This window comes from Rhizobium sp. CB3171 (genome assembly GCF_029714265.1).
Lineage (GTDB): Bacteria > Pseudomonadota > Alphaproteobacteria > Rhizobiales > Rhizobiaceae > Rhizobium.
This window is the reverse complement of sequence record NZ_CP121652.1, coordinates 3,213,681-3,271,013: the sequence shown is the minus strand read 5'-3', so window position 1 is coordinate 3,271,013 and position 57,333 is coordinate 3,213,681. Positions and strand designations below refer to the sequence as shown.

General features: G+C 60.6%; 52 protein-coding genes (2 of these 52 running past the window's edge). 24 read left to right on the top strand and 28 right to left on the bottom strand.

Annotated elements, in window-relative coordinates; genetic code table 11:
* Positions 1 to 522, bottom strand: partial view of an Nramp family divalent metal transporter gene (locus QA648_RS15955; RefSeq protein WP_283047977.1) — the 5' end (the start) only. It extends 834 nt beyond the left edge of the window; 522 of the gene's 1,356 nt are visible here — the first part of the coding sequence; the start codon lies at positions 520 to 522; its stop codon lies beyond the left edge, outside the window.
* A 200-nt stretch (positions 523 to 722) separates the two neighbouring features.
* On the opposite strand from QA648_RS15955, the gene mntR reads away from it, so the two are divergent.
* Positions 723 to 1,178 (top strand): manganese-binding transcriptional regulator MntR, encoded by a 456-nt coding sequence (gene mntR, locus QA648_RS15950; protein ID WP_104824756.1) that lies wholly within the window; start codon positions 723 to 725, stop codon positions 1,176 to 1,178.
* A gap of 19 nt (positions 1,179 to 1,197) precedes the next feature.
* Here mntR and QA648_RS15945 read toward each other — a convergent pair whose 3' ends face one another.
* Positions 1,198 to 1,950: a tryptophan 2,3-dioxygenase family protein gene (locus QA648_RS15945; RefSeq protein ID WP_283047974.1), complete on the bottom strand. Its 753-nt coding sequence runs from the start codon at positions 1,948 to 1,950 to the stop codon at positions 1,198 to 1,200.
* A gap of 154 nt (positions 1,951 to 2,104) precedes the next feature.
* Between QA648_RS15945 and QA648_RS15940 the strand changes: the two genes are divergently transcribed.
* The gene (locus QA648_RS15940; protein WP_283047972.1) at positions 2,105 to 2,575 is read left to right on the top strand and encodes an Lrp/AsnC family transcriptional regulator; all 471 of its coding nucleotides are present in this window, start codon (positions 2,105 to 2,107) and stop codon (positions 2,573 to 2,575) included.
* A 95-nt stretch (positions 2,576 to 2,670) separates the two neighbouring features.
* On the opposite strand, the gene QA648_RS15935 is transcribed toward QA648_RS15940, so the two are convergent.
* The 5 genes from QA648_RS15935 to QA648_RS15915 form a co-directional block, all read right to left on the bottom strand.
* Positions 2,671 to 2,925, bottom strand: a complete 255-nt coding sequence (locus tag QA648_RS15935) for a hypothetical protein (protein WP_283047970.1) — start codon at positions 2,923 to 2,925, stop codon at positions 2,671 to 2,673.
* 112 nt (positions 2,926 to 3,037) lie between these two features.
* A complete protein-coding gene (locus tag QA648_RS15930; RefSeq protein WP_283047968.1) occupies positions 3,038 to 3,814 on the bottom strand; it encodes a molybdopterin-binding protein in 777 nt (258 codons plus the stop codon).
* Positions 3,811 to 4,668: a cytochrome b/b6 domain-containing protein gene (locus tag QA648_RS15925; protein WP_104824751.1), complete on the bottom strand. Its 858-nt coding sequence runs from the start codon at positions 4,666 to 4,668 to the stop codon at positions 3,811 to 3,813. Before QA648_RS15925 ends, QA648_RS15930 begins: the two co-directional genes overlap by 4 nt.
* Positions 4,669 to 4,854: 186 nt before the next feature.
* A complete protein-coding gene (locus QA648_RS15920) occupies positions 4,855 to 5,478 on the bottom strand; it encodes a hypothetical protein (RefSeq protein ID WP_104824750.1) in 624 nt (207 codons plus the stop codon).
* Between the two features lie 207 nt (positions 5,479 to 5,685).
* The gene (locus QA648_RS15915) at positions 5,686 to 6,270 is read right to left on the bottom strand and encodes a TetR/AcrR family transcriptional regulator (protein WP_104824749.1); all 585 of its coding nucleotides are present in this window, start codon (positions 6,268 to 6,270) and stop codon (positions 5,686 to 5,688) included.
* Positions 6,271 to 6,449: 179 nt separating this feature from the next.
* Here QA648_RS15915 and QA648_RS15910 point away from each other — a divergent pair, with 179 nt between their 5' ends.
* Entirely contained in the window at positions 6,450 to 6,602 is a 153-nt protein-coding gene (locus tag QA648_RS15910; RefSeq protein WP_158704499.1) for a hypothetical protein, read from the top strand.
* 109 nt (positions 6,603 to 6,711) lie between these two features.
* Here the strand turns inward: QA648_RS15910 and hutC are convergent, their stop codons facing one another.
* A complete protein-coding gene (hutC, locus tag QA648_RS15905) occupies positions 6,712 to 7,431 on the bottom strand; it encodes a histidine utilization repressor (protein WP_104824748.1) in 720 nt (239 codons plus the stop codon).
* An 83-nt stretch (positions 7,432 to 7,514) separates the two neighbouring features.
* Complete coding sequence (locus tag QA648_RS15900) at positions 7,515 to 8,858, bottom strand: formimidoylglutamate deiminase (RefSeq protein ID WP_283047965.1); 1,344 nt, start codon at positions 8,856 to 8,858, stop codon at positions 7,515 to 7,517.
* Between the two features lie 101 nt (positions 8,859 to 8,959).
* On the opposite strand from QA648_RS15900, the gene hutI reads away from it, so the two are divergent.
* From hutI to QA648_RS15865, 7 genes are all read left to right on the top strand, one after another.
* Positions 8,960 to 10,216, top strand: coding sequence for an imidazolonepropionase (hutI, locus tag QA648_RS15895; RefSeq protein WP_283047964.1), 1,257 nt, complete (start codon positions 8,960 to 8,962; stop codon positions 10,214 to 10,216).
* Positions 10,213 to 11,748, top strand: a complete 1,536-nt coding sequence (hutH, locus tag QA648_RS15890; protein WP_283047963.1) for a histidine ammonia-lyase — start codon at positions 10,213 to 10,215, stop codon at positions 11,746 to 11,748. The genes hutI and hutH overlap by 4 nt, the downstream gene beginning before the upstream one ends.
* A 1-nt stretch (position 11,749) precedes the next feature.
* Positions 11,750 to 13,435, top strand: coding sequence for a urocanate hydratase (gene hutU, locus QA648_RS15885; RefSeq protein WP_283047962.1), 1,686 nt, complete (start codon positions 11,750 to 11,752; stop codon positions 13,433 to 13,435).
* A 1-nt stretch (position 13,436) separates the two neighbouring features.
* Positions 13,437 to 14,000: a HutD family protein gene (locus QA648_RS15880; protein ID WP_283047961.1), complete on the top strand. Its 564-nt coding sequence runs from the start codon at positions 13,437 to 13,439 to the stop codon at positions 13,998 to 14,000.
* Between the two features lie 77 nt (positions 14,001 to 14,077).
* Positions 14,078 to 14,740 (top strand): sulfite oxidase-like oxidoreductase, encoded by a 663-nt coding sequence (locus tag QA648_RS15875; protein ID WP_283047960.1) that lies wholly within the window; start codon positions 14,078 to 14,080, stop codon positions 14,738 to 14,740.
* A gap of 203 nt (positions 14,741 to 14,943) precedes the next feature.
* Positions 14,944 to 16,383: an MFS transporter gene (locus QA648_RS15870; RefSeq protein ID WP_104825260.1), complete on the top strand. Its 1,440-nt coding sequence runs from the start codon at positions 14,944 to 14,946 to the stop codon at positions 16,381 to 16,383.
* A gap of 103 nt (positions 16,384 to 16,486) precedes the next feature.
* Positions 16,487 to 16,795: a hypothetical protein gene (locus QA648_RS15865; protein WP_104824741.1), complete on the top strand. Its 309-nt coding sequence runs from the start codon at positions 16,487 to 16,489 to the stop codon at positions 16,793 to 16,795.
* Positions 16,796 to 16,811: 16 nt separating this feature from the next.
* Here the strand turns inward: QA648_RS15865 and QA648_RS15860 are convergent, their stop codons facing one another.
* Positions 16,812 to 17,207 (bottom strand): type II toxin-antitoxin system VapC family toxin, encoded by a 396-nt coding sequence (locus QA648_RS15860; protein WP_104824740.1) that lies wholly within the window; start codon positions 17,205 to 17,207, stop codon positions 16,812 to 16,814.
* Positions 17,207 to 17,431: a type II toxin-antitoxin system VapB family antitoxin gene (locus tag QA648_RS15855; protein ID WP_283047959.1), complete on the bottom strand. Its 225-nt coding sequence runs from the start codon at positions 17,429 to 17,431 to the stop codon at positions 17,207 to 17,209. Before QA648_RS15855 ends, QA648_RS15860 begins: the two co-directional genes overlap by 1 nt.
* A 193-nt stretch (positions 17,432 to 17,624) precedes the next feature.
* On the opposite strand from QA648_RS15855, the gene QA648_RS15850 reads away from it, so the two are divergent.
* Entirely contained in the window at positions 17,625 to 18,815 is a 1,191-nt protein-coding gene (locus QA648_RS15850) for an acetyl-CoA C-acyltransferase (protein ID WP_283047958.1), read from the top strand.
* Between the two features lie 38 nt (positions 18,816 to 18,853).
* Here QA648_RS15850 and QA648_RS15845 read toward each other — a convergent pair whose 3' ends face one another.
* From QA648_RS15845 to QA648_RS15835, 3 genes are all read right to left on the bottom strand, one after another.
* Positions 18,854 to 19,171 carry a hypothetical protein gene (locus QA648_RS15845; protein WP_283047957.1) on the bottom strand — a complete coding sequence of 106 codons (318 nt, stop codon included), beginning with the start codon at positions 19,169 to 19,171 and terminating at the stop codon, positions 18,854 to 18,856.
* Between the two features lie 446 nt (positions 19,172 to 19,617).
* Complete coding sequence (gene cueR, locus QA648_RS15840; protein ID WP_104824736.1) at positions 19,618 to 20,004, bottom strand: Cu(I)-responsive transcriptional regulator; 387 nt, start codon at positions 20,002 to 20,004, stop codon at positions 19,618 to 19,620.
* 91 nt (positions 20,005 to 20,095) lie between these two features.
* Positions 20,096 to 22,606, bottom strand: a complete 2,511-nt coding sequence (locus tag QA648_RS15835; protein ID WP_283047956.1) for a heavy metal translocating P-type ATPase — start codon at positions 22,604 to 22,606, stop codon at positions 20,096 to 20,098.
* 171 nt (positions 22,607 to 22,777) lie between these two features.
* Here QA648_RS15835 and QA648_RS15830 point away from each other — a divergent pair, with 171 nt between their 5' ends.
* The 5 genes from QA648_RS15830 (at position 22,778) to QA648_RS15810 (ending at position 33,247) form a co-directional block, all read left to right on the top strand.
* Positions 22,778 to 23,884, top strand: a complete 1,107-nt coding sequence (locus QA648_RS15830; RefSeq protein ID WP_283047955.1) for an RHE_PE00001 family protein — start codon at positions 22,778 to 22,780, stop codon at positions 23,882 to 23,884.
* Positions 23,885 to 23,985: 101 nt separating this feature from the next.
* Positions 23,986 to 25,149, top strand: coding sequence for an amidase (locus tag QA648_RS15825; protein ID WP_283047954.1), 1,164 nt, complete (start codon positions 23,986 to 23,988; stop codon positions 25,147 to 25,149).
* A 369-nt stretch (positions 25,150 to 25,518) separates the two neighbouring features.
* The gene (locus QA648_RS15820) at positions 25,519 to 27,027 is read left to right on the top strand and encodes an efflux RND transporter periplasmic adaptor subunit (protein ID WP_283047953.1); all 1,509 of its coding nucleotides are present in this window, start codon (positions 25,519 to 25,521) and stop codon (positions 27,025 to 27,027) included.
* Positions 27,024 to 30,143: an efflux RND transporter permease subunit gene (locus QA648_RS15815; RefSeq protein WP_283047952.1), complete on the top strand. Its 3,120-nt coding sequence runs from the start codon at positions 27,024 to 27,026 to the stop codon at positions 30,141 to 30,143. Before QA648_RS15820 ends, QA648_RS15815 begins: the two co-directional genes overlap by 4 nt.
* Positions 30,140 to 33,247 (top strand): efflux RND transporter permease subunit, encoded by a 3,108-nt coding sequence (locus QA648_RS15810; protein ID WP_283047951.1) that lies wholly within the window; start codon positions 30,140 to 30,142, stop codon positions 33,245 to 33,247. Before QA648_RS15815 ends, QA648_RS15810 begins: the two co-directional genes overlap by 4 nt.
* 27 nt (positions 33,248 to 33,274) lie before the next feature.
* Here QA648_RS15810 and QA648_RS15805 read toward each other — a convergent pair whose 3' ends face one another.
* The 3 genes from QA648_RS15805 to QA648_RS15795 form a co-directional block, all read right to left on the bottom strand.
* Entirely contained in the window at positions 33,275 to 34,297 is a 1,023-nt protein-coding gene (locus QA648_RS15805; RefSeq protein WP_283047950.1) for a zinc-binding alcohol dehydrogenase family protein, read from the bottom strand.
* A gap of 140 nt (positions 34,298 to 34,437) precedes the next feature.
* The gene (locus tag QA648_RS15800; RefSeq protein WP_283047949.1) at positions 34,438 to 37,584 is read right to left on the bottom strand and encodes an efflux RND transporter permease subunit; all 3,147 of its coding nucleotides are present in this window, start codon (positions 37,582 to 37,584) and stop codon (positions 34,438 to 34,440) included.
* A gap of 8 nt (positions 37,585 to 37,592) precedes the next feature.
* Positions 37,593 to 38,903, bottom strand: a complete 1,311-nt coding sequence (locus tag QA648_RS15795) for an efflux RND transporter periplasmic adaptor subunit (RefSeq protein ID WP_283047948.1) — start codon at positions 38,901 to 38,903, stop codon at positions 37,593 to 37,595.
* Between the two features lie 85 nt (positions 38,904 to 38,988).
* Here QA648_RS15795 and QA648_RS15790 point away from each other — a divergent pair, with 85 nt between their 5' ends.
* The 4 genes from QA648_RS15790 (at position 38,989) to QA648_RS15775 (ending at position 42,199) form a co-directional block, all read left to right on the top strand.
* A complete protein-coding gene (locus QA648_RS15790) occupies positions 38,989 to 39,690 on the top strand; it encodes a TetR/AcrR family transcriptional regulator (protein WP_283047946.1) in 702 nt (233 codons plus the stop codon).
* Positions 39,691 to 39,823: 133 nt separating this feature from the next.
* Positions 39,824 to 40,180, top strand: coding sequence for a hypothetical protein (locus QA648_RS15785; protein ID WP_283047944.1), 357 nt, complete (start codon positions 39,824 to 39,826; stop codon positions 40,178 to 40,180).
* 109 nt (positions 40,181 to 40,289) lie between these two features.
* Positions 40,290 to 41,492, top strand: a complete 1,203-nt coding sequence (locus QA648_RS15780; protein ID WP_283051365.1) for a YcaO-like family protein — start codon at positions 40,290 to 40,292, stop codon at positions 41,490 to 41,492.
* The gene (locus tag QA648_RS15775; RefSeq protein WP_283047942.1) at positions 41,489 to 42,199 is read left to right on the top strand and encodes a TfuA-like protein; all 711 of its coding nucleotides are present in this window, start codon (positions 41,489 to 41,491) and stop codon (positions 42,197 to 42,199) included. Before QA648_RS15780 ends, QA648_RS15775 begins: the two co-directional genes overlap by 4 nt.
* Positions 42,200 to 42,346: 147 nt before the next feature.
* Here QA648_RS15775 and QA648_RS15770 read toward each other — a convergent pair whose 3' ends face one another.
* The 7 genes from QA648_RS15770 to QA648_RS15740 all read right to left on the bottom strand — a co-directional run bounded on the left by QA648_RS15770 (position 42,347) and on the right by QA648_RS15740 (position 48,241).
* The gene (locus tag QA648_RS15770; protein ID WP_104824725.1) at positions 42,347 to 42,589 is read right to left on the bottom strand and encodes a hypothetical protein; all 243 of its coding nucleotides are present in this window, start codon (positions 42,587 to 42,589) and stop codon (positions 42,347 to 42,349) included.
* A gap of 132 nt (positions 42,590 to 42,721) precedes the next feature.
* Entirely contained in the window at positions 42,722 to 43,447 is a 726-nt protein-coding gene (locus QA648_RS15765; protein ID WP_283047939.1) for a TfuA-like protein, read from the bottom strand.
* Complete coding sequence (locus QA648_RS15760) at positions 43,444 to 44,700, bottom strand: YcaO-like family protein (RefSeq protein WP_283047938.1); 1,257 nt, start codon at positions 44,698 to 44,700, stop codon at positions 43,444 to 43,446. Before QA648_RS15760 ends, QA648_RS15765 begins: the two co-directional genes overlap by 4 nt.
* Positions 44,701 to 44,704: 4 nt before the next feature.
* Positions 44,705 to 44,920, bottom strand: coding sequence for a hypothetical protein (locus tag QA648_RS15755; protein WP_283047937.1), 216 nt, complete (start codon positions 44,918 to 44,920; stop codon positions 44,705 to 44,707).
* Between the two features lie 71 nt (positions 44,921 to 44,991).
* Entirely contained in the window at positions 44,992 to 46,959 is a 1,968-nt protein-coding gene (locus tag QA648_RS15750) for a DNA-binding protein (protein ID WP_283047936.1), read from the bottom strand.
* 324 nt (positions 46,960 to 47,283) lie between these two features.
* Positions 47,284 to 47,742: a helix-turn-helix transcriptional regulator gene (locus QA648_RS15745; protein WP_104824720.1), complete on the bottom strand. Its 459-nt coding sequence runs from the start codon at positions 47,740 to 47,742 to the stop codon at positions 47,284 to 47,286.
* A gap of 196 nt (positions 47,743 to 47,938) precedes the next feature.
* Positions 47,939 to 48,241 (bottom strand): hypothetical protein, encoded by a 303-nt coding sequence (locus tag QA648_RS15740; RefSeq protein ID WP_283047934.1) that lies wholly within the window; start codon positions 48,239 to 48,241, stop codon positions 47,939 to 47,941.
* An 899-nt stretch (positions 48,242 to 49,140) separates the two neighbouring features.
* On the opposite strand from QA648_RS15740, the gene QA648_RS15735 reads away from it, so the two are divergent.
* The 3 genes from QA648_RS15735 to QA648_RS15725 all read left to right on the top strand — a co-directional run bounded on the left by QA648_RS15735 (position 49,141) and on the right by QA648_RS15725 (position 51,977).
* Positions 49,141 to 50,154, top strand: a complete 1,014-nt coding sequence (locus QA648_RS15735; protein ID WP_260303196.1) for an ABC transporter substrate-binding protein — start codon at positions 49,141 to 49,143, stop codon at positions 50,152 to 50,154.
* Positions 50,155 to 50,263: 109 nt separating this feature from the next.
* Positions 50,264 to 51,082, top strand: a complete 819-nt coding sequence (locus QA648_RS15730; protein WP_283047933.1) for an ABC transporter ATP-binding protein — start codon at positions 50,264 to 50,266, stop codon at positions 51,080 to 51,082.
* Positions 51,083 to 51,095: 13 nt separating this feature from the next.
* Positions 51,096 to 51,977, top strand: coding sequence for an ABC transporter permease (locus QA648_RS15725; protein WP_104824717.1), 882 nt, complete (start codon positions 51,096 to 51,098; stop codon positions 51,975 to 51,977).
* Positions 51,978 to 52,063: 86 nt separating this feature from the next.
* Here QA648_RS15725 and QA648_RS15720 read toward each other — a convergent pair whose 3' ends face one another.
* A complete protein-coding gene (locus QA648_RS15720) occupies positions 52,064 to 52,654 on the bottom strand; it encodes a sugar O-acetyltransferase (RefSeq protein ID WP_104824716.1) in 591 nt (196 codons plus the stop codon).
* Positions 52,655 to 53,002: 348 nt separating this feature from the next.
* Here QA648_RS15720 and QA648_RS15715 point away from each other — a divergent pair, with 348 nt between their 5' ends.
* Complete coding sequence (locus QA648_RS15715; RefSeq protein ID WP_283047930.1) at positions 53,003 to 53,716, top strand: DNA helicase; 714 nt, start codon at positions 53,003 to 53,005, stop codon at positions 53,714 to 53,716.
* A gap of 40 nt (positions 53,717 to 53,756) precedes the next feature.
* Here the strand turns inward: QA648_RS15715 and QA648_RS15710 are convergent, their stop codons facing one another.
* The 3 genes from QA648_RS15710 to QA648_RS15700 all read right to left on the bottom strand — a co-directional run.
* On the bottom strand, positions 53,757 to 55,172 hold the full coding sequence (locus tag QA648_RS15710; protein ID WP_283047928.1) for a sensor histidine kinase: 1,416 nt from the start codon (positions 55,170 to 55,172) through the stop codon (positions 53,757 to 53,759).
* Positions 55,162 to 55,830 (bottom strand): response regulator, encoded by a 669-nt coding sequence (locus QA648_RS15705; RefSeq protein ID WP_104825258.1) that lies wholly within the window; start codon positions 55,828 to 55,830, stop codon positions 55,162 to 55,164. Before QA648_RS15705 ends, QA648_RS15710 begins: the two co-directional genes overlap by 11 nt.
* A gap of 62 nt (positions 55,831 to 55,892) precedes the next feature.
* Positions 55,893 to 57,333: the 3' portion of an alpha/beta hydrolase gene (locus QA648_RS15700; RefSeq protein ID WP_283047927.1), read on the bottom strand. Its footprint extends 353 nt past the window's final position; 1,441 of the gene's 1,794 nt are visible here — the last part of the coding sequence; its start codon lies off the right edge, out of view; the stop codon is at positions 55,893 to 55,895.

Below are 57,333 nucleotides of genomic sequence, written 5' to 3'. Positions count from 1 at the left end.
ATTCATCAGAAGCAGCAGCAGGAAGGCGTCGAGCGCGGTGATCAGCGCGCCGCCGATCAATGGGATACCGAAGAGCAATTGCAGCGCGATCGCCGTGCCGATGACCTCGGCGAGATCGCAGGCGATGATGGCGAGTTCGCAGGCAAACCACAGGGCCAGATTGACCGGTCTCGAATAGTGGTCGCGACAAGCCTGCGCCAGATCGCGGCCGGTGACGATGCCGAGCCGGGCTGCAAGTGCTTGCAGCAGGATCGCCATCAGATTGGACAGCATGATGACGGCAAGTAGCGTGTAGCCGAATTGCGCACCACCAGCGAGGTCGGTCGCCCAGTTTCCTGGGTCCATATAACCGACGGAGACCATATAGCCCGGCCCGAGGAAGGCGATCAGCCGCCGGACCCAGGTGCCGGCGTGCGGAACATGAATCGTTGCATTGACTTCCGGAAGGCTCAGCCGCGCCTCTTCATCTGGGCGGGCAAATTTCCACGCTTGCGGCGCGGCTGCTTCCTGAATCTGCGTCATGCGGGGCTCCGGGATCGAATTACGATGTGACTAAAGAAATATGCTGGATATCAACATTATGCAATAGGCTATATTTTATAGTTGCGGCGTTGTGATGGCGATGATGGCGCGTCGCAAAAATCATCATCCGCTTTCAAGATTGAAGCTCGTGCTATAAAGATCAAAGCGAGTTTATTCGTGCGTCCAGGGAGCCAAACGCATTGCCAGCCAGAAAACCGCCGATCCATCGCGACGAACCGCTGCCGGATGCCGAGACGCATTCGGAGGGTTTTCGGCATACGCGGGAGGCCACCCGTGGCGCTCTGGTGGAAGATTATGTCGAGCTGATCGCCGATCTCATCGATGATGGCAACGAGGCCCGGCAGGTGGATATCGCGGCAAGGCTTGGCGTGTCACAGCCGACGGTCGCCAAGATGCTGGCACGTCTTTGCGAAGACGGGCTGGTATCGCGGCGGCCCTATCGCGGCGTTTTCCTGACGGAGGCGGGCAATAAGATCGCCCAGAACATCCGTGCCCGCCATCAGACGGTCGAAGCGTTCTTGCGCTGGATTGGCGTTAGCCCCGAGACGGCGCGGATCGACGCCGAGGGCATGGAACATCATGTCAGCGCCGAAACGCTGAAAGCGTTTCGTCGCACCATGCAGCGCGACGGATAAGTCAGCGGGGTCGCGTACCCTATTCCGCCGCGTCGTCGTGTCTGGAAATGGAATCGCGCACCACGCCGTATTGACTGCCCCAGCGGTCGGTCATCTCGGCGCGGATATCCCAGAGATCGGGGAAGAAGCGATGGCGAGCGCCGGCCTGTAACAGTTCGACCGGCCGGCCCTTGAGGGATTTCGAGCCGAGCCCGATCGAGCGCTGGATCAGATAGATGTGGTTGGCGCGAAATTTCTGGAACAATTCGTCGTACTCGGCCAATGCCTCGGCGACGACATAGCTGTCGCCATGATCGTATTTGCCGTCATAGACATCCTCGACCGTTAGTCCGAGCGCGTCGAGATAATGGGCCTTGAAGGCCCGCCAGAGATCCGGCGGCATGCGCAGCAGGAATTTGAAGCCGGGCGATTCCTGGCCGCTGCCATTGCCGAGCTGCAGGCGGATCTGCTGATATTCCTTCGGCGACATGGTTTCGAGCAGATCGAGCTGCGCCGTCATCATCCGCATCAGCCGATGCACGCGGCCCATCAGCGTCACCACGCGATGGGTCTTGTTTTCCTCGATGAAGGCGATCACGTCGACCAGCGTATAGGCGATGAGCTTCATCCAGAGCTCTTCCACCTGATGGACGATCTGGAACTGCAGCTCGTCGCCGTTGACCATCCCGTTTAGTGGCTTCTGGCAGGCGAGCAGCTTGTCGCATTGCAGATAAACGCCATAGTCGCGCATGTCTGGCGCCTCGATCCGCGCGTAATAGTCTTGCTTCTGCATCTTCGTTCCCTTTGTCCCGGCCTTTGCCGCTGGCATATTTGCCCTTTTGGAAGGATACGAAATTTTCCCTTGAACATTGTTCCTAATTGTCTTCTAAAATTGCCAATAAGGAGTACGATCAACCTTATCGGAGGCAGTGGAGGGAACGCTGGACTTGGACGCGCTCGACCATAAGATCGTCTCTGCCCTGGAGGCCAATGCCCGCATCTCCTTTGCCGCGCTCGCCGATCTGGTCGGTCTCAGCAAGACGCCGTGCTGGAAACGGGTGAAGGCGCTGGAAGAGGTCGGTGTGATCCGCGGTTACCGGACGATCCTCGATCCGGCACAGCTCGGCTTCGGACTGGAAGCCTTCGTGCAAGTGTCGATCGACGTCGAGCGCTTCGATGCCTTCGAAGCCGCGGTGCGCCGCCATCCGCTGATCTGGCGCTGCCATGCGACGACGGGGGAGGCCGACTATCTCCTGCACATATTGGCCGCCGACATGGCCGCCCTCGATCGGCTGCTGCGTCAGGAACTGAACCGGCTGCCCGGCGTACGCCATACGGTGACGTCAATGTCGACACGAGAGATCAAGTCGGACATCTCGTTTGCCGACGCCGCACGACATATTGGCGGTAGCCGCTAGGCTGCGCTTTGCGGTATGGAGTTCGCATCCCCGACAAACTTAAGGCCCGGAAGCCCGGGCCCCGTCCTCCGAGTCCGCCAAGCAGCGGCGAGCCGTTACATCTTGGTCATGCCCTTCTCGGCATTTTCCATGTGGGTCACACAATTTTTCATCTTGTGCGCCTTCATGGCATCTTTCGCCATAGTCACCTGTTTGGTGGCAGCTGCCTTTTTCGTCTGGTCGGTCATTGCATCCACCTTGGTCTGCAAGGCCATAATGGAAGCGTCGTCACATTTTACCGCGGATGCGGCATAAGCGGGCACGGTGCTCGCCGCCGCAAGCACGGCAGCGATCAAAATCGATCTCAACATGTGCATTTCCTCCGAAAGGGCATAATTGCCCTTTGCGAGAACGTACCTGCACGCATAAGTGTTCCGGCCTGAAGCGACCTGCGACAAATTGAAACATGCTAAAGTAATGCCTTCAAATTCCGGCATACCATTCGTAGCCGCGATCTTCCCAGAAACCACCTTTGCCGCCCCAGAGATCGTTGAATTTGTCGCGGATTTCGATGCGCATGACATATTTGGCGTGCTTGTAGCCGAGCTGGCGCTCGACGCGCAGACGTAGCGGCGCGCCATGGGCGACTTCGAGATCCTTGCCGTTCATCGAATAGGCGAGGATCGTCTGCGGATGAAAGGCGTCGATCAGGTCGAGGCTCTCGTAGTAGCGGCCGCTGCCGTCGAGCGTCTGCTCTAATTCGTCGGCGCAATAGAACACCGCATAACGCGCGCCCGGCTTCAGCCCGGCGCTCTGCAGAATGAGGCCAAGCGGCACGCCGGTCCATTTGCCGATGGCGCTCCAGCCTTCCACGCAGTCGTGCCGGGTGATCTGCGTGCGCGACGGCAGTTGCTTTAGGTCGGCCAGCGAAAACTCCATCGGCTGGTTGACCATGCCGTCGATCTTTAGCTTCCAGGTGGAGAAGCCGTTTTCCACCATTGCGGCATAATCCGCAGTGCCGGGATTATCCGTGCCGTTCGAGCGGAAGGTCGGCGAGAGGTCCTTTTCGGTATATTCGCGGGCAAGCGTCTGCGGCGGGACGAGAAGGCGTTGTGTGCCCATGGTCAGACCTTCGGCCAGCGCGAGAACCTTCTGGACGTTCTGGTTCTCGGTGACGTCGTCGCAGCCGGTAAGGCCGATAGCGCCGAGGCTGGCGACAGAACCGATGAGGAAACCGCGGCGGCTGACGATCTTGCTCATGCGTCCTCTCCTTCCCTACGGATGGCGTAGCGGCCGGTGACCATGGAGCGCATGTTGTTCCAGAGACCGGACAGGATGACCATCGCCACATGGACCAGGACGAAGAGAACGATCGTCCAGGCGGTGATGAAATGAATGCCGCGCGCCGTCTGCCGCCCGCCGAAGATATCGAGCAGGAACGGGTAGCCGGCATCGATGCCGGGCGACATGGTGAGCCCGGTCGCCAGCATCAGCGGCAGCAGGATGAAGATGACGATCAGGTAGCTGAGCTTTTGCAATGCATTGTAGCGCTTTGCCTTCTCGCCTTTCGGGAAGCGCAGGCGGGCGTGCTCAATGATTTCATGCCAGAGATTGCGCGGCGAGACCTCGGCACCCGAGGGCGCCAAGTCGCGGCGGAAATGGCCGGCAATGAAGCCATAGAGCAGATAGATCAGGCCGTTGAAGACGAAGAGCCAGGCAAAGAAGAAATGCCAGCGCCGGCCGGCGGCCAAGTCCTGGTAGCTCGGGATCGTTGCCCAGGCGGGAAAAGCGCGTTCGGTCCATTCGCCATCCTCTTTCGAGGCGCCGAGAACGCCGGTCGTCGGGATCGTCAGGCCGCCGATGCGGAAGGTGCCGTAGGGCTGGTTGTCGCCATCGGTGGCCGATATCTGCAGCCAGGATGGATCGGCATTGGCGCCGTACTGCCCCCAGTAAAGGGCAGGATGGGCGTTGAAAATCTGCATGCCGCTCATCAGCAGCAGCGAAAGACAGAGCACATTCAGCCAGTGCGTCAGGCGGGTAACGATCGAATGCCGGCGAATGTAGATCGTCCGGGGAGGCGCAGGTGGTGCACCGGTCGTATCGATGTCGGCCATGGCTAGGCTCCTCTCGAAATCTTCAATGAACCCTTTGGAAACCCTGGCTGCAGAGTACCACAAATCCACCGGGAAAGTGGCGGCGCCCCATCAGCGAGGGAACTGAATCTGGAGCGCCGCATGGCAGGCTACGGCGGGGGCGGGTGCCGATTGGCCTGCAGGCTTCCCTTGGGCGGGAAGGGAAGATCACATCGGCGGAACAGTGCCGTTGACGCCGACGGCAACGAGATTGGTGGAAACGATGCCGTCACCTGTGGTTTGGCCGGTGATGAAGACACCGGCGCCTGCCTTCAGATCGTCCTTGGTGGCCGAGGTGAAGGTCACGACCGGAGTTCCGTCCGGAATGTTGATTTTCTTCTCGCCGCCCTTATAGGTCAGGGTGAGCGTCGGGCCATTGACCGACTTGACGGCATTGGCGACCGTGGCATTGGTCATCGAGCTGTTCGGCTTCGAATCCCAGGGGCGGTCGCCTTCGCCGGTGCCCTTCATCGAGGCGGGGAAGATCACGACTTCGATGGCGCCGGCAACGCCGCTGGCGGTTGGCTCATTGGCGATGCCGACGAAATCGCCGGGCTTGATATTGGCGGCTGAGGCCTTGGTGACGCCGGCGACGGCCCAGCCGGATTTCAGCATGACGGCGATGTCCTTGCCGTCGCGGGACTTGACGTTGAGGGTGTCGCCATCGAGGCTTTCGATCGTGCCGCGTACGCGGACGGGGTCGGCGGCATTGGCGCCCTGTAGCGCGGCGAGCGTTACGACAGCGCCGGTGGCCAGTGCCAATATGCCCTTCGTCAGATGCTTGCGATCCATGAATAGTCTCCTTTTATCTACCTACTAATCGGTAGGTTTTTTCGACAGAGCGGCCAAGGTCGGCCAACAGAATTCCTTGCATGAGAGAACCGGAGGAAGTCATCTCGATTGCAACGAAGGCGATCCTATCTACCACTCGGTAGCTCCGCCAATCAAACAAGCGTGAGAGCCGCGTTATCGGTCCACATCACGAAAATCTGAATAATTTCAATGGAGAGTGGCCAGCCGATCGAACAGCGGTTCGACGATGGTGGCAAAGACTGACGGGTCGCCATAGGCTCGCGCCGAGAGCATGGCGCCATGTACGGTTGCCATGAAGGACAGAGCTTCCCCCGCTGCCGGGCGCGGCAAAATAAGACGGCCTTCGGCCGCCCCTTTTTCCATCACGGCGGCAAGCCAACTCGAGAGATCCCGGAAATGCCCTCGCACTTCGGCGGCAACATCGGCCGGCAGCACCGGCAGTTCGGCGGCAAGCATGGCGCAGATGCAGAAGGGTGCGGTATTGTCTCGGATGCATGCTTCCCAGAAGCCCGTATAGGCGCGAAGGCGTGCAACGGGATCGGCAATATTGGCGTCGACCCCGGCGAGACCCTGCCGAGCCTCTTCCCGATAACGCGCCACGACGGTCCTGACGAGATCGGCCTTGGTCGGAAAATGGTGATGAATGCTGGCTTTGCGAATGCCGACCTCTGCCGAAATATCAGCGAAGCTGAAGCTGTTATAGCCGCCCGCGATGATCAGGCCGCGTGCCGATTGGACGATCTCGTCCGCTTTTGTCGAAATATTGCTCATTCACTTTGCCTACCTATTGGTAGGGTGTCTGTCAAGTCCGAGCCAAAACTCCGATCAATTCGGGGATTGAGGTTGAAATTTTGCAGTTTGGCGCAATGTTTAAGCGCAAAAAAGCTGGTTGCCTCAAAATCCCCTTCCTGTCACGTTATGGCTAGGACACGAAAGATTGGAGAACCGAAATGATCGCGATTCGTCCACTTTTGATCGGCCTTACCCTCATCCTTGCGTTGGTGCTGATTGCGCTCAGCATTTTGCTGGTCAATCCCGTAAAGCCCATCCATCAATCCGACAACCTTATCCCGATGCAGACCGAGCCCGCCCAGCGCCAGTAGCGGCTAAGCAATTCCAGGAAAAGTGCGAAGCGGTTTTCCGTCTGGAATGCGTAGAAACAAAGGGATAGAGCGGAAAGCGATTCCGTGAAATGCTTTCCGGTCTACGGTTTCAGCTTGACGGCGTGAAGCGCGCCACCAGCGTATGACGATCGCCGGGATAGGTGAGGCGGACATGTGTGATCGGTCCGAGGTTGCTCCAGGTGCGCCGTTCGATGACGAGGCAGGCGGTGCCTTTGGCAATGTCGAGGCTCGTGGCGGCCTCGCCCTCGGCGGGGATGGCGCGGATCTGGTGCTCGGCCGTGCTCCATGGCACCTGATTGATCAGCCACGGTCCCGGCGGCAATGCGTCGAAATCGACCTGAGCCGCCTCCGGTACGGCGTCGAGATTGATGACGCGGTCTTCCAGACAGAAAGGCCGGCGGCCGGCGTAGTGAATGCAGGTGATGTCCAGCACCGAGACCGCGCCGGCAAATTGCAGCCGCCGCGCATCCTCGGGACGACCCTTGCGCTTGGCGCGTTTCACGATCTTATGGGAGTAGGGCAGGTTCAGCGACAGGATTTCCGACTTGATGTCGTGGATTTCCAACACTGCCGATTGCGCCTGTGGCTGAGTGACGAAACTCCCTGAGCGCTTCCGCCGCTCGATCAATCCGGCCCGGGCAAGCTGCGTCAGCGCCTTGTTCACCGTCATGCGCGAACAGTCATATTGTTCGGCCAGGGCAAGCTCGAAGGGAATCCGGTGGCCGGGCGGCCAATCGCCGGAAACGATCCGGCTCTCGATATCGTTCAGGATACGCTGATGGAGCGTCGCCTCTTTACCTGTGGTCATGCCGCCGACCGCTTCCTCGTGAGACCTGGGTAATCGTCACTTTGTTTATTTAGGATTTCATTGTCGCGAGGAAAAATTCTTTTTCAACCGATTAGTTCGCTCATCACAGCGCGGAATCGAGCGGAGATTGCTTCCCGTCTGTTGTGCCGCCCGCCTTCGACCTGTTTGCGGCCCTGCGCCCAGACGCTGTCGACGGCAACGCCGCCGGCAAACATCCACTGATCCAGGATTTGATCGCCGGAGAGATAGGGAACGGCGCTGACATCGAGGGAAACCACATCGGCGTAACGGCCGATGGCGAGCCCGGCCGGCGCCTTCAATGCCACACCGCCGCCGGCGATTGCATGATCGAACAGTGCGCGCGCCGTCGAGCCGCCCGATGAAGCGATGACATTGCGGGCCCTCAGCGCCAGGCGCTGCGAATATTCCAACTGCCGCAGCTCTTCCGGAACGGAAATCAGGATATTGGAATCCGAGCCGATGCCATAGCGGCCGCCTTCCTCCAGAAACAGCGGTGCCGGAAAGGTGCCGTCGCCGAGATTGGCTTCCGTCACCGGGCAGAGGCCGGCGATCGCACCGCTTTTCGCCATCCGCCGGGTTTCGTCATCGGTCATGTGGGTGGCGTGGATCAGGCACCAGCGCCCGTCGACCGGGGCGTGATCGAGCAGCCATTCGACCGGTCGCGCGCCGGACCAGGCAATGCAATCCTCGACTTCCTTCACCTGCTCGGCGACGTGGATATGGATCGGTCCGTCGCCGGCGAGCGGCACGAGTTTTGCCAGCTCCTCGGGCGTTACTGCCCGCAGGCTGTGCGGGGCAAGGCCGAGTTCGGCACCCGGCACCCGATCAACGATCGTCCGGCAGCCGGCCATCAGGGCCTCGAATCGATCGAGCGAATTGATGAAGCGTCGCTGGCCGTCGATGGGGGCTGCGCCGCCGAAGCCGGAATGGGCGTAGAAGACCGGCAGCAGCGTCAACCCAATGCCGGTTTCAGTGCTTGCCGCGCCGATGCGCTCGGCAAGCTCGGCAATGTTGGCATAGGGGCTGCCGTCCTTGTCGTGATGCAGATAATGGAACTCGCCGACCCGGGAAAAACCGGCTTCCAGCATTTCCATGTAGAGCTGCGCGGCCACCGCCTCGACATGATCGGGGGTCATCGAGAGCGCGAACTTGTACATGACGGTCCGCCAGCTCCAGAAGCTGTCGTTCGCCGGGCCTCGGACTTCGGCAAGGCCGGCCATGGCGCGCTGAAAGGCATGGCTGTGGAGGTTGGGCATGGCAGGAACCAGAACGTCGTGCCGCTCGTCACCGGCCTCTGCCGCAACATCAGCCTCGATGCTGGCAATGCGGCCATCCTCCAGAGTCAGTCGGACATTTTCCCGCCAGCCATCCTGAAGCAGTGCCGAACGTGCATGGAGTTTCGTCATGACCTAGCTCTTTCCTTTTGGATACTGAGTCCAAAATCCCTCTTGTCAGTTCTTTTAATATGTATATACATTATGAGCCCATAAGGAAAGGCGTAAAGCTGATGAGTGGGAACAATTTTTCCGGCGATAGCGTAAGATCCGAGGGCGAAAGCCGCCTTTGGCGCAATGCCCGTCTGGCGACCTTGCGAGAGGATGCGCCGGGGCTCGGCATTGTCGAGAAGGGTGCGATCCTGACCAAGGGTGGCCGCATCCTTTTCGCGGGCAGCGAAAGCGATGCGCCTGAGATCGGCGATGCCGAAACCCTCGATCTCGAAGGCCGCTGGGTTACGCCCGGTCTCGTCGATTGCCACACGCACATCGTTCATGGCGGCAACCGCGCCCGCGAATTCGAGATGCGTCTGGAAGGCGCGAGTTACGAAGAGATTGCGCGGGCCGGCGGTGGCATCGTTTCCTCCGTTAACGCAACGCGCGCGCTTTCCGTCAACGATCTTATTGCGACGGCCTTGCCGCGCCTCGATACGCTGCTTGCCGAAGGTGTCACTACGATCGAAGTGAAATCCGGCTATGGCCTCAGCGTCGAATCCGAATTGAAGATGCTGCAAGCCGCCCGGGCGCTGGAAGACGCTCGTCCGGTTCGCGTTGTCACATCCTATCTCGCCGCGCATGCGACGCCGGCGGATTACAAGGGCCGCAACGGCGACTATATTTCCGATGTCGTGTTGCCGGGTCTGAAGCAGGCGCATGCCAAGGGATTGGCCGATGCCGTCGACGGCTTCTGCGAGGGAATCGCCTTTTCGCCGGCTGAGATTGCCCGCGTCTTCGATCTTGCCAAGTCGCTTGGCATCCCGGTGAAACTGCATGCCGAGCAGCTTTCCAATCTCGGCGGCGCCAAGCTTGCCGCCTCCTATGGCGCGCTTTCCGCCGACCATGTCGAATATCTCGATGCGGACGGCGTGAAGGCGATGGCGGATGCCGGCACGGTCGCGGTCCTTCTGCCCGGCGCCTTCTACGCCATTCATGAGAAGCAGAAGCCGCCGGTCAAGGCGCTGCGCGAGGCGGGTGTTCCAATCGCCATCGCCACCGACTGCAATCCCGGCACCTCGCCGTTGACCTCCATGCTGCTGACGATGAACATGGCAGCAACCCTCTTCGGCCTGACGGTCGAGGAATGCATCGCGGGTGCCACCCGTGAAGGCGCCCGTGCGCTCGGCCTGCTTTCCAAGACCGGCACGCTGGAGGCCGGCAAATCGGCCGATTTCGCCATCTGGAATATCGAAAGCCCTGCCGAGCTTGTCTATCGCATCGGCTTCAATCCGCTCCACGCCCGTATCTTCAAGGGGGAAAGATTCGACCGATGACTGTCACTCTCCATCCTGGCTCCGTTTCGCTGAAACAATTGGCCGCGATCTATTGGACCGGCGAGCCTGCCAAGCTCGATGCCTCCTTCGATGCCGGCATTCTCAAAGCTGCTGCGCGTATCGCCGAGATTGCCGCCGGCAATGCGCCGGTCTACGGCATCAATACCGGCTTCGGTAAACTGGCTTCCATCAAGATCGACAGCGCCGACGTCGCCACCCTGCAGCGCAACCTCATTCTTTCGCATTGCTGCGGCGTCGGCCAGCCGCTGCCGGAGAACGTCGTTCGCCTTATCCTGTCGCTGAAGCTGATCTCGCTTGGCCGCGGCGCTTCCGGCGTGCGTCTGGAACTGGTGCGGTTGATCGAGGCGATGCTGGAAAAGGGCGTCGTGCCCGTCATCCCCGAGAAGGGTTCTGTCGGCGCTTCCGGCGATCTCGCCCCGCTCGCGCATATGACCGCTGTCATGATGGGGCATGGCGAGGCTTTTTATGCCGGTGAACGGCTGGACGGCGCTGCCGCGCTGAAAAAGGCTGGACTGACGCCGGTCGTGCTTGCCGCCAAGGAAGGGCTGGCGCTGATCAACGGCACGCAGGTCTCGACCGCACTTGCTCTGGCCGGTCTCTTTCGCGCCCATCGCGCCGCGCAGGCAGCGTTGATCACCGGCGCGATGTCGACGGATGCCGCCATGGGTTCTTCGGCGCCGTTCCATCCTGATATCCACACACTGCGTGGCCATAAGGGGCAGATCGATACCGCCGCTGCCCTCCGCGGCCTGCTTGCCGGTTCCGTGATCCGTCAAAGCCACATCGAGGGCGACGAGCGCGTTCAGGATCCCTACTGCATCCGCTGCCAACCGCAGGTCGACGGCGCCTGTCTGGATCTCCTGCGTTCGGCCGGCCGCACGCTTGAAATCGAGGCCAATGCGGTCACCGACAATCCGCTTGTGCTCTCGGACAATTCCGTGGTGTCCGGCGGCAACTTCCATGCCGAGCCGGTGGCTTTCGCCGCCGACCAGATCGCGATTGCCGTCTGCGAGATCGGCGCGATCTCGCAGCGCCGCATCGCGCTGCTGGTCGATCCGGCACTGAGCTATGGCTTGCCGGCTTTCCTCGCCAAGAAGCCCGGTCTGAACTCCGGACTGATGATCGCCGAGGTGACGTCGGCTGCGCTGATGTCAGAAAACAAGCAGATGTCGCACCCGGCTTCCGTCGATTCGACGCCGACCTCCGCCAATCAGGAGGACCACGTGTCAATGGCTTGCCATGGCGCCCGTCGACTCCTGCCGATGACCGACAATCTCTTCGGCATCGTCGGCATCGAGGCGCTGACGGCCGCACAGGGCGTCGAGCTACGTGCGCCACTGACCACCAGTCCCGAGCTGACCCTTGCCATTGCCACGATCCGTACCGCAGCGCCTACGCTGGATGAAGACCGCTACATGGCAAACGACCTCAAGGCCGCCAGTGACCTCGTCGCTTCCGGCACGCTCAACGCATCCGTATCCGCCGGCATCCTGCCCTCTCTGGAGATATGACATGACCAATCCACGCCATAATATCCGCGAAATCCGCGCCCCTCGCGGCCCGGAGCTCAACGCCAAGAGCTGGTTGACCGAAGCGCCGCTGCGCATGCTGATGAACAACCTTGATCCGGACGTTGCGGAAAACCCGAACGAACTGGTCGTTTACGGCGGCATCGGCCGCGCCGCCCGCACCTGGGACGATTTCGACCGTATCGCCGCGACGCTGAAGACGCTGAACGAAGACGAGACGCTGCTGGTGCAGTCCGGCAAGCCGGTCGCCGTATTCCGCACCCACAAGGATGCGCCGCGCGTGCTGATCGCCAACTCCAACCTCGTGCCGCACTGGGCGACCTGGGATCACTTCAACGAGCTGGATAAGAAGGGCCTTGCCATGTACGGCCAGATGACGGCCGGCTCGTGGATATATATCGGCACGCAGGGCATCGTGCAGGGCACCTACGAGACCTTTGTCGAGGCCGGTCGCCAGCACTATAACGGCAACCTGAAGGGCAAGTGGATCCTGACCGGCGGTCTCGGCGGCATGGGCGGCGCACAGCCGCTGGCCGCCGTCATGGCTGGTGCCTGCTGCCTCGCCGTCGAATCCGACGAAACCCGCATCGATTTCCGCCTGCGCACCCGTTATGTCGACGAAAAGGCGAAGACGCTCGACGAAGCGTTGGCCCTGATCGACAAGTGGACGAAGGCTGGTGAAGCCAAGTCTGTCGGCCTGCTCGGCAATGCTGCCGAAATCTTCCCGGAACTGGTGAAGCGCATGAAGGCTGGCGGCCCGCGCCCCGATATCGTCACCGACCAGACTTCTGCCCACGACCCGCTGAACGGCTATCTGCCGGCCGGTTGGACGGTGGCCGAACACAGGGCCAAGCGCGAGAGCGATCCGAAAGCCGTCGAAGCTGCCGCCCGCGCTTCGATGAAGGTGCATGTCGAAGCCATGGTCGCCTTCTGGGATGCTGGCGTGCCGACGCTCGACTACGGCAACAACATTCGCCAGGTCGCCAAGGATGAAGGCTTCGAAAATGCCTTTGCCTTCCCGGGCTTCGTGCCGGCCTATATCCGTCCGCTCTTTTGCCGCGGCATCGGTCCCTTCCGCTGGGCTGCTCTCTCGGGCGATCCGGAAGATATCTACAAGACCGACGCCAAGGTGAAGGAGCTGCTGCCCGACAACAAGCACCTGCACAACTGGCTGGACATGGCGCGCGAGCGTATCGCCTTCCAAGGTCTGCCGGCACGCATTTGCTGGGTCGGTCTCGGCGATCGCCACCGTCTCGGCCTTGCCTTCAACGAAATGGTCAGGAATGGCGAGCTGAAGGCGCCCGTCGTCATCGGCCGCGACCATTTGGACTCTGGCTCGGTCGCTTCGCCGAACCGCGAAACGGAAGCCATGAAGGACGGCTCGGATGCCGTTTCCGACTGGCCGCTGCTCAACGCCCTGCTCAACACCGCATCCGGCGCTACCTGGGTATCGCTGCATCACGGCGGCGGCGTCGGCATGGGCTTTTCCCAGCACTCCGGCATGGTCATCTGCGCCGACGGCACCGATGATGCGGCCAAGCGCCTGGAGCGCGTTCTCTGGAACGACCCGGCAACCGGCGTCATGCGCCATGCCGATGCCGGCTACGACATCGCCCTCGATTGGGCCAAGAAGCAGGGTCTGCGCCTGCCGGCCATCCTGGGGAACTAAGATGAAGCTGCTGCGCGCCAGTGACCACAAGCGCATGCCCTGGAAAAACGGCGGCGGGGAGACGGTGGAGATCGCCGTTTCGCCCGACGGCGCCGGGCTTGCAGACTTCGACTGGCGCGTCAGCATGGCGACCGTTGCCACGGATGGGCCGTTCTCGGTCTTTCCGGGCATCGATCGTACGCTATCCATTCTTGATGGCGAGGGTATGACCCTCTTCATCGAGGGGCGCGGGCCGGAGCGCCTGACGCAGGCGAGCGACCCGCTACCCTTTGCCGCCGATGCGCCAACTTCGGCAACTTTGATTGACGGGACGATCACGGATCTCAATGTGATGACGCGGCGGGCGCGCTTTACGCATTCGGTGCGGCGTGTCTCGGTCGACGGAAATAGCGAAGTCGCTTTCGAGGGCGGGACCAGCCTTGTTCTTTGCCATCGCGGCGATGTCGAGATTGACGATGCTGTGCTTGCCGCGGGCGATTGCCTTCTTGTTTCGAATGACGTCGCCACAAGGCGCTCGATCTCTGGCAAGGCGGAGCTGTTCTGCATCGCCATCGAGGCAATATAGTCGGCTATTAACTGCCCCTGGCTTGACACTCACCCGGCTCGACTATCCTATTTCTGCGCAGCAGAGAGGATGCCTGCATGAGCGACGATCAGATCCCCGCCGATAGCAAGCTCACCACGTCAAAGCGCCGCTGGGCGGCGGAGGGCAAGTTTCTGACGGGGCGCATCAGCCGACCCGAGACCGAGCGGCTGCCGCCGGGGCAGCATCTCGTCAAGAACTGGCCGGTGCTCGATCTCGGCGTGCAGCCACATGTGTCCTTGTCGAGCTGGCGGCTCGATGTGGTCGGTTTCGTGGAAACGCGGCTCAGCCTCGATTGGGCGGCTTTCCAGGCGATCGAGCAAAGCACCCGCGTCAGCGACATCCATTGCGTGACGACCTGGTCGCGCTACGACAATCGCTGGGAAGGGGTTTCGACGCGCGATATGCTCGATCTCGCTATGCCGACGGCCGAAGCGCATCATGTGCTGCTGACGAGTTATGACGGCTACACCACCAACCTCCCTCTTTCGGATTTCGCGGCCGAAGATGCGATCCTCGCCACTGCCTGGGAGGGCCAGCCATTGACCGGCGAGCATGGCGGCCCGATGCGTCTCGTCGTGCCACATCTTTATTTCTGGAAGAGCGCGAAGTGGCTGAACCGCATCGAACTCATCGGTGCCGACAGGGCCGGCTTCTGGGAGAAGAATGGCTATCACATGTATGGCGATCCCTGGCGGGAGCAGCGCTATTCGGACGATTGACGCCCGTAGGATGCTGTCGGCGGAGATATAGCTTAGGTAAACTCGGCAGGAATCGCGGTTTCTTATGTCACCGTGTCAATTTTTGATGGCTGCGGCGCGGGTTTGCGGCTTTGCAATCCATGGCGATGGGCGTATTCAATGATCGTATGATTGTTGCCGGAAGCGCCCGGTCCCTTGAACGCCATTCTCTGAAATTTCATGTCATGACCATTGCCCGGACCACAGATCAGCCTTCCGAAGCAAGTTTCGGCCGGCAGTCCCGCATCATCGCCCTTGTCGTCGCCGTCTCCTTCTTCATGCAGATTCTGGACGGCACCATCGTCACGACCTCATTGCCGCAGATGGCTATGACCTTCGGCATCCAGCCGGTGTCGATGAGCATCGGCATTACGGTCTATCTGTTGACGATGGCGGCCTTCGTGCCGCTGGCGGGCTGGGCCGGCGACCGCTACGGCGCGCGGCGGGTGTTTTTGGCGTCGATCGCCATCTTCACCGTGGCGTCGCTGTTCTGCGGCCTCTCCGGCAATCTCTTCGAATTCGTCATTGCCCGCGCCGTACAGGGCGTCGGCAGCGCGTTGATGACGCCGGTCGGTCGCATCATCGTGCTGAAAAACGCGCGCAAATCCGATCTGGTGCATGCCGTGTCGATGATTACCTGGCCGGCGCTGACGGCTCCGGTCATCGGCCCGGTGCTCGGCAGCTTCATCACCACCTATTTCAGTTGGCACTGGAATTTCCTGATCAATATTCCGATCGGGATCATCGGCCTCGGCCTCGTCCTGCGCTTCGTGCCGGATCAGCGGGAGGAAAAGGTCGCGCGGCTCGATTTCATCGGCTTCCTGCAATCGGCGGCGGGGCTGACCTTCCTGCTGGCCGGTCTGGAGTTCGTGGTCCAGGGGACGACGGGATTGGCGCCCAGCATCGGGCTCATTGCCGCCGGCGTGGTTTTCTCCGTCATCGCCACCCGGCATTTCATGAGGGTCGATGCGCCCTTGCTCGATCTCTCCGCCTTCAAGGTGCAGACCTTCGCCATGTCGACGCTTTCGGCGGGAACGGCAAGCCGGGTTGCGATCAATGCCACGCCCTTCCTGATCCCGCTGCTTTTCCAGGTCGGCTTCGGGCGTACGGCGATCGACGCCGGCACCTATCTGCTCTTCTACTTCGCGGGCAATCTCGGCATGAAGGCGATCACCACGCAGATGTTGAAAGTCTTCGGCTTCCGCAACGTGCTTGTTGTCAATGGCCTGATCTCGTCGGCCAGCATCGGTGGATGCGCGTTTCTGTCGCCGTCGACGCCGGATCTGCTGATATATTGCCTGCTATTCATTGCTGGCCTGTCGCGTTCAATGAACTTCACGGCGCTGAATACGCTCGGCTTTGCCGATATCCATGCGGCGCAGCGCAGTTCCGCCTCGACGCTCTCGAGCATGCTGCAGCAGGTCTCGCTGTTGCTCGGCGTTGCCGTCGCCGCCGCCGTGCTCAATCTCTCGCGCATCATCCATGGCGGAGAGACGCTTTCCCTTGTCGATTTTCACTGGGCTTTTCTGGTCGTTTGCCTCATTGGCGCGGTCTCGTCGCTGCGCTTCCTCCGCTTGCCGCATGATGCGGGTGCCGAGGTGTCGCGGCATCGCATCAAGACATGAACATGGCTTTCAAATAATTGCGATATTTGACCTGCCCGCCGCTGTAAATCGGGTTACAGGCTCCCATATGAATAGAGGTTCAACGCCCATGGGAGGCAGTCTTATGCTGCTTAAAGCTCTTACCATTTCGGCCCTCGTCATCGGAATGTCCAGCGTCGCCATGGCGGGGCCGGCGCATAAACATCGCACCACAACGTTCGACGCACAGGCAATCCAGACCGACGTCGGCAATTTTGACCATTCCAAGGACGCAATCCTTCCGGATGGTACGATCAACACCGATCCGTCTGTGACCGGCCCGATCAGAGCGGGCGATGCGATATCGAGGCTGCAATGCGCGGCGGCGCCAAACGCCGTTGGCGTTTCGAACACATACGCCGCCGGTCCCACCTCGCTTTGCCCTGGGCAGTAGTTTCGAAGCAGACAGGTTAGACCACCTCGATATCGGTCTGGGCGAATGCATCGCTCCGGAACAGAAGCGGCTGGCGATAATAGCGGGCGCAGGCATAGGTCATGCAGTCGTCGAGGCTGAGAGCCGCCGGATGGCGACCCTCGCCGTACCGCTCATGAGCTTCGATCGCCAGAAAGGCGGCCCGCGGCGGAATTGCGAGAAGCTGGATGTTCATCAGCTCCAGAAACGTCCGGACCGCATTCCCGGCGTCGACGATTGTGAGGTCAAGACGGCCGGCGACGCTGATCGCCGCCTGGGTTACCGCTAGCGGCGACGTCATGCGCGCGGTCGCAGCCTGCATGCGGGCGGCAAAGTTGCGGGCTTCTTCCTCATCGGTCATCATTGCGGAAAGCACCGAGGCATCGACAAACATCAGGCATCCCCTTCCGAAAGAGCATCCGCCTTGCTGCCGGCCTTTTGCTTCAGGTTACGACAGAAAGTGATGGCGATATCGACAAGCGACGGCTTGGCAAGCTCCTCGTTCAACGCCTTTTGCAATGCCAGCCGCACGGCTTCGGTTTTGGTGGACGTTTTCGTCAGCGCCTGGTAGCGCCGGGCCAATCGATCGATGGCATCGTCTTTGATGTAGAGAGGCATGGGATATCCATTTCTTTAGTGATGGATATCCTTAAAATATATCCACGAGGAGGACAATCATCGCGGTAGTCGGGATCGGGCAATAGCGGGCACTTCGTCCTAAGAAATGTTTCCGCGATATTTACATGACGAACATCATCTAACGTGATAGCAATAGCTTGATCCCTTAACTTGCAGATTGCGAGGAGCCATCATGTCCGTTACCGATCCTGTCGTTATCGTCTCCGCTACGCGCACGCCGCTCGGCCGTTTCCAGGGCGAATTGTCATCGTTGCAGGCGCCGGAACTCGGCTCCCATGTCATCCGTGCTGCCTTGGAGCGTGCCGGATTGTCGGCGGAGAAGGTGGACGAGGTGCTGTTCGGCTGCGTCCTGCCGGCGGGGCAGGGGCAGGCACCGGCGCGACAGGCGGCGCGCGGCGCGGGAATGCCGGATGCGGTTGGCGCCACCACGATCAACAAGGTCTGCGGTTCAGGCATGAAGGCGACCATGCTGGCGCATGACCTGATCCTTGCCGGTTCCGCCTCGATCGCGGTTTCCGGCGGCATGGAGTCGATGTCGAATGCGCCCTATCTGCTCGCCAAGGCGCGGGGCGGCTATCGCATGGGCCATGACCGCATTTTCGACCACATGATGCTCGACGGGCTGGAAGACGCCTATGAAAAAGGCCGTTCGATGGGCGACTTCGGCGAGCTGGCCGTCGAAGCCTATCAGTTTAGCCGTGGCGATCAGGATGCCTATGCCGTCGAAACGTTGACGCGGGCGCGCAAGGCGATTGAGACGGGGGCATTCGAGGCCGAGATCACGCCGATTTCCGTTGCTGCCAAGGGCGGACCGGTGACGATCGCTAAGGATGAGCATCCGCAGAAAGTCTCGCCGGAAAAAATCCCCGCGCTGAAGCCGGCCTTCCGCAAGGACGGTACCATCACCGCAGCCAGTGCCTCGGCCAATGCGGACGGCGCGGCTGCGCTGGTGCTGACGCGGCGCTCGATCGCCGAGCGTGAGGGACTGCCGATCCTCGCCGAGATCAAGGCGCATGCCACCCATAGCCAGGAGCCGGCGTGGTACACGACCGCGCCGATTCCGGCGATCCGCAAGGTGTTGGACAAGACCGGCTGGAAGGTCGGCGATGTCGACCTCTTCGAGATCAACGAAGCCTTCGCCGTCGTCGCCATGGCCGCCGCCAAGGATCTCGGCATTGCCCGCGACCGCCTCAACGTCAACGGAGGCGCCTGTGCGCTGGGCCATCCGATCGGAGCTACGGGCGCGCGGCTGATCGTAACGCTGCTGCACGCGCTGGAGCGCCAGGGTGCAACGCGAGGTGTCGCCGCACTCTGCATCGGCGGCGGCGAGGCGACGGCGATTGCGGTGGAGCGGGTTGGGTGAGAAGAATCCTGCTGCCAACACCACGATAGGGGAGCGGATTATGTTGTTAGCGCAATGAGCAGGCCAATTATGCCGATTATGCTAAGGAACGTAATCACTAAGGTCTTGGTTGCGGTTTCGAATTCGCCGGCGATTGCCAATGCCCGGCCCAAGAATCCGCCAAAAATGCCGAGCATCAGAGCAACAAGCGTGGGTAAAACTAGCGCGGAGCCGGCCCCTTCAAAGCTGCTCCCCAAAATCATCGAAAGGCACGCCGCAATCAGTGAAAGAGAGACTAGCATCAGAGGCCATGCTCGCTCGATAAGAGCGACGAGAAAGAAACCGATCGTGTACGGCACCAGCAGGCTGACGATCAAATCACACCCCCAAGTTCATTCGGAGGTAGATCCTCGCGTAATGCGATAATACTTAGTGGTTCTTGCCAGTCAAATCTGTGCGTTATTTTCCGATCGTGACGCCGCTGCATGCGCTGCCGCGCCAGGGCGCTGTGCGCAGCGTCGCAGTACTCCGCATCTGCGACGGCGATTGCGAGGGGTCTGGTTGGGTGAGTGGATCGGGGCAAGTCAGGTACGTCTGCCGATGCCGCGCTTGCGTGCCTGGCCCCTCATCCTAGCCTTCTCCCCGCTCATGCGGGGAGAAGGGACGACGGCGCAAAATAACGAGCCTCTTCGCTCCGCTGACCGAGGGTGGCGCGAGGCACCTTAAGCTCCCTCGCCCCGCTTGCGGGGGAGAGGGCTGGGGTGAGGGGCCAGGCACATTGCCGCTGCGTTGATGTATTCGCCTGACCCGCCGCCAAAAATTCTCACCCCTCCGATAGCTCCTCTAGGATCGGGCAGTCCGGCCGCTCATTGCCCTGGCAGGCATGCACGAGATGTTCCAGCGTGCGGCGCAGCTCGGTCAGTTCGCGGATCTTGCGGTCGATCTCGGTGAGCTTCGATGTGGCGATTTCCTTGACGTCGGCGCTGGCACGGCTTTTGTCTTCGTAGAGGGCCAGCAGTTGCCGGCACTCGTCGACGGAGAAGCCGAGGCTGCGGGAGCGGTGCAGGAAGCGTAGCTTGTGCACGTCGTCGGAGCCATAGTCGCGGTAGCCGTTGTCGCCTCGATCGGGGCGGATCAGGCCGATATCCTCGTAGTAACGGATTGTCTTTGCCGGCAGGCCGGAGCGGCCCGATGCTTCGCCGATATTCATGTGAACCCTCCTTATTTCGGTAGAGCGCCGTGCGTTCGTTTGAACGCACAAAGGTCGCTCTAGTCTTTTGAATCTAGAGCATCTTATCCGCTTACAGGCGGTTCCGCCTGAAAGCGGGATGCTCTAGTCTCAGCCGCAGCGCGTTGGCGATGACCGAGACCGAGGACAGGCTCATGGCCGCCGCCGCGATCATCGGCGACAGAAGCAGGCCGAAGACTGGATAGAGCACACCGGCAGCAAGCGGCACGCCGAGAGCATTATAGCCGAAGGCGAAGGCCAGGTTTTGTTTGATGTTGCGGATCGTGGCTTCCGAAAGGTGCCGTGCCCGGACGATGCCGTTGAGATCACCCTTCACCAGGGTGATACCAGCGCTTTCCATCGCGACATCGGCGCCGGTGCCCATGGCGATGCCGACATCGGCTGCGGCCAGCGCCGGCGCATCGTTGACACCGTCACCGGCCATGGCGACCACCTTGCCCTTGGCCCGCAGCTCGTCGATCAGCGTTTTCTTCCCTTCAGGCAACATATCGGCGCGGATTTCGTCGATGCCGAGACGCGCAGCGACGGCCTTGGCGGTCTGGGCGTTGTCGCCCGTTGCCATGATGATCTTCAGCCCGCTATCGTGCAGCGCCTTGATGGCGGCCGCTGTCGTCGGCTTGATCCGGTCGGCAACGGCGACGATGCCGGCCAACCGGCCATCGAAGGCGACGAACATCACGGTCTTGCCTTCACCGCGCAGACGCTCGGTTTCAGCCTGCAGCGCGTCGGTCGCAACGCCGAGATCGGCCATCATCGGGACATTGCCGAGGGCGATCGCCGTATCGCCGGCGCGGCCCTCGACGCCCTTACCGGTCTTTGCCGCGAAGCCGGATATATCGACAAGGCGCGCGCCGCGCTCCTGTGCGCCGGTTACGATCGCTTCGGCCAGTGGATGTTCGGAGCCGCGTTCCAGGCTGGCTGCGAGCGACAGCAGGCGCGCTTCGTCGACGCCGGCGGCGGGGACGACATCGGTCAGGTTTGGCCTGCCCTCGGTCAATGTGCCGGTCTTGTCGACGATCAGCGTGTCGACCTTGGCGAAGCGCTCCAGCGCCTCGGCGTCGCGCACCAGCACACCCTCCTGCGCGCCTCGGCCGGTGGCGATCATGATCGACATCGGCGTGGCAAGCCCCAATGCGCAGGGGCAGGCGATGATCAGGACGGCGACGGCGGCGAGCAGTGCATGCGCCAGCCTCGGCTCCGGTCCGACAAAGGCCCAGACCGCAAAGGCGATGATGGCGGCAACCACGACGGCGGGCACGAAGACCGCCGAAACACGATCCACCATCGTCTGGATCGGCGCGCGGGACCGCTGCGCCTTGGCGACCAACTCGACGATGCGCGACAGCGTCGTTTCCACGCCGACCTTTTCGGCGATCATGATCAGCGTGCCGTTCTTGTTGATCGTACCGCCGGTCAGCGCATCGCCTTCGGTCTTTTCGACCGGGAGCGGCTCGCCCGTGATCATCGATTCGTCGATGGTCGACTGTCCCTCGGCAACGGAGCCGTCTACCGGCACGCGCTCGCCGGGCCGAATGCGCAGTCGGTCGCCGGTCTGGACATGATCGAGAGGCACATCCGTCTCGTTGCCGTCGGCGCCAATGCGGCGGGCGGTCTTGGGCGCGAGGTCGAGCAGCGCGCGGATCGCCGAGCCGGTGCGCTCGCGCGCCTTCAGCTCCAGCACCTGGCCGACAAATATCAGGGCGACGATGACCGCAGCGGCTTCGAAATAAACGGGCACAGCCTCGCCATGGCCGCGAAAGCTCATAGGGAAAATGCCGGGCACAAGCGTCGCCACGAGGCTGTAGAGATAGGCCGTGCCGACGCCGAGGCCGATCAGGGTCCACATGTTGGGGCTGCGGTTGCGAACTGAATTCCACGCCCGGCGGAAGAAGGGGAGAGCGGCCCAGAGCACGACCGGGGTCGCGAGCGCCAGCTCGATCCAGGTGGCGGTGGGCTCGCCGATTTGGTCGCGCAGAGGGAGGCCGAACATCGGCCCCATAGTGAGGATCAACAGCGGCAGCGACAGGGCAGCGCTCATCCAGAGGCGTCGTGTGAAATCGACAAGCTCCGGGTTCGGGCCTTTATCGGCGGCTGGCACCCCCATCGGTTCGAGGGCCATGCCGCATATCGGGCAATCGCCGGGATGATCGCTGATCACCTCGGGGTGCATTGGGCACGTATAGAGCGTGCCCTTCGGCATCGGCCTCGGTGTTGGCTTTTCGTCACCAAGATAGGCCGCCGGCTCGGCTTCGAATTTTGCTTTGCAGTCTGCGGAGCAAAAATAGAATTTCTCGCCCTCATGCTTCAGGAAATGTCGCGCGGTGGCGCGGTCGACATCCATGCCGCAAACCGGGTCTTTGGCCGTCAGGTAATTTTCGGGCGTTGCTTCGAATTTGTCGCGGCAACCTTCGCTGCAGAAGTGGAATGTATGGCCACGATAGTCCAGCGATGGTTTGCCCGCCTTGGGATCGACGGTCATGCCGCAGACGGGATCGCGGATCACCGCATCCTGTGGCGCATCGTGATGATGATGGTGGTGGTCATGTTCGTCGTGGAATGCCATCGGAAACTCCAGCGCTTGGAAGCGAGCGTGGCTAGATTTATGAACCTTCCTGTTACTGGAAGGTCAAGAGGAAAATGGGAAGTACCGTCCACAGTTGAAAGAGGCTGCTTTCTATCCCGATGCCGTCAAGGGTGTTAACTTCCGTTAGATCAAATCAATCATGGGATTCCAATGCGATATGATCTTGCCAACTTGCCGCTGACGACACTTCTGCCCGCGATGACCAGGGCAGAGGATATGCTGGCGCGGCTGGATGAGCGAGCGTTGCGGCATGCTGTCGGCAACGGTTTTCGTGAGCGCGGGCATTTTTTCGATGCCGTTGGCGCGCTCTGGGTTGGCGGCGAACTGGTGCACGTCGAGGATCTGGTACTGCATGATGCACATGTCGACGCTCGCGCGCCGACGCATGAGCTGGTCATTGCGCATGCCGTGCTGCGCGCCCGGCGACGGCTGTGGAGCGCCGAGCCGGACTGGGGGCTGGGAATGGCCGGCATTGCCGCCCTGCGCGGCGACGTCGGCGACGCCGAGGAAACGGCCACTCCGCGCCCCATCTCTATCGAGACGGCCGAAATGGAAGAGGAGGAGGATGACGATGATGATGATTTCGGCATGGACTTTGCCGAGATCGATGCCGTCATCGCCCGCTCCGGCCAGGTGCTGGATGGAAAGATTCCCGAAGCCAGGACGGTGATGGCAGACGATCCGCTCGGCCTGATCCGTGACGACGACTGGAACGAGAACGAGCGGCTGGAGACCTGGCGCGCCGTCATCCACCAGGCCGATCTCCTGCCGCCGGCTTTGGGTGGCGCCGTGCTGTTCGATGCATGGGAGCGGATCGAGCCGCTGCGGCGGCAGCATTGGCTCGGCAGCCTGCTCGTCAGCGCCTATCTTCGCAGTCGCGGCAAAGTCACGTCGCACCTCTTCTGCCTCAATACCGGGCTGAAGTCCGTACGGCGGGAGCGCCGCCGCTCGCCGGATGGCACCATGCGATTGACCGCTTTTCTCGAAGCCATGGCACTATCGGCCGAAGCGGGGCTGAAGGAGCTCGATCGCCTGTCGCTCGCCAAGATACAGATGGAACAGCGGCTCAAGGATCGGCGGTCGAACAGCAGTTTGCCCGGCGTCATCGAGATCGTGCTTTCCCGGCCCATCGTCTCCGCCAGCATGGTTGCCCGCCATGTCGGCGTCACTTCCCGTGGTGCCCTCAATCTGGTGACGGAACTCGGTGTGCGCGAGATGACCGGACGCGGGCGCTATCGCGGATGGGGTGTCCTTTGATGCGGTGAGCGCTAGATTGCTCATCGGAAGGTAGTGCCGTCATTGTTAGAAGGACGGAATGCGGCTAGCCTGATATTCCCGCCTTCACGGACATGCACCCAATGCCTCTGATCGATACCGCCAATGCCTTCATCGAGCTCTTCGCACAACCCGTCCGCGCCACGAATAGCGGCTCGTTGGCGGGGCTGACCTTTGCTGCCAAGGACAATATCGATGTCGAAGGGCGGATCACCGGCAACGGCAATCCGATCTGGCGGCGCGCCCATGGCCCGGCGGCAGCGCATGCGCCTGTCGTCGCCCGGCTGCTGGCAGAGGGGGCAGTGCTCGCCGGCAAGACGCATATGGATGAATTTGCCTATAGTCTGATGGGCACCAACGCGCATTACGGCACGCCGCTGAACAGCGCGGCGCCCGACCGTGTGCCGGGTGGTTCCTCTTCCGGCTCGGCTGCGGCGGTCGCCGCCGGCCTGGTGGAATTCGCGCTGGGGACGGATACCGGCGGCTCGGTACGGCTGCCGGCCTCCTTCAACGGTATTTTCGGCATGCGGCCCAGTCATGGGGCGATCGACATGGGCGGCGTGGTGCCGCTCAGCCCCGGTTTCGATACGCTTGGCTGGTTTGCCCGCGATGTCGAAACGCTGGTTCGCGTCGGTCGCGCCCTTGGTCTTGCCGGCGAGGCGAATTTTTCGACGGCCTGGCTGCCTTCGGATATCTGGACGGGCGTCGATCCGGGACTTGCCGCATTGCTGCGGCCGATGGCGGAAAAGATCGCGGCGTTGTTCGACAAAACCGTTACCGATCCGTTGCCGATCGTCGGGCCGGAAGAAAGGTCAGAAGCCTTTCGCTTCTGGCAGGGCTATGATGCATGGAAAGCGCTGGGCGGCTGGATCGAGGCGCATGATGTCGACCTCGGGCCTGACATCGCCGCGCGTTTCGCCGTGGCGCGATCCGTCAGCGACGAGACCTTTGCCAAGGTCGATGCGGTGCGCCACGAAATTGCTACTGCAATGGACGCGGCACTTGCCGGCGGTTTGGGGATGATCATCCCCACGGGCCCGGGTCCTGCGCCGCGCAGGGATTCATCGCAAGAGATATTCGACGCCTACCGGCAGCAGGCCATAGGCCTCCTCTCCATCGCCGGCCATGCCAGCCTGCCGCAGATTTCCATGCCGGCAGGGAAGATGGACGGCGGACCGGTAGGGCTGTCGGTCATCGGCCGCCGTGGTTGCGATGGCGGGTTGTTGGATCTGCTGAAAAGGCTGTGATGCCTGCCCTCGCGGCCCCTGTTGCCTGATTTTCAGCCCGCATTCGTTGGATAATCGATGGCTGCGCGGCTTGGCAGGAGCCATTTTCCAGTATGCCGACGACGGCGGGAATGATCTCGTCCAGCGGCTGCCCGAACCATAAGCGTCGCTCAGAGTTTGTAAGACAGCGAGGACATGGTGTGCCTTTGCTCATTTGCAACCACAACCCTGGTTTTCGTCCAATGTAACAGTTTGTTGCGCTAAGCCACACAAAAATGGACAAAATTTAATGGCCCTACCAAATTCCTAAGCGACAAGCTGCAAGCTAAAGTCGCGCCTATATCGCACCGGTAGATCATTGAAGCCGGAGCTGTGAAGGAAGGTATGTTGATGGCTCGGACATTTCGGGTCCTGATGTCGGTAGCAGTGATTGGCGCCGTGGCCTACGGCGCCTATGTGACACGCGATCGCTGGCTTGGCAGTGCCGAGCGTCTGCTCGGCTATCAGAGCGCGGCCGCGCCCGGCGAGCAGGCCCAGGGCGAACACCGTGGCAATCAGGGGCTGGGTTTTGGCCAAGGCGGCGGACGGCGGCGTGGCAGTCTTTCGCAATTCACCGGTCCGGTTCCAGTGCTGGCGGCGGATGCGAAATCCGCCGACGTCCCGGTCTATATCGACGGTGTCGGCTCGGTAAAGGCGCTGAACACGGTGACGGTTCGCGCCCAAGTCAGCGGCAAGATTGTCGAAATCGGTTTCGAGGAAGGCCAGGACATCAAGAAGGGCGACGTCATCGCCCGCATCGACGATGCCGTCTATAAGGCCCAGCTCGACCAGGCCATTGGCAAGAAGGCGCAGGACGAGGCATTGCTGGCCGGCGCGAAACGCGATCTCGATCGTTTTCAGCGCATGGTGCAGAGCGCTTCGGGCACGCAGCAGCAGGTCGATACCCAGATATCGCTTGTGGCGCAATATACGGCGGCGATCCAGTCCGACCAGGCAGCCATCGAAAGCGCGCAGGCGAGGCTCGACTATACGACGATCGAGGCGCCGATCCACGGACGCACCGGCATCCGCAATGTCGATGTCGGCAATCTCGTCAGTTCGTCCGATGCAACGGGCATCGTGACGCTGTCGCAAATCAAGCCGATTTCCATCCTGTTCTCCATTCCGCAGCAGCAGCTTGCCCGCGTCAATGCGGCGAGCGCGGCGGGTGCACTTTCCGTCCAGGCGATCGCAAGCAACGGTCAGACGGTGATCGACAACGGCACGCTGGCGGTGGTCGACAACCAGGTCGATCCGACCACGGGTACGGTGAAGCTGAAGGCCAATTTTCCGAACGACAAGCTGGCGCTCTGGCCCGGCGCCTTCGTCAACGCCCGCCTGCTGGTCGAGACGCTGAAGGGCGTGACGGTCATTCCGACCGCTGCCGTGCAGCGTGGCCCGAACGGCACCTTTGTCTACATCGTCCGACAGGATCAAACGGTTGCCATGAAGCCGGTAACGGTGCGCCAGCAGGACGATGTACAGGCCGTCATCGCCGATGGCGTAGCCCCGGGCGACAAGGTGGTGACGACGGGCTTTGCGCGCCTACAGGACGGTTCGAAAGTACAGATTTCCGAAGGGGCCGGCGCGGGCGCACCGCCTGCAACGACGCCCGCGGTCGATGGGCAGCCGGTTGCCGAAAACGCAAACCAAACCAATCAGACCCAAACCAACGGCAATACGGCCAGTGATGGCCAGCGGCCGCATCGCCAGCATAATGGCCAGGGCGGTGGCAATGGTGGTCACCGCAGGCAGAAGGCGGATGGTGCCGGCGGCAATGATGCCAATCCCAACGCCAATACCGGCGGGGGCGATGCCGCTTCCACCAATCCACCCGCTACGTCAACTCAACAGCAATGAACGTCTCGTCGCTCTTCATCTCCAGGCCTGTCGCCACCTCGCTTCTCGGGGTCGCGGTGCTGTTGGGCGGCATTCTCGGCTTTCTCTTCCTTCCGGTCGCTCCGCTGCCGCAGGTGGATTTTCCGACGATCCAGGTGACGACGCAACTGCCGGGCGCCGATCCCGATACGATGGCGGCATTGGTGACCGCGCCGCTGGAGCGGCCGCTCGGGCAGATCCCGTCGTTGGCGTCGATGACCTCCTCGAGTGCCTTCGGCATCAGCCAGATCACCCTGCAGTTCGATCTCGGCCGCGATATCGATGGCGCGGCCCAGGATGTGCAGGCGGCGATCAATGCCGCCGGTTCGACATTGCCGCGCACGTTGCCCTATCCGCCGACCTATTCGAAGGTGAACCCCGCCGATACGCCGATCGTCACGCTGGCGCTGCGCTCCAACAGCTATTCGATCCGCGAACTCAGCGATTTCGCCGATACGATGATGGCACAGCGACTAAGCGAAGTCTCAGGGGTCGGCGATGTCAACATCCAGGGCGGCGTCAAGCCGGCGATCCGCATTCAGGCCGACCTGCCGCGGCTTGCCTCTTATGGTCTGGCGCTGGAGGATCTGCGCACCGCGATCACCAATGCCAGCGTTGCCGGCGCCAAAGGTGCGCTCGACGGCACGCAGCAGAGCTTCACGCTCGCCGCCAATGATCAGATCGTCGATCCCGACATCTACAAGTCCGTGATCGTCGCCTATCGCAACAATGCGCCGGTGCAGTTGAAGGATGTCGCCACCGTCGTCGAAGGGCTGGAGAACAACCGTGTCGGCGCCTGGTATCAGGGTCAGCCGGCTGTCATCCTCGACATCATGCGCCAGCCGGGCGCCAACGTCATCCAGACGGTCGAGGGCGTGCAGAAGCAGATCCCGCGGCTGAAGCAGGCGCTGCCGGCCGGTATCTCGCTTGACATCGTCAACGACCGCACCGAGACGATCCGCGCTTCGATCCATGATGTGCAATGGACGCTCGTCGTCAGCATCGGCCTGGTCATCCTCGTCGTCCTGCTATTCCTGCGGACGGTGACGGCGACCTTCATCGCCGGTGTGGCCTTGCCACTGTCGCTGATCGCGACTTTCGGCGTCATGTGGTTCGCCGGCTTCAGCCTCGACAATCTATCGCTGATGGCGCTCACCATTGGCACTGGCTTCGTCGTCGACGACGCCATCGTGATGATCGAGAACATCGCCCGCCATATCGAGGAGGGCGAGAGCCCGATGCAGGCGGCGCTGAAGGGCGCCGGCGAGATCGGCTTCACCATCATCTCGCTGACCTTCTCGCTGATCGCCGTCTTCATCCCGCTGCTGTTCATGACCGGCATCGTCGGGCGTATGTTCCGCGAGTTCGCATTGACGCTGACCATCGCCGTGGTGGTGTCGGCGGTGATTTCGCTGACGTTGACGCCCATGATGTGCGCCCGCATCCTGCGCAAGCCGAAGGAGCATCGCGGCGGTTTGCTGGCGGGCACCGATCGCGGCATGGGACGGCTGGTCGAAGGCTACCGTCGCAGCCTCGTCTGGGCGGTGGACCGCAGTGGATTCATGCTGCTGGTCACGGTGGCGACGCTTGCCGCTACGATCGCGCTTTACATTGTCATTCCGAAAGGCTTCCTGCCGCCGCAGGATACCGGCCTGATCACCGCCGTCGTCGAAACCGAGCCGACCATCTCCTTCGAAGCGATGAAGCAGACGCAGGAGATCGTGGCCGAGCGGTTACGCAAAGACCCTGATGTAACCGGTATCGTCTCGGTTGTTGGCACCAGCGCCAGCAACCTGACGCCCAACACCGGCAATCTCAGCCTGGTACTGAAGCCCAGGAGCCAGCGCGCGGCGTCGGCGGCCGATATCATCGACCGCATGCGTGGCGAAGTGGCCGATCTGCCCGGCATCCACGTTACGTTCCAGAGCGTGCGAGGCATCTCGATCAGCACGCGCGTCAGCCGCGCACCCTATCAATATACGCTGACCGGCACGGATACGGCGACGGTGGTGGACTGGGCGGAAAAACTGGCGCAGCGGCTGCAGCAGAGCCCGAAGCTGATCGACGTCGCCTCGGAAGTCGAGATGGGCGGCGGCCGCATCTTCGTCAATGTCGACCGCGAAACCGCTTCGCGACTCGGCGTCTCGATGCAGGCCGTCAGCGACACGCTGAACGACGCTTTCGGCCAGCGCCAGATCGCCACGATCTATGGGCAAGTCAATCAGTATCGCGTCATCCTCGAGGCTGCACCGCAATATCAGTCCGATCCGAAATCTCTTGACAAGCTCTACGTCGCCGGCGCCAGCGATACACAGGTGCCGCTCAACGCCTTTACGACGGCGTCGTTCATGACGGCGCCGTTGGTCATCAGCCATGACGAACAGTTTCCGGCCGTGACGCTCAGTTTCGATCTCGCCAAGGGCGCGTCGCTGAGTGAAGCCGTCACCGAGATTCAGGCGGCGGAGCGCGATATCGGCATGCCAAGTTCGATCCAGCGCAATTATTCCGGCGATGCAGAGGAATTTGCCTCGTCGCTTGCGGGCGAGCCCTGGCTGATCCTGGCGGCTGTCGTGACGATCTATATTGTCCTTGGCCTGCTTTACGAGAGCGCCGTGCATCCCGTGACGATCCTGTCGACTTTGCCGTCTGCGGGCGTCGGTGCGCTGCTGGCATTGATGCTGTTCGGACAGGACCTGTCGATCATCGCACTGATCGGCATCGTGCTGCTGATGGGTATCGTGAAGAAGAACGCGATCATGATGATCGACTTCGCGCTGGAGGCCGAACGCAAGGAGGGGTTGGCGCCGCGCGAGGCGATCCTGAAAGCCTCGATCCTGCGTTTCCGCCCGATCATGATGACGACGCTTGCGGCGCTCTTCGGCGCACTGCCATTGGCGTTGGCGCAAGGTACCGGAGCGGAGCTGCGCATCCCGCTCGGCATCACCATCATCGGCGGCCTGGTGCTGTCGCAGCTTCTGACGCTCTATACGACGCCGGTGATCTATCTTGCTTTCGAAAGCCTGCGTGCCCGGATCGTCGGGCGTCCGACGGGCACGCCGGCTCCGGAACTGGACGAAGTCGCGGGTGGCGGGACATGAGCCTCTCCGAGCCTTTCATCAAACGTCCTGTCGGAACGACGCTTCTGGCGATCGGGCTGATGATCCTCGGCATCGTTTCCTATCGCTTCCTGCCGGTGGCGAGCCTGCCGACTGTCGATCTGCCGACGATCGTCATTTCCGCCAGCCGTCCCGGCGCCGACCCGGCCAGCATGGCGGCAAGCGTCGCGGCGCCGCTGGAGCGACATCTCGGCACGATTGCCGGCATCACGCAGTTGACTTCGGTCAGTTCGCTTGGATCGAGCAGCATCGTCGCGCAATTCGATCTGTCGCGCAGCGTCGACGGCGCGGCGCAGGACGTGCAGGCAGCGCTGAACGCGGCGGCGACCGACCTGCCCGGCGATCTGCCGACCTTGCCTTCCTTCCGCAAGATCAACCCGGCGGCGGCGCCTGTGCTGATCCTGGCGCTGACATCGGACAATGTGTCGCCGAGCGCCATCTATGACGCGGCCGATACCGTGGTGGTGCAGCGCATCTCGCAGGTGGACGGCGTCGGCGGCGTCACGGTCAGCGGCGCCGACCAGCCGGCCGTGCGCGTCAGGCTCGATCCCGATAGGCTCTCCGCCATGGGTCTGTCGCTGGACAGCGTTCGCACGGCAATCGTCAACGCCAATGTGCTCGGCCCCATCGGCTCGATCGACGGCAACAGCGCCGCCTTCTCCATTTCCATGAATGGCCAGCTTCGGACGCCGGAAGATTATGGCCGGATCATCGTGCAGAGCGGCGACGGCACGGCCGTTCGTCTCTCCGATATCGCCACCGTCGAGCCCGGCGTGCGCAATAGCCGCTCGGATGCCTGGTATGACGGCAAACCGGCCGTGCTGCTCAACATCACCAAGGAAGCGAACGCCAACGTCATTGCCACGGTGGATGGCGTCAAGGCGCTGATCCCCGAATTGCAGAGCCTCATTCCGTCCGGTGTCCACATCTCGGTTCTTTCCGACCGCACCACGACGATCCATGCCAGCGTCACCGATATGCAATGGACGCTGCTTGCCACCATCTGCCTGGTCATGGCCGTGGTCTTCGTCTTCCTGCGGCGCGCTACGACGACTTTCGCAGCCGGGGTCACCGTGCCGTTGTCGCTCTGCGGCACTTTCGCCGCCATGTGGCTTTTCGGGCTGTCGATCGACAATCTGTCGCTGATGGCGCTTGCCGTTTCCGTCGGCTTCGTCGTCGACGATGCCATCGTGATGATCGAGAACATCTATGCCAATCTCGAAACCGGCATGAAGCCGATGCGGGCCGCACTTGAGGGCGCGAAACAGATCGGCTTCACGGTCGTTTCGATCAGCCTTTCACTGCTTGCCGCCTTCATTCCCCTGTTCTTCATGGGCGGCATCGTCGGCCGCTTCTTCCAGACTTTCTCGCTGACGCTCGGTTTCACCATCGTCGTCTCGACCCTGGTATCCCTGACGCTGACGCCGATGATCTGCGGCCACCGGCTGCGGGCGCGCGACATGGAGGCTCGACCGGGCCTGTTCGGCCGGATCGTCGAAGGAACGCTCGGCGCAATCACCAATTTCTACGGCCGGACGCTGAAGGCGGTGCTGCATCATCGCGTGCTCTCCGTCCTCGTCATCCTCGCTTGCGTCGTCATATCAGCCTATCTCTATATCAAGGTACCGAAGGGCTTCATTCCGCAGGATGATACCGGCTTCATCCAGGGCGGTACGCAGGCGGCGACCGACATCTCCTATCCCGCCATGGTCAAGCTGCAGCAGCAGGCGGCCGATCTCGTTGGCAGGGATCCCGCCGTCTCCGGTGTCGGCTCGTCCGTGGGCGGCGGCGGGTTTTCCAGCTCGATCAATCGCGGGCAATTGTTCATTTCTCTGAAGCCCGAATCGGAACGCGTCTCGACCTCCGAGGTGATAGACCGGCTGCGCAAGCAACTGATGGCCATTCCCGGTCTCAGCACCTTCCTGTTTTCGCCGGTCGATATTCGCGCCGGCGGGCGCCAATCGCAGTCGCAATATCAGTTCACGCTCTGGGGCGCGAATTACGACGAGCTGGTGGATTGGGCGCCGAAAGTGCTGGCACGCCTGCAGACGCTGCCGGGGCTGACCGATGTCGCTACCGACCGGCAGCCGAACGGCTTGCAGGCGACGGTCAATATCAATCGTGATGAAGCCTCGCGGCTCGGCGTCAGCATCCAGTCGATCGACGCGGCGCTCAACAACGCCTTCGCGCAGCGGCAGGTGTCGACCATCTATACCCAGCGCAATCAATATCGCGTGGTGCTGGAGGCCGATCCCAGCTATGCCCGCGATCCCAATGATATTTCCAAGCTTTACGTGCCGGCGTCTGGCGGCATCCAGATCCCGCTCAGTGCGGTGGCCTCGGTCGAACGGACTCTGGCGCCGCTGGTGGTCAATCATCAGGGGCAATATCCTTCCGTCACCATCTCCTACAATCTGGCGCTCAATACCACGCTGGAGGCAGCAAACGATGCCATTCAACAGGCGGTGCTCCAAATGCATCTGCCGGATACGCTGCATGCGGATTTTGCCGGCGATGCGGCCAGCATCACGCAATCTTCGAGCAGCCAGCCGCTGTTGCTCCTGGCGGCGCTGCTGACGGTCTATATCGTCCTCGGGATCCTCTACGAGAGCCTGGCGCACCCGTTGACGATCATCTCGACGCTACCATCAGCCGGGCTCGGGGCGCTGCTGGCGCTGGTCATCAGCGGCACGGAACTGACGATCATTGCGTTCATCGGCATCATCCTTCTGATCGGCATCGTCAAGAAGAACGGCATCATGATGGTGGATTTCGCGCTGCAGGGCGAACGCAAGCTCGGCCTTCCGTCGGAAGAGGCGATCTACGAGGCTTGCCTGAAACGCTTCCGGCCGATCCTGATGACCACGCTCGCCGCCTTGATGGGCGCCATCCCGCTGATCATCGCCACCGGCCCCGGCGCCGAACTCCGCCGTCCCCTCGGCATCACCATCGTCGGCGGCCTGATCGTCTCGCAGGTGCTGACACTCTACACGACGCCAATCATCTACCTGATGCTGGCAAAGCTGCACAGCCGGTGGTCGACGAAGCAACCGGCAGAGACGCCGATGTCCTCGACGTCGGCATGATTGGGTTACTTTGGAAGCGTGTGAGTGTCAGGCGCCGCGTTCAATCACAATCTTGAGCGCATTGCGGTGGCCGTCCCAATAGGGAAGCGCTTTTTCCGCTTCTTCAAAAGGGAAGACCTTCGAGATCAGCGCGTTGGCCTTATCGCCGATCTCCTCGAGATGGCTGATGACGTTTTGAAAATCGCGCATCAGGGCGTTGCGGGAGCCCATGATGTCGAGTTCCTTCAGGTTGAAGAATTGTGTCTGGTAGGTGACCGGCGCCTTGGAATAGCCGACATAGACGACACGGCCGCCAAAGCAGGCGAGATCGATGGCTTGGGTGAAGGTCGCGGGCAGGCCGACCGCCTCGAAAGCGACATCCACGCCATCGTCACCCGTCAGTTCGCTGACCCTGGCGACGACATCCTCGCTGCCCGCATCGATCGCCTCGACGGCGCCGAACTGCCGGGCAAGCGCACGTTTCTCCTCGCTGAGATCGACGGCGATGACCTCGGCGCCGCGAGCGACGGCGGCGATCAAGACGCCCATGCCGATCATGCCGCAGCCAAGCACAACGACGCGATCGCCTTTCGCCACTCGCCCACGTTCGACCGCGTGAAAGCCGACGGACAGCGGCTCGACCAAAGCCAGATGGCGCGGCGGCAGCGTATCGTTGAGGATCAGCTTTTCAGCCGGCAGCACGATCTCCTCGGCCAGACCGCCATCCTGCTGCACGCCGAGCGTCTTGTTGTAGCGGCAGGCATTGAGCCGGCCCTTGCGGCAGGAGGTGCATTCGCCGCAATTGGTATAGGGCATGACGATGACACGGCGGCCGAGTGCATAGGCGGGATCAACACCGGGGCCGACGGCAAGGATCTCGCCGCCGATTTCATGGCCGGGAATGCGCGGCAGCTTCACTAGCGGGTTGAGGCCCTTGAAGGTGTTGAGGTCGCTGCCGCAGAGCCCGATGTGCCGGACACCGACGCGGACCTGGCCGGCGCCCAACGGTCCTTCCGGGACTTCGTGGAAGCGCGTCACGTTTTCCGCCTCGATCATCAAAGCCCTGATCACAGCATTCTCCTCCCTTAAAAGCCATGCAAGTGACGCTTCTTAAAGCAATTCCAGGAAAAGTGCGAAGCGGTTTTCCGTCCGGAATGCGTAAAAACAAAGGTGTAGAGCGGGAAAGCGATTCCGTGAAACGCTGAACCGCTCTAGTGCGCCGTGTCCGGGGTTGGCTCGGATGTAGTGGTGCTTGTCGGCCGCTTCCCGCCCTTGAAGATGCGACGCACGGAGACGAAGAGCAAGGGGATGAAGAAGATGCCGAGTACGGTCGCCGAGATCATGCCGCCCATGACGCCGATGCCGATCGAGTTCTGGCTGCCGGAGCCTGCGCCGTTGGCGATCGCCAGCGGCATCACGCCGAGGATGAAGGCGAGCGAGGTCATCAGGATCGGTCGAAGGCGCTGACGGGCCGCTTCCAGCGTCGCCGGGATCAGATCCTTGCCGTTCGCCTGCTGCTCGATCGCGAATTCGACGATCAGAATGGCGTTCTTGGCCGCCAATCCTATGGTCGTCAGCAGGCCGACCTTGAAATAGACGTCGTTCGACTGGCCGAAAATGGTGGCGGCGAGAAGGGCACCGAAAATGCCGATCGGCACCGACAGCATGACGGCAAGCGGGATCGACCAGCTTTCGTAGAGGGCGGCCAGCGCCAGGAAGACGACCAGGATGGAGATGGCATAGAGCTGGGTCGCCTGATTGCCGGAAAGCTTTTCCTGGGCCGAGAGGCTCGTCCATTCATGGCTGAAGCCCGGCGGCAAGCTTGCCATGATCTGGTCGATCTGGTTCATGGCGTCGCCGGAGGAGACGCCGGGAGCGGCGGAACCCTGGATTTCGACGGCGGACGAGCCGTTGTAGCGTTCGAGACGCGGCGAGCCATAGGTCCATTCGCCCTTCGAGAAGGCGGAGAAGGGCACCATGGCACCATCGGAATTGCGCACATACCAGCGGCCGAAATCCTCCGGCTGCATGCGGAAATTCTTATCTGCCTGAACATAGACCTTCTTGACGCGGCCACGATCGATGAAGTCGTTGACATAGGTACCGCCCCAGGCGGTCGAGAGCGTCGTGTCAATGTCGGAGAGTGCGATGTTCAGCGCGCTCGCCTTTTCCTGATCAATGTTCAGCGAATATTGCGGCGTGTCTTCCTGGCCGTTGGGACGCGTGCCGAAGAGCTTCTTATTCTGCGCCGCTGCGCCAAGTAACTGGTTGCGGGCGGCGATCAGGTTAGCATGGCCTGCGCCGTTGATGTCCTTGATGAAGAAATCGAAACCGCTGGAGCTGCCGAAGCCAGGAATGGCCGGCGGCGCGAGCGCAAAGACGCTGCCATCCTTGATTTTCGAAAAGGCGCCCATGGCGCGGCCGGCAATCGCCTGTGCTTTCGATTGTGGCGTCTTCCGCTCGGCAAAGTCCTTCAATCGGACGAAAACGATGCCGACATTCTGGCCCTGACCGCTGAAGCCGAAACCGGCGACGGCGAAAGCGCCTTCGACATAGTCTTTCTCATTGTTGAGATAGTAGTCCTTCACCGTGTTAAGTACGGCCCAGGTGCGGGAATTCGTGGCACCCGGCGGAAGCTGGATCGCGGTCAGGAGGATGCCCTGATCCTCATCCGGCAGGAACGAGCTCGGCAGGCGGTTGAACAGATAGCCGACGGCGCCGCCGATCAACACGAAAACCAGCAAGAAGACCGCCGTCAGGCGGATCATGCCGTGAATGCCGCTTTGGTAGCGAAGCGTTGCGCGCTCGAAATTGCGGTTGAACCATCCGAAGGCGCCACGCTGCTTGGAACCGTGCTCGGGCCTCTTCAGAATGGTGGCGCAGAGTGCCGGCGTGAGGATCAGCGCGACGATGACCGACAGGATCATCGCCGAGACGATCGTCACCGAGAACTGCCGGTAGATGACGCCGACGGAACCCGAGAAGAAGGCCATCGGAATGAACACAGCAGAGAGAACCGTCGCGATGCCGATCAAAGCGCCGGTGATTTCCTGCATCGACTTGATCGTCGCCTCGCGCGGCGAAAGACCTTCCTCCTCCATCACGCGCTCGACGTTTTCGACGACGACGATCGCGTCGTCGACCAAGAGGCCGATCGCCAGCACCATGCCGAACATTGTCAATGTGTTGATCGAATAGCCAAACAGCGACAGCACGCCGAAGGTGCCGAGCAGCACGACGGGGACGGCGAGCGTCGGGATCAAGGTGGCGCGGATGTTCTGCAAGAAGACGAACATGACGATGAAGACGAGTACGATAGCTTCGAACAGCGTCTTGACCACGTCTTCGATCGATAGCTTGACGAAGGGCGTCGTGTCGTAGGGATAGACGATTTCGACATTCGGCGGGAGAGTCTGGCTCAAGCTGCTGATGGTCGATCTCACCGCTTCCGCGGTATTGATGGCATTGGCGCCGGAAGCGAGCATGACGGCAAGACCGGCCGAGGGATGGCCGTTATAGGTGCTCGACGTGGTGTAGCTTTCCGCTCCAAGCTCGACCGTCGCGACATCGTTGAGGCGGACCAGCGAGCCATCGGACTGGCTCTTCAGGATGATGTTGTTGAACTGCTCGGGCGTCTGCAGGCGGCTCTTGGCCGTGACCGTCGCGTTGAGCTGCTGGCCCTTGCGCTGCGGCAGCGCACCGAGCTGGCCGGCCGAGACCTGCGAATTCTGCGACTGGATCGCGTTGGTGACGTCGCTGACCATCAACTGGTATTTGGCCAGCTTATCCGGATCGACCCAAATGCGCATGGCGTAGCCGGCGCCGAAGATCTGGGTGTTGCCGACGCCTTCGATGCGCTTCAGCGTGTCATTCAGCGTGCTGGAAACATAGTCGGCAAGGTCGTTGGAATTCAGCTTGCCGTCTTTCGACACGAAGCCCACGACCATCAGGAAGTTCGATGTCGACTTGGAAACAGTGATACCCGTCGACTGCACCGTTTGCGGCAATTGCGCGGTGACGAGCTGCAGCTTGTTCTGCACCTGCATCTGCGCGACGTCGGAATCGGCCTTGTTAGTGAAGGTCAGCGAGATGGAGGCCTGGCCCGTCGATGTCGACGTCGATGTCATGTAGTCGAGATTGTCGATGCCGGTCATGCCCTGCTCGATGACCTTGGTCACCGAATTCTCGACGGTTGCGGCATCCGCGCCGGGATAGTTCGCGTTGATGCTCACCGTCGTCGGTGCGATCTGCGGATATTGCGAGATCGACAGCGTCAGGATCGACAACGCGCCGGCCAGCATGATGACGATGGCGATGACCCAGGCAAAGATCGGCCGGTCGATGAAAAAACGCGACATCGCTTACCTCACTTCTGAGCGCCAGAGGCGGGCTGGGTTTCGGTCTTTTCCAGCTTGGCCTGTTCAGCGGGCTCGCCGGCGACCTGCTTTACTTCGCCGGTCGCGTCGTCGATCGTGACGGCGGCGACATTGACTTCCTGGCCGTCCCGGACGCGCTGGCTGCCTTCCACGACCAGACGGTCGCCATCCTGCATGCCTTCGTTCACCAGCCAGCTATTGCCGACGCTGCGTTGCACCTTCAGCACACGCTGCTGCACCTTGTTGTCGGCGGTCACGAACATCGCCGTCGGTTCGCCTTTGGTGTTGCGGAAGACGGCACGCTGCGGCAGGAGATAGCTGTTTTCGGCGATAGCTTCCTCGATGCTTGCGCGAACATACATGCCGGGCAGCAACACGCGTTCCGGATTGGGGAAGACAGCGCGTACGGTGATCGTTCCGACGGTCTCGGCGACAGAGGCCTCCGAAAATTGGAGTTTGCCGGTCTGCTTGTAGTCGGAACCGTCTTCCAGCGTCAGGTGGACGGAGACGTTGTCGCCACTCGTCTTCAATCGGCCTTCCGCAATGGCGCGGCGGAACTCAAGCAGGTTTGTGCTCGACTGCGTGACGTCGACATTGATCGGGTCGAGTTGGCGGATGGTGGTCAGCGCCGTCGTCTGGTCGGCGGTGACGAGCGCGCCGACGGTGACTGTCGAGGCATCGACGCGGCCGCCGATCGGTGCGCGCAACTTGGTGTAGTCGAGATTGATGCGTGCGGTCTCGAGCGCGGCCTTGGCGGAGGCGACATCGGCCTGCGCCTGGACAAGGGTCGCCTGCGCAGTGTCGTAGTCCTGCTGGCTGACAGCGTTCTGGGCGCTCAATCCCTTGTAACGATCCATCTTGGCCTGTGCGCTCGGTATGGCGCCTTCTGCCTTCTGCAGAGCGGCGGCGGCGCTGTCATAGGCGGCCTGATAGGTGGCAGGGTCGATTTCGTAGAGCACGTCGCCCGCCTTGACCTCGCTGCCTTCCTTGAAATTACGGCTGCGGATGATGCCGCCGACCTGCGGCCTCACTTCGGCGATCAGGTAGGCGCTGGTGCGGCCGGGCAGCTCCGCGGTGATCGCAACCGATTGCGGATGCAGCGTCATGGCGCTGACTTCGGTCTTGACGGCCGGTGCATTGTTTTGCGCGGCCTTCTGCTCGTTGCAGCCCGCCAGCAGCAACGTGGCGGCGATCCCTGCGGCAACCAATGAGATCCGTGTGGCTGGGAGGCGTTTGGATGCCGCCGGACGTACGAATACAGGGGTAGAAGAGGCGCGCTTTTCCACGTTGCTATTTCCCATTGCCTTATTTACAGTACCAATTAGTACAGAAAATATTTGTACCGCTATAAATGTCAATGTCATTTGGCTTTTTTTGAGGTTGGGAATGGAAGCACGGACGGGGGCAAGAGCTAGGGAAGCAGAGCAAACTGCCGCTCGCCGCCCGCGCGGCCGTCCGAAGACCGCGAGTGACGACGCAAAGCGGGCGGAGATCGTCACGGAAGCCCGCGCGACGTTTCATGAGCTTGGCTACGGCGGCACGACTATGGATCTCGTCGCGGCGCGGTGCAGGATTTCCAAGCAGACCCTCTACCGCTTGTTTTCGAGCAAGACCGAGCTTTTCATGGCGATCATCGCCGAGCATCGTGCCTCGATGCTGGCCCTGCCGCGCGACCCTAAGGAAGATCTGCCGCTCGACAAAGCGCTAGAACAGATTTTCATGATCGACATCGATGAAGTGGCGGAGCGGGACCGCGAGGCCTTCATTCACTTTGCCGTGAACGAAGCGCAGCGGTTTCCCGAAATGGCGTCGCTGCTGCGCACCTACGGTGCCGAACAGTCGCGGCAGATGCTGGCCGATTGGCTCCGCCTGCAGCAGAAACGCGGCCTGATCGAGATTGCCGATGCCGCAAGCGGCGCGCGCATGCTGATGAACATGATCTTTGGCGCGATGATTTCGCATCCCGGCAAGCTGAACGACTGGCCAGACCGCGAAACCCGGCTGCGGCATCTGCGTCATTGTATAGCAATCTTCCTGGCGGGTGTGCAGCGGGGAAGGCTGCACGGGCACAGAGCGCGCGATGTGTGAGGATGGTGGAGATAACGAGCGGATTTCGGATAGCGTTTTTCCTTGTCATCGTCCGACTCTGTGATAGATTTTCGCCGTCCTAAGCAGGGCATAGTGAATATTAGAAATTCGTCTTATAAATCAGGAGATTCGCATGTCTAAGATGATGATTTTAGGCCTCAAGGGCGAGACTGGGCTTTGGCTTGTTGATTTTGAGGCGGGTGTGGTCACCGCGCTCGATGGAAAACGAGAAGATTATATTACTTCTGCCGACGGCGTAGCAGCGGAGTCGGATACGGCCGACGTCGCTGTAGCTTTCGAGCCGAAAGAAGCGGCATTCTCGGGCGTGTTCTTTAAAGCAGCAGAAACAGATGTTGCCGCGGCTTTCGAAGCTAAAGAGACTGCTTTTTCGAGCCACTTTTTTAATACCACATCCGCAGCGGACGTGGCTGTGGCTTTTGAGCCGAAAGAAGCAGCATTCTCGGGTCGGCTGTTTAATACAGCGGCCTGATGGGTCTTATAGCACTAGCCCTCTGCGATGACGGAGGTTGCTGTCATCGGGCGGCTATTCTGCAGCAAAGGGCTATTGTTATGCTGGCGCGTTCGGCGCTTCGCCGAAGATAAGGTGTTTTGATGTGTCGCTGACATCTTATTCGGATCGTATTTGCTCGCCGGATGAGACTCTGGTGAGGATAACACCGTCACTCTCGAAGCATGGCATAACGCGACTTGCTCGGCTTACGGAACTCGATAGGATAGGTATTCCGGTTTGGAATGCTGTTACTCCAAATTCGCGGTCAATCGTCATCAATCAAGGCAAAGGTATCCTCGATATCGATGCGAAGGTGTCGGCGGCTATGGAGGCGTTGGAGCGCGCCGTTGCCGGCAATCCGCAACTTGAGAAAAGGCGGGCTAGCCTTCGGCAATTACATGGTGAGGACGCCGTTGCAAACCCGCTCGCTTGCCTGATTTCTGCCAAGCATAACGACATCCAAATCGATGAACTGATCGATTGGACTGTCGGGTACGACATTATCTCCGAGCGCAACGTATGGGTTCCGCATGACGCTCTTTTGCTCGACGATACCAAGCCAAGCAGATTTTGGTTGTCCTCAGATGGGCTGGCATCAGGCAATACCTTGTTGGAGGCAACATTTCACGGCTTGCTTGAGCGAATTGAGCGTGACGCGGAAACTATTTGGCAATTTGGTTCGGAGCAAGAGAAGGCGCTAGCTTGCATTGATGTCCAAACGCTGAATGACGCGGTCTTAGATAGATTAGTGCAGCAAATTCGCGTCGCGGGATTTCAGCTCCAACTGTTCGAGATGACGAGCGATATCGGTGTTCCATGCTTCACCGCCTACATTGCGCCACAAGCGCCGAGTGACGGTGAACTGCGCTATATTGAAATGACGACCGGTCATGGAGCGCATCCAGTAGCAATACGCGCAGCGATCAGAGCGGTCACCGAAGCCGCTCAGTCACGGCTAACTTACATAAGCGGCGCCAGAGATGATATTCATCCAACCTCTTTCTCAAGGCCGCTCCCTGTTCATCTCCGGCGTTTACTGGAACTGCAGCCGCAAGCACGTTTCTCGCAAATCGATTTGACGACCGGCGCGCCTCTCGGCGAAATGCTAAAGATAGTGATCCAGAGGCTTAAAGTCGCGGGAATCAAGTCCGTTATTGTGGTGCCACTCAATCCAGGAGAGGAGAATTTTAGCGTGGCTAAGGTCCTAGTTCCAGAATTGGAAAATCCGGATGGCAATAGAAAGCGGCGACTTGGCCCTCGTGCTTTGAAACGGATTCTGAAATCCAAATGAAAGTCATATTTGGAGGTCCGACGTTATACGGCGCGGCATCGCCACCGAATCCCGACTATCAACTATGGCCGCCAGCCAAACACGGGGATTTTTATAGAGCCATAAAGGAGGGGGCCAATGTCATAGGCCTCATCGACGGGATCTACGAATATGTCCCTGCGATCTGGCATAAGGAAATCTTATTCGGGCTTTCTGAAGGAGTGCAGATATTCGGCGCTGCAAGCATGGGCGCGCTCAGAGCGGCAGAATGCGCGGCATTTGGCATGGTCGGTATCGGCACGATCTATGAGAGTTTTTCGAAGGGGGAGCTAGAAGACGACGCAGATGTCGCCCAATCTCACGGGCCATCGGAGCTTGGCTATCTTCCTCTCAGTGAGCCGCTCGTGAATGTACGTGCAACGCTTTCTCATTGTTTGCGGATGTCACTAGTTACCAAGGCTGAACACGATCATCTGCTATCGACGGCAAAATCCATATTTTTCAAAGATCGTACTTACAGGAAAATTGTGTCGTCCTGCACCTTAGATAGCAGTCGGGCCGCCGAACTGATCGCGATTTTGCGCGACAATAACATCAATCAGAAGCTTCAAGATGCCGAGTTGCTTGTGCAAACGGTGACACAAGCATCAGACGAACGCATCACGAAAAAAACTGACTGGACGTTTGAAAAGACCAATTTCTGGAAAGCTCTTTTTCGTACGGAGTGATGCGGGACTGAGGCGACTTTCTAGAGGCACAATGCCAACCTCAACGTCAATGGCAATTTCAAGTTAAAAAAGCGATGCCGGCATGGCTCCGAAGAACCACACCGGCATCTTTCTCCGGCCCCCCGCCAGAAAACCTAAAAACTGCGCTTAGTGTGCGACAGCCCTATTCACTTTGTCTACGCCTTCTTCGAAGAGCGGCATCTGCAGGCCATTTGCGTACATTTCCTGCAAGACGGCTCCGAGCGCGAGATCGAGGCACCAGACCGGGAATTCGGCGTTCATGCTCTTGGCGCTTTGACGCGCATAGGTGATCAACCGTGCGATCGACGCCAATTCTTTCAGTGAATCCGAATCGTGATGTGCCATTTCGATAGGAAGTATTGCTGTCATGTCATGCCCCTTTGCCCCCGTTCCTGGCGAACTAGATACTCATCGCCAGGAACATGAGCAGACATTAACTCAAGTCGGACACCTTGGCGCGTGACATACAGCGTGACACGAGCGGGGATTGCGAGCTGCTTTTTACGGCGCAATTTCAAGGCGGTGGAAGGCGAACCGCCACAAACTATTGGCCTGGAACGTCCAGTCGTGCGGTGGTTGTTGCCGTTCGTCCGGGCAATCGGCAAGGATGCGGAGCAGGTCCAGGGCATCCGCTCGCTTCTGGTTGACCGCATTGGCGCGCAGCAGGCGAGCGATTTCGCTGCGCCGCGAGGGGTCCGGCAGGTCGGCCGTTTCCGCGAGGGAGCGATAGGTCAGCGATTTGAAGAAGATCGATTCCGCGCATGTTCGCAGGACGTCTCGCTCCATCTCGCTGATCGCGCCGGTCTCCGCCAGCGCCTGCAAGGTTGCCTGCACGTTGACGAGCGGTTCGCTGAGGGGCAGATGGCCAAGTTCCTGCGGCGCATGGATTTGCGCTACCGCCGAATCGTCCGCCAGCGCACCGGAGGCATATGCCTCGAAGATGCGGCCGATGCCGATCATGCCGAAAGCGGCGCATTCGGCGGCGCGCAGCGCGCCCATGCTGGCGGCGCCATAGACGCGGGCGCCTTTCGATAGGGCAAAGAGGATTTCCTTATGCCAGACGGGCGCGACATTTTCGAAAAGTCCGTCGATCAGGCCGATGACGTTCGCGCCATTCTCGAGGGCTTCGACGATATCGCCTTGCTTTACCGGCGGACGGAGAGCGATGCCGGGATCGGCGATCTCGGCGGCATCGGGAAGCGTTGGGCCGACGAACAGGATCTTCATAGCAGTTGCAACGTTTTCGAGATGGCGCGATAGCCGAAGCGGCGCTTGCGATCCCCAGCCGGATTTTCCAGTTGCGGCACCACGAGTTTGGCGACGGCAAAAGGAAGCGAGGCGTCGCCAAGGGAAAGCGCGATGGCGGAATTGATGCCCGCCTGGCGCAAACGGTCGATGGTCAGTTGCAGCAGGGCTTCGGCGCCATGCGGCAGGGCTTCATTTTGTCTTGCTGCTGGCTTCGGCACCGCCTCGAAACAACGGCGGATGCTTTGCGGCAGCTCCCGGGTAAAATCCTCCGGATGAATGTCATCCCGGGCGCCGCTGATGAAGGTGAGGCGCGATTGCGCCGCCTCTGTAACAGCGCGGATCGCCGCCCGCACCAACGATGGATGCGCGCCGCAGCCCATTGTCACGTCGATATAGCGGACATGCTTTGCACGGATTATTTCCGCTGGGCCGAGAAAGGCGGCGAAGGCCGGTATTTTCACATCGCTCGTCATGTCGAACAGTTTGAGCGAGAGATCGGCGCTCGCAATCTTTCGGAGCAATTCGTTCAACACCGGATCTGCCAGCAAAGCGGGATCGACGCAGGTATTCACGCGCAGGGCCGGCTCGGAAACATCCCACAGTTCCTTGGCGTCCCGCTCGATGCGTTCAAGCAGGCCGTGCAGGATGGCCTCGGTCAACACATTGCCGGAGGCGAGGCCGTCGGAGGATTGCCAGAACCGCGTGTTGCGAGGGGTTCGGTCGAGCGTGACGGCACCGAAGGGAACCCAGACGTTTTGATCTGCGATGAGATCGTAACCCTCAGCCCAGGCGATTTCTTCATCATCGGCAATGTCGGCTTGGCCGTGGGCGATGAGAGACGAGAGCAGATCGGCATGCTGTCCTTTGGCCAGAAGCTCCCGCCGGTTCGCGGAGATTGTCTTGACCGAAGGGGAACCCGCGATCGTTCGTTCCAGCGCCTCCATGGCGGCGGAAACCTTGGCGTCGAGATCGGTGATACCCTTGCCGTTGTTGATGACGATCGACTTGGCATTCGGGCTGACGGCTTGCCAGACCGGAATGCCGATTCGATCAAGCCCCGTCAGCCGGCCAAGGCGGGTGATGCCGTGGCCGGTGAGACAGGGCTCGATACGCCGGAACGTCTCCTCTGCCGTGCAGACGCGATCCGAATACAGGGAGGCGGTTGCAACATCGCACTCGCCGGAATTCCGCGCCAGGAATGCAGCAAGAGACAGGGCCGGGCCTGCCGTCATGATATCAGCCGTCGAGCACGCCGCTTGCGGCCTTCGCGGCGGCGCCAACAGCAATGGCTAGATTGACACCCTTGACGATGGTCGCCCCCCCTTGGCGCAACTGATCGGCCGCATGGAGCGGGCTTTGCGCCTGCGGCGCTAGTGGGGTGACGGTGCCGGCCTGGGTGTCGGCGAGGTAAAGCTGCGGATCGCCCGGGATGCCGATTACGACGTGTGCCATCTCTAAATCTCCAATTTGATCGATAGTTAAGAACGAGCTGAGGAAAAGTGTGAATTGGTTCTTATCGGCGCCTAACTAAAGCCTGCGCGTTTTAGCCCCTCCCTATAATGTTCCTTTTGCCATTGCTCGCGCATAGGCACGACGGAAAGCCACTTGTCGACCTCGAAATCTGGATAGGTCTCCTTGGCCTTGCGCACAAGGCGTTTCGCCTTCCGTATGTCGCCAGCCATGGCGGCCACTGCCGCGGCAAGCCGCGCCGCCGGCGCAGGATCGACCATGCGGTCGATATAAGTTCCAGCCTGCTCATACTGTTCCAGACAGTAGCTGGCTCCGGCTGCTGTCCAGTAATAAAAGTCCGGACTCATCGGATTCAGCTTGATGGCACGCTCCATCTTCTCCAGGGCCTTGCCCGGCTGTGAAGCGTGAACCAGCGCGTCCGCATAATCCGTGATGATGTCGGCATGATGCGGGCTGATGGTTTCGGCGAGTTCAAAGGAGCTGAGGCTTTCGTCGAAGTCGCCCTGGAAGAGTTTTGCAGCCGCAAATTCGCGGTAGCCATTGGCAAGGTCCTGGCCCGTAGCGATCGCCTTGCCGGCCTCTTCCTCAATGCGCTTCAGCAGGTCCGTATCGCCACGCGCCGTCAAGAACCACTCAAGATGATAGGTGCGAGCCATGCCGCTCAATGCCGGCGAAAAATAGGGGTTTTCCTTCAGTGCCGCTTGGAATGCCTTGCGAGCTCGACGAATGTCTGGCAGGCCGAGATTTTTCAGATGACGCTGCCCCAGCAGATATTGGTGATAGACCTCCGGATTGCGTTCGAAGTAGTCGCGGGAAAACTCGTTGCGCTCGACGTAGCTGGCGACAAACGCCACGATGCGTTGTGCTATCTCGCGATGCTGGCGCGGCAGATCCTGGGCTTCCATGCTGAAGCGCTCCGCCCAGATGACTTCGTCATTGCCGGCGAAAACTAGCTGCGCAAAAAGCCAATAGACGCTGCCGTCGAAGCTGAGCCTGGTATCCAGCACGTAATTGATGGCGTATTTTTCCAGCATTGCAGGGCGATCAAAGTGAAGCGCAATCTTTTCCGCCGTGTAATGTGCCACCATCGTCACGGTCTTCAATACGCAAAGGCCGACGGTGATATCTTCCAACAGCGCCGACGAGAGAAAAACGGCGGGCTGATGGTTTTGGACGGTGTTCACAGGCGGCAGCAGTGCGAGCTTGGGAGGGCCGCGAGGCACCGGCGGAATGATTTCCAATCGTGGCCCAGGTACCTCTCGAAGCTGAGGCACGACGCTGCGCTGGCGTTCGAACAACCGTCGCGCAACGCTGAGCGTCTGCTGGTCGGGGTCGACCGGCAATTCGCCCCAGCGGTATTTTCTGCGGCTCTCAAAAATGTGGCGAGCGCTTTCGAGCTGGGGTTCGCCGGCATAGGTTTCTCCCAGTATCTGGTAGACAGTCTCATCTTCCGGATGAGCCTCGAACAGCCGAAGCGCCGCCTCCTTGATGATGGTGGGGTCCGCGTCTTTGCTCATCGCCGCAATGGCATCGCCAAGTGCCGTCAATAGCTGAGCCTTGATGCGATCCCGCTGTGCGTGCAGCCACATGCGGGCCTGGCCACCGATGACTTCGGTGCGGGCGAGAAAGTCCCAACGGCCGAGTTGCAACAATTCTTCCAGCGCGGTGTGGGGATTGGTTTGCGAAACCGCGTTCAGCAGCGTGAGATCACTGGTGAAGGCTTGGATATTCACGCTGACGGTCGCCTGCTCGATCAGCAGCAGCGTGATTCCGAGTTCGTCCTGCCGGTTTTTGATACGTGACAGAGTCTGCCGTAGATTGGCGAGCGCCTTATCCAGGGGAACATCGCCCCAAAGAAACTCCGCAAGCTCCGCACGGGTCTTTTGCGGCGAGGGGCTCGTCAGCAGAAAGCAGAGCGACAGCAGACCCTTTTCGGGAAAAGGCACTGTCGCGCCTGTTCCGTCCACGAGACGTAGGTCTCCGAATGTCAGCAGTCTGAAATCCATACGCCCCCACTGCATCTAGCAGCGTCCCGATATCGCAATCATGGCTTTCGGCATCGCTTGCGATCACGTCATGTGATCACAGGTATCTTTTTGAGAATTCACACTACGACGACTGCTATCCTATCGCAATCGCTAGAACATCTTTGTTTTCGGTTAAATAGCTAGAAGCGGACAAGGTGCCCTGGATTCAAAAAGCCGGAGCCACTCGTCTGCGCTTGAATGAACGCGCCGCACTCAAGCATTTTCTGCGATGGCGGGTTCCGCGATCGTCGATGGGGGGACAATCTAGCATTCGATCAAGATCCGCGCCTCACCCATTTTTCGGGCGAGGCATGGAGATCAGTTTCTGAGGCCGAAAGGAACTTCGGCTGCAGGCGGCGCATGTACGACGGCGGGCTCGGAGGCGTTGGCCAGCGATTTGATGAGCATCAGCACGGATTGGCGGACACTGGGATCGTTGATCTTCATGAAGGCCTTGTTGAGGCTGAGACCTTCCTTGGACGTCAGAAAATCGGACAGGTCTTCAAGGCCACTGATCGCCCCTAACCCTTCCGTCGTCAACGGCTGTGAGTTGTCCTGCTGGAAGAAGAAAGCGACAGGGACAGCCAGAACCCCTGCGATCGCCTGCAACCGGCTGGCGCCGATGCGGTTGGTGCCTTTTTCGTACTTTTGCACCTGCTGAAAGGTAACGCCGATCTGTTCGGCGAGCCGTTCCTGGCTCATGCCGAGCATTAGCCGGCGCATGCGCACGCGTGAGCCGACATAGGCGTCAATCGGATTTGGTACTTTTGCACTCACTGCGCAATCTCCTCATTCGAACGGGGGAACCCCAGCGGGCGCCACCTTACAGATGCCCGGGGAGGAGGCAAGGAACACGTCCCCAATCTGCCCGTTCAGTGTGTATTAAATGTTGGTAAATTTCAACCAAAAGTCCTGACGACAGAGATTTTCCCCCGAACGTCAAGGAGATAATCGGCTGAAAAGAACCTTCGCGTCAATGTGGACTAAAGTCTGAGGACGATCTGCAATTGTATAAGGGACACATCGGATTGTCTTTGGTCGGTACGCGGGCGGGAGCTGCGTAGTGGCCGGTTCCGCACCGTTCGTCGCCGGCTACATAGCGGTCATAGAGCACCACATTGCCGCTCTTCGAGGGGTGGCGAAGCAGCACCACGCGCTCCCGCAAAATTACCTGCTGCACCGATGCGCGGGTTTGCTTGAGTGAATCATAGCGCGAGATCGCCAATGCCGGATCGGCAGTCGCCAATAAAAGCAAAGTTGCGGCCACGATGTTCATGGATGTTCCCTCGATGAACATAGCTGGTCTCAGATGGGCCACCCAGAAATCTTCAGGATCTGGGCTCGAGATTTTACGGGTGCAAGAGCCGGCGGCCCAGCAGGCGCCGATCTTTCATCGGCGATCCCAGGAGCAGTCTGCTGCTCACGGCGTTTACTACATTAATTTTTTCTTAAATAACGTAAGGTTAGTCTTTTCAACTATGTGATTATGGGAATTGGTCATTCTCGGGAGGAGCGGAGTGGGGCCGGAAGCAAAAATTTTTTGCTATAACGCTCATTTTTTTCGAGGGAAGCTTGGTTATATTTCTTATTATAAAATCAACGAACTAGCGTATTGCGCGACACGAAACTCTAACACTGGTTGAGTGAGAGAACCAAAATTGGTCGAAATCGCGTCTTGACCCTGTTATATTAGGTGGTCTTAATGCCCTTCGTCCGGTCGTGCCCGCGCCCGGACAAGTTGCTGGAGTATTAGGCCCGCTGCACCAAGAACAGCGGGTCCTTTTTTCACTTCCATTTTTTTGTTTTTTTGCGGGGCCCGCCATGCTGATGCAGCAGGGGGGTCAGCGAGCCCCGGCCGTCCAAGCACGGCGGCACGACGATCAACCAGAACTCCGCTGCCGTCCACAAACCGCTGCTTTAATTGCTGCTGATGCAACTCGCACAAGCATTGCAAAGCGTGGGTACTCGCAAATATTTGCATTGGGAACACCGGCACTTCCCAACTTCAAAAGGTCTGCTGGCGGTGGTTGAGAAAAAAATCGCGATGCCGTTCTGCGAGAATTCCGCTGAAAGCTGACTGAAAGGTTGCCCGCGCTAGGCTTGCCCAGCTTCGTGGAGGAAGCACATGCCGTGCGCGAACATCTGACGCAGGCATCCTAACAGGAGGAGACACTCATGCGTTCATCGCGCACGCTTTTTCATACCGTTGCCCTTTCCCTCGTCATGACCGCCGCCTCCCTCGGCGCGACTGCGGCGCATGCCGCCGACAAAATTTCCATCATGGTGGGCGGCTATGAAAAGCAGATCTATCTGCCGGCCAAGCTTGCGGAAGGCCTCGGCTACTTTAAGGACGAAGGCCTCGATGTCGAGCTTCTGAACGAATCCGCCGGCGTCGATGCCGAAAACCAGCTCCTCGCCGGTGCTGTCCAGGGCGTCGTCGGTTTCTACGATCACTGCGTCGACCTGCAGGCCAAGGGCAAGTTCATCGAATCCGTCGTGCAGTTCAGCCAGGCACCGGGCGAGGTGGAACTGGTGTCGGCCAAGCATCCGGAAATTAAGTCCTTCGCCGATTTGAAGGGCAAGAGCGTCGGCGTTACCGGCCTCGGTTCGTCCACCAACTTCCTGACGCTCTTCATGGCGTCCAAGGCAGGCCTGTCGCCGGCTGACGTCACCCCGGTTCCGGTCGGTGCCGGCCAGACCTTCATCGCAGCCATGCAGCAGGACGCCATCCAGGCCGGCATGACCACCGAACCGACGATCTCGCGCATGCTGAAGACCGGCGAAGCTTCGGTTCTCGTCGATCTCAGAACCTTGAAGGGCACCGAGGCCGCTCTCGGCGGCACTTATCCGGCCGCGTCGCTTTATATGGACGCCGCTTGGGTCGATGCTCATAAGGAAGAAGTGCAGAAGCTCGCAAACGCCTTCGTCAAGACGCTGCGCTTCATCAACACCCATTCGGGTGCCGAAATTGCCGAGAAGATGCCGAAGGATTTCTACGTCGGTGACAAGGAGGGCTACATCAAGGCTCTCGACGCCGGTAAGGAAATGTTCACGGCTGATGGCGTGATGCCGGAAGATGGTCCGAAGACGGTTCTCGCCGTGCTCTCGCAGTTCTCCAAGAACGTCAAGGGCAAGACGATCGACCTGTCGAAGACCTACACGACTGAATTCGTCAAGAACGTCAAGTAAGCAGTCATAACGCCGCTTCCGGAAGGTTCCGGAAGCGGCAGTTCAAGAGACTTTGCATTTCACTGGGCTTTGCGTGCACGCCCCGAAGGCACGCGTCAGGATCAGCACCATGCAACAGGATGAACGCCGCACCCCGGCGATCGAACTCATTAATGTCAGCCGCCGTTTCGTATCGCCGACGGGCAAGTCGCTGACCGCACTTCGCGATTTCAACATGACCGTCGAGCGCGGCGAATTCGTCGCCGTCGTCGGTCCGACGGGCTGTGGCAAGTCGACGACCCTCAATCTTGTCACCGGCCTTGCCAGGCCGAGCGCCGGCGAAGTCCGCCTGATGGGCGGCCCGGTCAACGGCATCGATCCGCGCGTCGGCTTCGCCTTCCAGACGGATGCGCTTTTCCCCTGGAAGAACGTCATCGACAATGTCATGTCCGGCCCGCTGTTCCGCGGCAAGTCCAAGGCGGAAGCCGAAAAGAGCGCCAAGGACTGGCTCGCCCGCGTCGGCCTTTCAAAATTCCTGCATCACTATCCGCATCAGCTCTCCGGCGGCATGCGCAAGCGCGTTTCGCTGGCACAGACCTTCATCAACGAGCCGGAAATCCTGCTGATGGACGAGCCGTTCTCGGCGCTCGACGTGCAGACCCGCACGGTCATGCATGAGGAGCTCTTGAAGCTCTGGGCCGAACGCCAGGCTTCCGTCGTCTTCGTGACGCACGATCTCGAAGAGGCCGTGGCACTCGCCGACAAGGTCTATGTGCTGACCGCCGGCCCGGCGACCGTGAAGTCGGTCTATACGATCGACCTGCCGCGCCCGCGTGTCGTCTCGGAAATCCGTTACGAGCAGAACTTCATCGATTATTGCAAGACGATCTGGGATGACCTTCGCGAAGAGGTCGAAACCAGCTATCGCCGTGCCGCGGAAGCGGCATAAGGGAGGATTGATCATGGCAAACACAGCCCTCGAAACAGGCAATGCCCCCATCTTCCGCGCCGGCACCTCGGATGCGGAAATTGAAGCCGCAGCGCTGAAGGCGCTCACCCGCCGCAAGTACGTTGTCGTGGCATGGCAAGTCGGCATTCTGCTCGCCATCCTCGGTCTCTGGCAGGTCGCCTCCGATCTGCACTGGATCGATCCGTTCTTCTATTCCAGCCCGTATGGCATCGCGTTGCGCCTGTGGGACTGGATCACCGAGGGCACCGAGAGCGGCTCGCTCTGGTATCATCTCGGCGTCACCATGGAAGAAGCGCTGATCGGCTTCGTCATCGGCTCGGTGACCGGCGTTCTCGTCGGCGTCGCTCTCGGCCGCAACAAACTCGCTTCCGATATCCTGTCGATCTACATCAAGGCGATCAACTCGATCCCGCGCGTCGTTCTCGCGCCGATCTTCGTGATGATCATGGGCCTCGGCCTTGCCTCCAAGGTCGCGCTTGCCTTCATCATGGTGTTCTTCGTGGTGTTCGCCAACGCTTTCCAGGGCGTTCGTGAAGCCGACCGCAACATGATCGCCAATGCCCGCATTCTCGGCGCTTCCAACTGGCAGGTGACCCGCAACGTCATCCTGCCGTCGGCAATGAGCTGGATTTTTGCAAGCCTGCACATCTCCTTCTCCTTCGCCATCATCGGCGCCATCGTCGGCGAATTCGTCGGATCGCTCGCCGGCATCGGCTACCTGATCTCGATCGCCAAGGGCACCTATGACGCAGCCGGCCTCTATGCCGCGATCATCCTCGTGATGGTGGTCACGCTCGGTGCCGAATACGTGATGACGCTCGTCGAAAACCGCATCACCAGATGGCGTCCGCAGCAGCACATGGACGTGCAATAAGCCCTCGAGGCACTCAGTTAACTCCCAAGGCCGGGCACCCCCACCCGGCCTCTTTTTTTGTCTGCCGGTCAGGCCCTACCGTATGCTCAGGGCTGAAAACCCGTTCTGTCCATCTCGGTGATCTCTCTAATTACCTTGCAAGGAACGCCCGCTGCAATCACACCTGCTGGAACGTCTTTGGTCACGACGCTACCTGACCCAATTATCGCGCCATCGCCAATGGTCACGCCCTGGTTGATGTGTACCCCGGCGCCAATCCACACCCCGTTCCCGATCCTCACCGGCTTCGCGTAACACGCACCCGCCGCGCGCTCGGAAGCATCAATTGCGTGGTTGGAGGTGTAAATGCCGACACGGGGACCGAACAGCACGTCATTACCGATCTCGATGCCGCCACCGTCCAGCAAGACGCAGTCGAAGTTGGCGTAGAAGTTGTTGCCGATAACGACGTTCCGACCGAACTCGCAACGGAACGTCGGCTCGAAAAGCACGTGCTCGCCCACCTTGCCCAACAGCTCACGAAGGATGCTTTCCCGTTCTGCGGACGTCTTGCCGAAGCTTGCATTGTAGCGGTTGGTCAGTAGAACCGCCTCCTCTCGAGCCTTGATCAGCTCGGGCGTCAGATCGTTGTACATTTTTCCAGAGCGGATGATTTCCAACTGGTCAGCAAGCGTCATGGGCACTCTCCCCTCAGGTATTGTTTGTGTTTTATTTGCTTAGTTAATACGCATGAACCGTCCATGAATGATTGCTGATGGGTGTTTCGACGACAGCTATGGCGAGCGAGCTTTGCTTGCGCCAAGTTGCCATATAAGCCGGGACGGCCGGGCGGCCGTTATTGTCCTATCGCGCAATTTCCTCCGGATGAGAATCAGCTTATGGTCCGATTCCGGCAAAGCCCATGCCTCCCCCCTCCATCCGGGAAAGTATCGTTCATGCGGGGCTGATCGATCATCGAACCGACTGTTCGAGCGCCAAGCATAAGGAGGGGTTGCAATCGTTGCTCGCGATAGGAGGTTTTACAGATGAGGCTTTCTGGCCCAATTTATCGCTTGAAGCGTAAAGCCCGGCTCATGTCGCGCGAGGAGAATATTCCCTTGCATGAAGCGCTGGACCGAATTGCAGCCGAGGAAGGTTTCCGCGGCTGGAGCTTGCTTGCAGCTCGTGCGGACGCGACGACGCCCGCCGGTGAGATGTTCGCGCAATTGGATCCTGGCGACCTGGTGCTTCTGGGTGCCCGTCCGGGCCACGGCAAAACGCTGATGAGTCTGAGGCTGGCGGTCGAGGCGATGAAAGCCGGCAACCGTGGCATCTTCTTCACACTGGAGGATACCGAAAGAGCCGTTCTCGATCGTTTCCGCATGATTGGCGCTGAGTTCGAGTCTTTCAAAGACCGGTTCGAATTTGACTGTTCAGACGCGATCAGCGCCGACTATATCGTCGAGAGGCTGGCGTCGATGTCCAAGGGAACGCTGGTGGTCATCGATTACCTGCAAATCCTCGATCAAAACCGGCAGAAGCCGGAATTGATGGTGCAGGTTCGGGCGTTGAGATCCTTTGCGCGTGAGAGAGGTCTGATCCTCGTCTTCATCTCGCAGATCGATCGGTCCTACGATCCGTCGATGAAAGCCTATCCCGATCTCAAGGATGTCCGTCTGCCCAATCCGCTGGATCTGGCGCTGTTCGACAAGACATTTTTCCTGAACAAGGGCGAAGTCCAGCCTCGGGCGGCAGGATAACGGTCCTGCTTCTTTCTGGTTGCTGGCGGTTGGGACTCGGTCAAACCGCCGGCAGCCTTACGGTCACTAACAAGCCGCCGCCGGGCGCGTCGCTGAGCGCGATCGTGCCGCCGGCGCCGTCGACGACTTCGCGGACGATGGCTAATCCGAGGCCGCTGCCTTCGGGCTCCGTGCCGATGATGCGGTAGAAACGCTCGAATACTTGCCCGCGTTCGGCCTCGGGAATGCCCGGACCGTTGTCCTCCACCGACAGTACGGCGTTGTTGTCATCAAGCCGGACCCCGACCGTGACGCGGCCATTGGCCGGGGTATAACGCAGGGCATTGTCGACGAGATTGACCAGCATCTCGCGCAGCATGGTGCCGTCGCCTTCGACATGGACCGGCGCGCCATCGGCCTCCAGTCCCAGGTCGATGTTGCGTCTCAGCGCTTCTTCCGCCAGGTTTTCCAAGACTTGCCGGGCGGTGGCAACGAGGTCGATCGTGTCGCTACGTGGACGGCGGCTGCCGGGTTCGGCCCGCGACAGGGTGAGAAGCTGGCTCGCCAGCCGTGTCACCTGCCTTGTACTGGAGCGTAGTGCCGTCAGGGCTTCGTCACGTCTGGCATTGTCGTCCTCGCGCGCCGCCACACTTGCCTGCGTCGAGATGAGCGCAAGCGGCGTGCGCAACTGATGGGCAGCGTTGGAGACGAATCGGCGCTGTGCCGCCATCTGGTTCTGCACCCGCTCCATATGATCGTTCAGCGCATGAACCAGGGGGCGTAGCTCGCTCTGCACCATATCCGGCTCCAGCGGGTCCAGCCGCTGGCGGCCGCGTTCGCGCACCGCATCACGTAGCCGCAGCACCGGTGTCAGACCGCGCTGCAGGCCGATAATGGTCACCAGGCCGGCGAGCAGCACGAGCACGAGCTGCTTGGTGAAATCCGAGAGCCACAGCCTGCGGCGCATGGCGTATTGGCTTTTGTGGGTGACGGCGACGGTGACGGAGATCGTGCTGTCTTCGCTAAGGCCGACGATCGGATGGTTCAGCATCATCAGCCGAACCTGATCGGCGCGGAATGTGGTATCTTCACCGACCTGCTGTTTCTTCGGTTGCGGCAGATCGGGATAGCCGGCGACGAGGTTCCCCCACGCGGTCACCACCTGATAGAAGACGCGGTCGCCATAACCGGTATCGAACATTTCCAGCGCCGCCGGTGGGAGATCGACCTGGACAGTGCCGTTTGCATCGACATGTACGGCTTCGGCGATGACGCGGGCCGATGCAAGCAGCGTGTGGTCGGTGACGAGGTCCGAGGTGGCGTTCGCCGAGTGGAAACTGAGGTACAGATTGACGCAGATCGCTCCGATCAGCGTCAGCACCACCCAGGCAAAGAGTTGCGCGCGGAGGCTGGAGGTCAGCCCTGCGATGGCGCGGCGCAGACGTCCCTTGCGTACTTGGCTTTCATCATTGCGCATGGCGAAGGAGATAACCGAGGCCACGCAGCGTGGCGATCTGCACGGCGCTGCCTTCGAGTTTCTTGCGGACGCGGTGCACGTAGATTTCGATGGCGCTGGTGTCGGCGAGATCGTCGAAGCCAAAGACGCTTTCGGACAGCGCGGTCTTGGTGACCGTCGTGCCGACCTTCATGACGAGATGTTCGAGCACGGCATGTTCGCGCGGAGTGAGCGCCAGGGTTTCGCCGCCAAGAAAGAACTGCCGTGTGCCGCCGTCAAAGAGCAGATCGCCCACGGCGATTTCGGGTGCCGCGCGATCATGGCCGCGGCGGACAAGAGCGCGGATACGGGCTTCCAGCTCGGCGATTTCGAAAGGCTTTGCCAGATAGTCGTCGGCGCCGCTGTCGAGCCCGGCAACACGGCCGTCGAGGCTGGCATTGGCGGTCAGGATGATGACCGGCACCTTGTTGCCGCTTTGGCGCAAGCGCTTCAACAGCGTCAACCCATCGATTTTCGGCAGTGACAGATCGAGGATGACGACCGCGTAACCCGCCACTTTCAACATATGTTCGGCGTCCTCGCCGTCATAGGCGATGTCGACGGCATATTGCGCCTGACGCAGCGCCTTGCCGAGCCAGGACGCCAGTTCGCGGTTGTCTTCGACGATCAGGAGCCTCATGGAGCAACTATACAGCAAGTACCCGATAGTGCGAGTGTTTCCGGAATTGCCGTGGCCCTATTTCAGCGCCGCCACAGCCTCAATCCCATCTCCTTCACCTCTCGCAAATATACTTTGCGCGCATAGGGCGGCGTCAGATTGTGGTCGGTATCGGGAATGATGGTGAGGCGGATGTCGGGGAAATTCTTGAGGCCGGCGGCATCTTCGCCGAAATGTTCGCGGAAATGATCGAGACCAATGTCGTGGGCGCTGTAGATCAGGGAAATATCGACTTGGCGTTTGACGAGCGAGCGGAAGCCGTTGATGACGGTTTCGTGCTCGCCGGCGAAGAACGGGAGAACGCCGAGGAGGGGGCGGCCGAGACGGACGGCGCGCCGCGCCAGCGCCACGACGATGTTGCGCGCCGCACTTTTGGCGTCGATCTGGCCGCCATAGAGCCGCTTCAGCGTCTCAAACTGCAGGAATTTCTGGCCGTAGGTCTCGAGCGAACGCGGCACGAAGCGCAGGGCTTCCTCCACGGGCTGGGTTTCATCCCAGAAGAAAGCATAGGGGTTGACGGTGATCAGACCGCCGCACCTGCCATCTTGGATAGCGCTCTGATAAGCGAGATAGCCACCGCTGCAGCGGCCAACGGCAAAGGCGGGCAACAGTTTCTCCGCCTCCAGAAGGTCGAGAGCGGCGCTAACGTCCTGAAGCTGCGCGGGGGAATAGAGCACCTGTTCCTGCGCATCGGGAAGCGGCGGACTGTCGGCGACGTTGGCGGTATCGAAACGCAGCGAGGGGATGCCGTCGCGTGCAAGCGTTCGCGCCATGGTCACCGACATTCGGCCCCAGCCAGCATGGCGGTCATAGGCCGTGGTCAAAAGCAATGCCGTCGCGCCCGCACGGGTGCCTGTGGGTTCGCAGAGAATGCCGGAGAGGCGGTTGCCCTCGCCAAAGCGCAGCGGCGTTTCGCGAAAACCGTCGCCGATCAGCGGTTCGGCGCGCGGCGCGCGGAGAATTCTGCGAGATGCCGTCGCGGATTCTTCCGTCGCGATCGACCGTGCCCAGTCCAGAACTTTCCGGCCGGCTTCGAGCGGCATGGTGGCTACGGTCGGGTTCGATACCAGCTCGTCATAGCCCTCATAGGCCGAGCGTTCGACGCGTGGGCCGAGGGTTTCGAGATGGGCAGCGAAATCGGCGTCTCCAGGGCGGCCGGGCCGCGTCAGGACAAGGCAATCCGGCGCGCTGATATGGGCAAGCGTCATCAGATTGAGCTTCTTGACCGCGGCGGCGATAGAGTCCGGCATCTGCAGGCTGGCGATGGTCACGCCCTCGGCCCGGCGTTGCGCTTCGGTGAGCCCCATGCCCTCGTCGATCATCTTCGACCAAACGGTCAATTCGCGCAGATAGGCGCGGCCGGAAATGGTCGGAGCCAGAAAGGCGATGCCGTCGACGCCGGAGAGCTGCTCTGCAATATCAAGGGCGACGACGCTTCCGAGCCCTTGGCTCACCAGGATAAGC

Excerpts from the sequence above, each read along its gene's own strand:
- QA648_RS15945 (WP_283047974.1), bottom strand. The coding sequence starts at position 1,950 with ATGCAGAAGCAAGACTATTACGCGCGGATCGAGGCGCCAGACATGCGC.
- QA648_RS15935 (WP_283047970.1), bottom strand. The coding sequence starts at position 2,925 with ATGTTGAGATCGATTTTGATCGCTGCCGTGCTTGCGGCGGCGAGCACC.
- QA648_RS15930 (WP_283047968.1), bottom strand. The coding sequence starts at position 3,814 with ATGAGCAAGATCGTCAGCCGCCGCGGTTTCCTCATCGGTTCTGTCGCC.
- QA648_RS15925 (WP_104824751.1), bottom strand. The coding sequence starts at position 4,668 with ATGGCCGACATCGATACGACCGGTGCACCACCTGCGCCTCCCCGGACG.
- QA648_RS15920 (WP_104824750.1), bottom strand. The coding sequence starts at position 5,478 with ATGGATCGCAAGCATCTGACGAAGGGCATATTGGCACTGGCCACCGGC.
- QA648_RS15915 (WP_104824749.1), bottom strand. The coding sequence starts at position 6,270 with ATGAGCAATATTTCGACAAAAGCGGACGAGATCGTCCAATCGGCACGC.
- QA648_RS15910 (WP_158704499.1), top strand. The coding sequence starts at position 6,450 with ATGATCGCGATTCGTCCACTTTTGATCGGCCTTACCCTCATCCTTGCG.
- hutC (WP_104824748.1), bottom strand. The coding sequence starts at position 7,431 with ATGACCACAGGTAAAGAGGCGACGCTCCATCAGCGTATCCTGAACGAT.
- QA648_RS15900 (WP_283047965.1), bottom strand. The coding sequence starts at position 8,858 with ATGACGAAACTCCATGCACGTTCGGCACTGCTTCAGGATGGCTGGCGG.
- hutI (WP_283047964.1), top strand. The coding sequence starts at position 8,960 with ATGAGTGGGAACAATTTTTCCGGCGATAGCGTAAGATCCGAGGGCGAA.
- hutH (WP_283047963.1), top strand. The coding sequence starts at position 10,213 with ATGACTGTCACTCTCCATCCTGGCTCCGTTTCGCTGAAACAATTGGCC.
- hutU (WP_283047962.1), top strand. The coding sequence starts at position 11,750 with ATGACCAATCCACGCCATAATATCCGCGAAATCCGCGCCCCTCGCGGC.
- QA648_RS15880 (WP_283047961.1), top strand. The coding sequence starts at position 13,437 with ATGAAGCTGCTGCGCGCCAGTGACCACAAGCGCATGCCCTGGAAAAAC.
- QA648_RS15875 (WP_283047960.1), top strand. The coding sequence starts at position 14,078 with ATGAGCGACGATCAGATCCCCGCCGATAGCAAGCTCACCACGTCAAAG.
- QA648_RS15870 (WP_104825260.1), top strand. The coding sequence starts at position 14,944 with ATGACCATTGCCCGGACCACAGATCAGCCTTCCGAAGCAAGTTTCGGC.
- QA648_RS15865 (WP_104824741.1), top strand. The coding sequence starts at position 16,487 with ATGCTGCTTAAAGCTCTTACCATTTCGGCCCTCGTCATCGGAATGTCC.
- QA648_RS15860 (WP_104824740.1), bottom strand. The coding sequence starts at position 17,207 with ATGTTTGTCGATGCCTCGGTGCTTTCCGCAATGATGACCGATGAGGAA.
- QA648_RS15855 (WP_283047959.1), bottom strand. The coding sequence starts at position 17,431 with ATGCCTCTCTACATCAAAGACGATGCCATCGATCGATTGGCCCGGCGC.
- QA648_RS15850 (WP_283047958.1), top strand. The coding sequence starts at position 17,625 with ATGTCCGTTACCGATCCTGTCGTTATCGTCTCCGCTACGCGCACGCCG.
- cueR (WP_104824736.1), bottom strand. The coding sequence starts at position 20,004 with ATGAATATCGGCGAAGCATCGGGCCGCTCCGGCCTGCCGGCAAAGACA.
- QA648_RS15835 (WP_283047956.1), bottom strand. The coding sequence starts at position 22,606 with ATGGCATTCCACGACGAACATGACCACCACCATCATCATCACGATGCG.
- QA648_RS15830 (WP_283047955.1), top strand. The coding sequence starts at position 22,778 with ATGCGATATGATCTTGCCAACTTGCCGCTGACGACACTTCTGCCCGCG.
- QA648_RS15825 (WP_283047954.1), top strand. The coding sequence starts at position 23,986 with ATGCCTCTGATCGATACCGCCAATGCCTTCATCGAGCTCTTCGCACAA.
- QA648_RS15820 (WP_283047953.1), top strand. The coding sequence starts at position 25,519 with ATGGCTCGGACATTTCGGGTCCTGATGTCGGTAGCAGTGATTGGCGCC.
- QA648_RS15815 (WP_283047952.1), top strand. The coding sequence starts at position 27,024 with ATGAACGTCTCGTCGCTCTTCATCTCCAGGCCTGTCGCCACCTCGCTT.
- QA648_RS15810 (WP_283047951.1), top strand. The coding sequence starts at position 30,140 with ATGAGCCTCTCCGAGCCTTTCATCAAACGTCCTGTCGGAACGACGCTT.
- QA648_RS15800 (WP_283047949.1), bottom strand. The coding sequence starts at position 37,584 with ATGTCGCGTTTTTTCATCGACCGGCCGATCTTTGCCTGGGTCATCGCC.
- QA648_RS15795 (WP_283047948.1), bottom strand. The coding sequence starts at position 38,903 with ATGGGAAATAGCAACGTGGAAAAGCGCGCCTCTTCTACCCCTGTATTC.
- QA648_RS15790 (WP_283047946.1), top strand. The coding sequence starts at position 38,989 with ATGGAAGCACGGACGGGGGCAAGAGCTAGGGAAGCAGAGCAAACTGCC.
- QA648_RS15785 (WP_283047944.1), top strand. The coding sequence starts at position 39,824 with ATGTCTAAGATGATGATTTTAGGCCTCAAGGGCGAGACTGGGCTTTGG.
- QA648_RS15775 (WP_283047942.1), top strand. The coding sequence starts at position 41,489 with ATGAAAGTCATATTTGGAGGTCCGACGTTATACGGCGCGGCATCGCCA.
- QA648_RS15770 (WP_104824725.1), bottom strand. The coding sequence starts at position 42,589 with ATGACAGCAATACTTCCTATCGAAATGGCACATCACGATTCGGATTCA.
- QA648_RS15765 (WP_283047939.1), bottom strand. The coding sequence starts at position 43,447 with ATGAAGATCCTGTTCGTCGGCCCAACGCTTCCCGATGCCGCCGAGATC.
- QA648_RS15760 (WP_283047938.1), bottom strand. The coding sequence starts at position 44,700 with ATGACGGCAGGCCCGGCCCTGTCTCTTGCTGCATTCCTGGCGCGGAAT.
- QA648_RS15755 (WP_283047937.1), bottom strand. The coding sequence starts at position 44,920 with ATGGCACACGTCGTAATCGGCATCCCGGGCGATCCGCAGCTTTACCTC.
- QA648_RS15750 (WP_283047936.1), bottom strand. The coding sequence starts at position 46,959 with ATGCAGTGGGGGCGTATGGATTTCAGACTGCTGACATTCGGAGACCTA.
- QA648_RS15740 (WP_283047934.1), bottom strand. The coding sequence starts at position 48,241 with ATGAACATCGTGGCCGCAACTTTGCTTTTATTGGCGACTGCCGATCCG.
- QA648_RS15735 (WP_260303196.1), top strand. The coding sequence starts at position 49,141 with ATGCGTTCATCGCGCACGCTTTTTCATACCGTTGCCCTTTCCCTCGTC.
- QA648_RS15730 (WP_283047933.1), top strand. The coding sequence starts at position 50,264 with ATGCAACAGGATGAACGCCGCACCCCGGCGATCGAACTCATTAATGTC.
- QA648_RS15725 (WP_104824717.1), top strand. The coding sequence starts at position 51,096 with ATGGCAAACACAGCCCTCGAAACAGGCAATGCCCCCATCTTCCGCGCC.
- QA648_RS15720 (WP_104824716.1), bottom strand. The coding sequence starts at position 52,654 with ATGACGCTTGCTGACCAGTTGGAAATCATCCGCTCTGGAAAAATGTAC.
- QA648_RS15715 (WP_283047930.1), top strand. The coding sequence starts at position 53,003 with ATGAGGCTTTCTGGCCCAATTTATCGCTTGAAGCGTAAAGCCCGGCTC.
- QA648_RS15710 (WP_283047928.1), bottom strand. The coding sequence starts at position 55,172 with ATGCGCAATGATGAAAGCCAAGTACGCAAGGGACGTCTGCGCCGCGCC.
- QA648_RS15705 (WP_104825258.1), bottom strand. The coding sequence starts at position 55,830 with ATGAGGCTCCTGATCGTCGAAGACAACCGCGAACTGGCGTCCTGGCTC.